The organism is Agrobacterium sp. 10MFCol1.1 (assembly GCF_000381165.1).
In the GTDB taxonomy this organism is placed as follows: Bacteria; Pseudomonadota; Alphaproteobacteria; order Rhizobiales; family Rhizobiaceae; genus Agrobacterium; species Agrobacterium tumefaciens.
The window spans coordinates 172,184-229,854 of the sequence record NZ_KB906081.1 but is presented as its reverse complement, the minus strand read 5'-3'; the positions used below and the strand labels follow the sequence as shown (position 1 = coordinate 229,854).

Here is a 57,671-nt window from a genome sequence, read left to right as displayed (position 1 = left end):
TCCGGATCGGACACCTCCGGGGCAAGCTTACCCTCGATGGCCTGCTTGAGTTCGGCACCAGAGAATATCCATGTCCGCTCCGCCGCACCGACCGGCGAAAGACCGGAAGATGCCAGAACAACCGGCACGGAAACAAAAAACGCATATAGGGAGCGCATCAAAAAACCACCTAGACCAAACTCGACGTGAAACATCACGACGTGAGCTGCAAAACTGCATTGAAAACGTTCCGGTGCCGGCAACGCCGGCACCGGGTCGCGTCACGATCAGGCAGCCTTCGTCGTCGCCAGATCGTAGGAGGCGATCATCGGAGACTGCGGCGAGTTGTTGTCGTCGAACGGCGTGTACTTCACTTCCATCTTCGTGAAGTTGAGCTTGACGGTTTCCACCGGACGGTCACCGCTGGAATCCACCGAGTAGCTGGCGATAAGCGTGTTTGTCAGCAGATACTCGATATAGGTGTTGCCGGGATTACCCGTGGTCACCAGATGAATGGTTGCGAGCTTGCCGGTCCGGCCGGCGCAGGCTTCCTGGAAAAGCTTGGTGGAAGAAGAATCGCTAACCTTGGTCAGAATGACTTCCGAAATGGTCGGTTCGGATGCCTCGCGGTTTGCAGCAGAACCAGCAGAGGTGTTCATGTTGCGGGCCACGTTCCAGTGAATGGCTTCAATATCCATCCACTTGCGATGTTCTTCATGGGTGGCGTCGCCCTGGATACCGTCAATCTGCAGATAAATTGGCATGCTGTAAGCTCCTGTAGCTAAAATGACCTCTTGCTCCGAGGCCGAGTTACCCTTCGTTTAATGCCGCATGCGTCGGGTAGCCCCATCCGACGCGGCAACTTTATCCACCCCAACCTCTTCGGTTACGGCGAATTCATCTGCTTCCCCAGCCTCTTCGGCACGAATGCCGAACCCGTTTTCACCAAAATCGACAACAATGTTCCCGACACGCTCTCCCGCGATTACCTTTTCGAGGAAAAAGCTGGAAAGAGGCGGCAGGAGGTCCTTGCCGATCATGATTTCAATGGCGCGTGCGCCAATCTCACTTGCACCGGCGCGCGCCACCAAGGCATCTCGCGCCACATTGGACAGGGTCAGGCCGGTGCCATATGTTGCGAGCACACGTTCCCTGATCTTGCCAATCTGCATATCCACGATCCTTGCAAGCGCCTCCGTACCAAGCGGCATGAAGGGAAGAATGATCGTGCGCCCGAGGAACGCGGGCTTGAACTGTTTGGTAAGCTCCGGCATCAGAAGCGCTTCCAGCGCTTCGCCTTCCGGCATCGTGTCGGGATCGGCCGACAGCGCCGAGAGCAACTCCGAGCCTGTATTGGCCGTCATGAAGATAGTGGTGTTCTTGAAATCCACGTCGCGGCCTTCGCCATCACGCAACACGCCCTTGTCAAACACCTGATAGAAAATGTCCTGGACGCCGGGGTGAGCCTTGTCGATCTCATCCAAGAGCAGAACGCCGAACGGCCGACGGCGCACCGCTTCCGTCAACACGCCGCCTTCGCCGAAACCGACATAGCCGGGCGGCGAACCGAGAAGCAGCGAAACCTTATGCTCTTCCTTGAACTCCGACATGTTGATCGTCGTCAAATGGCTGTTGCCGCCGTAGAGCATATCGGCGAGCGACAGCGCGGTTTCGGTCTTTCCTGTTCCGGACATGCCAACAAGGAAAAAAACGGCCGGCGGGCGGCGCGGATCGGATAATCCGGCCCGCGCAGTGCGCATGGCATCGGCAATCCGTGCAATTGCAGCATCCTGCCCCACCACCCGCTGCCGCATACGCGCATCGAGTGTCCGGGCACTTTCGATCTGGTCCGCCAGAAGTTTGCCAAGTGGAATTCCGGTCCATCGCGAAACGACGGCGGCGATCGCCTCACGATCAACGACCGTCGGGACAAGTCTCTCGGCATTTGCCGGTTTTGCCTCAACCGCAGGCCGCAGGGGAGAGACATTGGAAACATCGCCTTCAACCGGCTGCTCTTCGCTTAGCTCAGCCATCTCCGCGTCGTAACGGCTGCGCAGATCATCGATCCCACTCTCAAGCTTTTCGACTTCGCCCCGTATCGACTGGATACGGCTGTCAATCGCGCCATCCTGCGGTTCACGCAGAAGCCAGTTCAACTCATCGGTGAGAAGGCGCCGCTCGCTTTCCATAGCGCGCAGCCGCTCCGGCTCGGTCTGCCGTGCCAGTGAGACGGCAGCCGCGGCCGTATCGAGAAGGCTGACGGCCTTGTCCGGCAACTGCCGCGCGGGCATGTAGCGTGCGGATAATTGCACCGCGGCCACGACCGCCTCGTCACGAACGACAACGTTGTGATGGCTGACGAAGCTGTCAGCGACACCGCGCAACATACGTATGGCGGTCGTCTCATCCGGCTCGCGCACATGTACAGGCTGGAAACGACGGGTCAGCGCCGCATCCTTTTCGAAATACTTCTTGTATTCGCTCCAGGTCGTCGCCGCGACGGTGCGCACTTCACCCCGCGCCAGAGCGGGCTTGAGAATATTGGCCGCATCGCCCTGCCCGGCCGCACCACCCGCACCAACGAGACCGTGGGCCTCATCGATAAACAGGATGACCGGTTCGGTAGAACGTTTGACCGCATCGATTACGCCATGAAGGCGGCGCTCAAACTCACCCTTAACGCCGGCACCGGCCTGAAGTAGCGAAATATCGAGGTTCAGCAGGCGGACATTGCGCAACTTTTCCGGAACGTTGCCAGACGCGATTTCCAGCGCCAGCGCCTCGGCAACCGCCGTTTTGCCAACCCCCGCCTCACCTACCAGGATGGGATTGTTCTGTCGGCGGCGCGTTAGAATATCAACGAGCTGGCGTAACTCATCATCGCGGCCGATAACAGGATCAACCTTGCCGTTGCGGGCATCTGCGGTCATGTCCTGGGTGTAAAGGCGCAAGAAATCATTCTGGCCTGCAGACTGTCCTGTCCCTGCCTGCCCTGAGCCTGCCAGCGCGGAAGGAACATCCACGCCTGCGCCATTTTCAGTCGAGTTGCGAAGACGCCCAATCGCGGTGCGATCCATCGCCTTGAGAGAAGGAAATGCCGAGCGGACGAAAGAGCGAAGTGAGGTTTCCTCATCCATCGCCAACAGAAGATCGCAAAGCGTAACACGGTCGCGGCCAGCCTCCAGCGATGCGAGAATCCATGCCTCGCGGGCTGCCGTGAGGATGTTCTGGGAGAGCGACAATGCCTCTCCGTCGCCGATGATGGACTCCTCCAGACTGCGGCTGATTTCAGCCTGCAATACCGGAAGTGGAATTTTTAATTCCTCGAATGTTTTCGCATAGATGCCGGAGTCCACAACCGCAAGCAGCCAATGCGGGATATCCACGTATCTGTGCCCCATGCGCACCGCAACAGAAGCCGCAGCTTCAAGGGTAACACGCAGGTCTGGCTCAAGCGCTCCAACAAGGCGGTTGAGATCGATATGCGACATGCAATGAGCCTCCTGCCCGGGTTCATTCCACAACGTGACGTGGAGTAAATATGATGATGAAACCAACTTGTCCACCCCGAAGTTGATTTTTTGTCAGATGAGATTATCCACTAGACGCCACAATTTAGACACATTTAGAATAAGTCTGTCTTATGAATAGCCTTACGTAAGGGAAGTAACTACAAAAAATCCATTACTATTTCTCGGAGATAGACTGCCGTTGAACGCGCCGAACGTTAAAACATATGTAGAATTTCTGAATGACTGCGGAGAAAATATCCGGGTCAACGCAAGAACGCGTGAAATATACTATAGAATTAAGGATGAAAGAAACCAAGCTCGTACAGAAGAGCGCGCCGCTTCTCCGCAGGATAACCTGAAAATATCCAGTAGCTGGGATAATGTCAGCAATCTTGGATTGCAGATTATATATTCCGAAAGCAAGGATGTTGAAATATTGGCGTGGCTTGCGGAAGCATCGCTGCGCCTGCGCGGCTTTCATGGTCTGCGCGAAATCTACGACCTCGGCAAAGAGCTGTTTTACAACCACTGGGACTCGCTGCGGTCAATCAGCGACGATAATGACGAAGAAAAATTTGCACCTTTAGCGGGATTGAACGGTGTCGGCAGCGAAGGAACGCTTGTTCAGCCTTTGCGCCTCGCCTCATTGATCCCAGGCGGCAAATTTGGCGAACACAGCCTATGGGACTTTCAACTCGCGCAGCGCCCAAATGAGAGCAAACGTCGCGAAGAGCTATATCGGCTTGCGTCTGAAACTGGCGTTGCCGCCATGTCATCCCAGTTGGCAGAGGTGACTGCGTGCCTCTCCTCGTTTGATGCCATCATGGCCATCCTTGCCGAGCGCTGCGGGCAATCCGCACCACCGAGTTCCCATATCCGTAACACGCTGGTCGAAGCAGCGTCTGCAATTCGCTCGCTCGGCGGGCGTGACCAGGAGCCGGCATCCGTCGAACAGGAACCTGTGGGCATCAGCGGTTCAGACGAGAGCGGGCCGGCGGCCGCGCGGCCCGCCGTGACCGCACCGGAAGGCATATTATCGCGCGACGAAGCATTTGAAACTCTTCTCTCGGTTGCGCGTTACTTCCGCCGTACCGAGCCGCATTCACCGATCTCCCTTGCCATAGAGACACTGGTGCGCAGGGGACGCATGGATTTTTCGGAACTGCTGGCCGAGCTTTTGCCGGAAGCCCAGGTTCGCAACGCAGTCTTAACCGCCGCCGGCATCAAGCCAAGCGGAGAGAGCAACGGAAAATAGAAAGCGCGGAGCGCGACGCCGCTCCGTAACAGTCGTCTGTGCCAAGGGGCACCAAGGAGGTTGAAATGGCAAGTGTACATGAGAAGCTGGAGCGTGTTCGCAAACCACGCGTTCACATCAAATACGAAGTCGAAACCGAAGGCGCGATGGTAGTCAAGGAACTGCCTTTCGTGGTCGGTGTGCTCGGTGATTTCTCCGGCAATCCCACCCAGCCGCTCAAGCCGTTCGGGGAGCGTAAATTCGTTCAGATCGACCGCGACAATTTCGACGAAGTCATGCGGCGCATGACGCCCGGCCTCAATATTTCCGTTGCCAATACGCTGCAAAAGGATGGCACGGACATGCAGGTCAACCTGAAGTTCGAAAGTATGGATGATTTCGAACCCGGCGCTGTCGTGCAGCAGGTTCCGGCGCTCAAGGCGCTTTTGGATGCCCGCAACGAACTGCGCGACCTTCTTTCCAAGGCCGACCGTTCGGAAGATCTGGAGCGGATGCTGGAGGATATTCTGCAAAACAAGACCGACCTCGCAACGCTGGTTTCCGAACTCAAGGAAAAGAACGGCGCGAACGAATAATCGCCTGTGTGGAGGAAAATCTCCTCGAACGGCCCCGCTTGGGGCTTCTAACTGTTCAAGCGGCATTTTCAAAGCCGCATGTGGAAGGACTGAAACATGAGCGCTGAGAGCCTGCTGAAAAATGAAGCACAGGCAACGACCGCCGAAGATCAGGGACTGCTGTCCAAGGTGGTTGCCGCTACCCGTCAAACCGAACCGGACCGCGCGCAGAACCTCCTGCGTACGCTGACCGATCAAGCACTGAAGGGGACGGTAAAATATGATCGCAACCTCACCGTCACCCTTAACCACGCGATCGCGGAGCTGGACCGCACGATTTCCGAACAGCTCGCCGCTATCATGCAGGCGCCCGAATTCGCCAAGCTTGAGGGCACCTGGCGCGGGTTGAACTATCTCGTCAAGAACTCCGAAACGAGCGTCAACCTCAAGATCCGCGTCATGAATGCCGGCAAGCGTGAACTGGCGCGCGATCTCGAAAAAGCCGTCGAATTCGATCAGTCCCGCCTCTTCAAGGCGATCTATGAAGACGAATTCGGCACCCCCGGCGGCGAACCGCTCGGCGCCATTATCGGCGATTACGAATTCGACAATTCCTTCGATGACGTCCAGCTGCTGCAAGGCGTCTCATCGATCGCGGCGGCAGCCTTCGCGCCATTCATCTCTGCTGCCAGCCCGCACATGTTCGGTTTCGAGGACTATCGCGATCTCGCCCGTCCGCGCGATCTGGAAAAGATTTTCGACACGGTCGAATATGCCAAGTGGCGCAGCTTCCGCGAAAGTGACGATTCCCGTTTCGTCACGCTTGCTCTTCCGCGTGTGCTGGCGCGTATGCCCTACGGCCCGAAAACCAACCCGATCGATGACTTCGCCTATGACGAAACCAAGGGTGCGGTGAATGGTGACCTTGAGCATGACGAATATTGCTGGATGAACGCCGCATACGTGATGGGCACCAAGCTGACCGATGCCTTCGCAAAAAGCGGCTGGTGTACGGCTATCCGAGGGGCTGAAAACGGCGGCAAGGTGGAAAACCTGCCCATGCATGTCTTCTCCAGCGATGACGGCGACCTGGATCTGAAATGCCCGACCGAAGTCGGCATTACCGACCGCCGCGACGCCGAACTCGGCAAACTCGGCTTTCTGCCGCTGTGCCACTATAAGAACACGGACTATGCGGTGTTCTTCGGCGCCCAGACCGCGCACAAGCCGAAGCTCTACGACAAGCCGGAAGCAACGGCCAACGCCGCCGTTTCGGCACGTCTGCCCTACATCATGGCCACGTCGCGTTTCGCGCATTATCTCAAGGTCATGGGGCGCGACAAGATCGGCTCCTTCATGGAAGCGTCCGATTGCGAAGTCTGGCTCAATCGCTGGATCGCCAACTACGTCAACGCCAATGACGAGGCGGGTGAGGAAAGCCGCGCCAAATATCCGCTGCGCGATGCCAAGGTGACCGTGCAGGAAGTGCCCGGCAAACCCGGCGCCTACAATGCGGTCGCATGGATGCGGCCCTGGTTGCAGATGGAAGAACTGACGACCTCGCTGCGCATGGTCGCCCGTATTCCGTCGAAGAACTGAGCCTGGTGCGGGGTGCTCAGCCACCCCGGCCCCGTTCATCATCCGGAGCACACTCATGGCGCATCAGTCCTTCACGGACGCCCGTATTTTCGCCGACCAGCTCATCGCCCTCATCGACGATGCGCTGACCGGCCAGGTGAACGCTATTCTCCACCATCCCGATTTTCAGGCGATGGAGGCGAGATGGCGCGGGCTTGCCATGGTCGTGCGCGAGGCGGGCCGCAGCACCGACGTGAAGGTGAAACTGCTGAACGCCAGCTGGCGCGACCTTGCCCGCAACACGGAACGCGCCACCGACTTCGACCAGAGCCATCTTTTCGAGGTCGTCTATAACCGCGAATTTGGCATGCCGGGCGGCGAACCGGTCGGCCTTCTGATCGGTGACTACGCCTTTTCCCCTGATGATCTTGATGGTGCCGATTCCATCACAACGCTGTCACAGATCGGCATGGTGGCTGCGGCCGCCTTCTGCCCTTTCGTAGCGGCGGCTTCGCCCTCCACCGTTGGGCTGCAGGACTTTTCGGAGCTCAGCCGGGTATATGACTTTTCCTGGCTGAAACAGGAGAAATCGCGGCTGCGGTGGAATGCGCTTCGCGCACGCGACGATTCACGCTTCGTAGGCCTTGTCGCACCGCGCGTTTTGCTACGTTCTCCCTACAGGCCCTATGCGCGCGGGCGGGATGACGGATTTCCATTCCGCGAGCATGTGGCGGAAAGCGGCGAGACCCTGCTGTGGGGCAACGCCGCCTTTGCCTTCGCAACGGTTGTGGTGCGCAATTTCGTCGATTCCGGCTGGTTTGCGGATCTGCGCGGTGTGACACAGGACGCCCTGGATGGCGGCATGCTCTCTGCCCGACAATTGCCACCGCTTGATCTCGGCATCGAGAGTAACGGCCTGTCCGCCCAGCCGCCCGTGGAAGTGCAACTGACGACTGGGCAGGAACAGCAATTTTCCGATCTGGGCATCGTACCCGTCTCCACAACCTATCTTTCCGGCATGGCGATCTTCAACGCCAACCAATCCCTGCATGCACCCGGCCATTACTCCACCGAAGCGGCGAGGCAGAACGCCCGCCTCGCTGCCATGCTGCAATATGTGCTGTGTGCCTCCCGGTTCTCGCATTACCTCAAGGTCATCATGCGCGATGACATCGGCCAGCTCAGCGATGCCACGACCATCGAGCGTAAACTGGAAAGCTGGCTTTCCTCCTATACGCTCGGCAACGACGATGCGGAGGCGGCGTTGCGCACGCGCTATCCGCTGCGCTCTGCAGGGATCAATGTCTTCGAGGTTCCCGGCAAGCCCGGAACATTCTCATGTACCGTCCGCCTTCAGCCGCATTTCCAGCTCGATGACGTCTCCACGAGCTTCCACCTCATTGCCGAAACCATGATGCCGGCCACCGCCGCATCCCGGCCTTCGGCCGAGCCGCAAAGGATATCCGCATGACGCTGCGCGACGAAATTTCCCGCCTCCTGGACGACAACCAGCTGCAAGACGCAATCGGGCTCGCGCGGGACCATGTGAAAACCAGGCCGACCGACAAGGATGGCCGCCATTTCTACATCGATCTGCTCGTCCTCGCCGGCGACTATGAAAAGGCCGATGCGCAATGCAATCTGGCCGCAACATTCTCACCGCAGGACAGCGTCGGTTTTTCCCTCTTCCGCCACCAGCTGCGCGCCATGGCCGCACGCAATGCGTGGTTTGAAAGCGGCGCCGTACCGGATTTCCCCGGCGGCCCCTCCGAACTTGACCAATTGGCCATCCGGGCGAACATTGCCGAGCGGAGCGGCGATGTCGAGGGCGCGAAAGACGCGTTGAATGAACTCGACGAAAAACGCGGCAATGTGCCAATCGGCCACGACGGCAAGAGCGCCGGCGACATCCGCGATCTGGACGATCGGGTTCCGCATGCGCTGGAAGTCCTGACCAACGGCGGACGTTATCTCTGGATCGATTACGGACGCATCGAGAGCCTCAGCATCGACCCCATGAGCCGCCCGCGCGACCTCGCCTTTCGCGGCGCCGAACTGACGTTGCGCGACGGGGCAGTCGCATCCGTACTGCTTCCTGCGATCTATCACGGTGCGGGTGACGATGTCGGCCTCCTTCTCGGTCGAGAAACGCACTGGAGTGAGGGTGAACCACTGATAACCGGTCTCGGCCAACGCTGCCTGCTGATTGGCGACGATGTTGTGCCGTTCCACGAAATCGGCGCGCTTTCCGCCCTGTCCGACGAAGAAAGGCAGATCGCCCGTGGTTGATCCGCTGGAGCAATATCGCGCACGGCAAAGGACGCTATCGCGCTCGGTTCTGGACCGGCTGCTCGATGACGCGCCGGATGCGGAAACGGATATGCTCGTCAGCCTGAAGGATCAGGCCCGCGAGATGCGCGAGGTGATCCGCCGCGACCTCGAGGCATTGCTCAATACTCGCCGCAACCCGGCCGGCCCGCCGGCTGCGTTGAAGGAACTGTCCGATGCCCTCGTAAGCTACGGCGTGGACGGCATTCTTTCGGCCAATCTGGTGACGGATGCCTCCAAGGCGCGACTCGCTCGCAGCATCGAGCGGCGGATTTCCCTGTTCGAAACACGCCTTGCCGACGTGCATGTGACGATCCTGAAAAACCGCACGGATGGTGACCGGGCGCTTCGCATGCGCATACAGGCAAGCTTCCGCCTACAGGAAGGCATGCCGCCGATCAGCTTTGAATCCCGGATCGATCCTTCCACGCAGCAATTCCTGGTGGAGGCGACGAATGGCTGAAGGCTTCCTCGAAAAGTACAATGACGAGCTTTTTGCGCTGCGAAAGCGCGCATCTCGTTTCGCGGCGGCGTTTCCAAAGATCGCCGGCAGGCTGCGGATGACGGGCGACGTTGCCGACGATCCGCATGTCGAGCGTCTGATCCAGAGTTTCGCCTATTCCGCCGCCCGGGTGCGCCAGAAGCTGGATGACGAATTCCCCGAACTGTCGGACAGTCTGCTGGAAACGCTCTATCCGCATTATCTTGCCCCGATCCCTTCGATGAGCGTCGTGCAATTCGCTCCGAGCCCGGCGCTGGCAACCGTGCAGACGCTTCCCCGCCACAGCGAAATTCTCGCCGAACCGGTTGGCGGCGAAAGCTGCCGTTTCCGCACCACGCAGGACGTCGAGATCCTTCCACTGGAGATCGCAGCTGCCACACTCACCGGTCAGCCGATCGATGCCCCTTTTTCGGCGTCCTTTGCCGGCACGGCCAGCTGTTTGAGGCTTTCGCTACGCAGCACGGCCCCGCGCAGCGGTACTTTCCCGGAAATGGGACTGACGAAACTCCAGATTTTCCTGTCCGCCGCATGGCAGCAGGCGACAGCGATTTACGAGCTTTTGACCAACCATTGCGTCGGCATGGCGCTTGCGCGTCACGCCGAGGACAAGGAAGCCGTTTTCCTGCCCGCCGGAAATCTTACGCCGTCCGGGTACTCTCGCGATAAAGCCATGCTGCCATATCCAGCCAACAGTTTTGATGGATACCGGCTTCTCACCGAATTCTTCGCGCTGCCGCAGAAATTTCTGTTTCTCGACATTGACGGCCTGCAGAAATGGGGCGGCGGCGACTGCGAGCTATACATCTATCTGGATGCGGCCGACACGCGGCTTGAGCGCATGGTGTCGGTCAGAGATTTTGTGTTGAACGCCTCACCGGTGATCAACCTGTTCAAACAAAGCTGCGAACCGCTCAGTCTTGATGGTACGCGGACGGAATACAGGCTGCTGCCGGATGCACGGCGGCAGCGGACGCGCGAGATCTATGCCGTTGAAAACGTCCAACTGACCAGCCGTTCCGGACAGACCGAGAAGACGTCTCCGTTTTTTGGTCGCACACAGCGCAATAATGGCGCAAACGTTTACTGGCAGATACAGCGCCGGTTCGATGATGACGGCTCTTCCGATACGGACATCGCCTTCGTGGATCAGAAGCGCGGCCCGCTTGGGCCGCTCGACATGGTGGCAAGCATTGATACACTTTGCCTCAACCGCGAACTGCCAAGCCAGCTTCCCTTTGGCGGCGGGCACCCATTCCTGCAGCTTTCTACCGGCAACGAGGCGGTGAAATCCATCCATGCGCTGATGCCGCCGACGGAGGCGATCCGCGTCAACGAGCGTTCGGCACGCGAGTGGCGGCTGATCTCACATCTTCTCCTCAACCATCTCTCGCTCACCGACAACGGCGGCGCGCCGCTGAAGGACATTCTCTCGCTTTATTCCTTCAGGGACAGCCCGGAAACCCGACAGATCGTGGAGGCGATCAGCAATGTCGAGGCGCAGAATTCTCATGCCCGGATTGGCTCGGCAATGGTACCGGGAACAGATATCACGGTGGAGTTTGACCCGGCACTGATCGCGCGACCTGCCGCATTTGTTTTCGCCGGCGTCCTCAACCATTTCTTCGGGCTCTACACCTCGATCAACAGTTTCACGCGACTGACGGCGACGATGCGCGGCCAATCCAAACCGATTGCCCGCTGGCCAGCCCGCGCGGCCGACCGGCCGCTGCTTTAGGAGACGGGTATGTTACAGCAGACGCCAACCATCAAAGACCGACAGGCGGCGCTTCTCAGCGACGATCCCGGCCGCTTTGACCCTGCAACCGCGTTTCGCGTCGCCCAGTTCGTTTCGCCGGATGACGCGGTCGTCATCGGTGCTCATGGCGGAATACAGCCGACACCGCTTGCAGTCAGCGGTTTCAGCCGAAAGCGCGGTCATGCCGAACTGAAATCAGCTTTCGCGCCCATCGTCGGCCCGCTTGGTTCGCTACCGCCGACCTACGGCGAACTGCTGCAACGGGAAGAACGCAATCGTTCGGGCGCGCTGGCCAGCTTCTTCAACCTTTTTGCGGCAAGGTTCAGCGAACTGTTTGTATCCGCGACGGAAAAATACCGTCTTGCAAGGGGTTTGCGCTGGTCGGCCGATCAGAGGGACAACGGTTTCCGCAAAACACTGCTCGCCCTCATCGGGTTCCGCACTGCCGGTCTGGTCGAGAAAGCAGGCGTGAGCGAAGACGCGCTCCTGCGTTTCAGCGGTCTTCTGGCCGGCCGCAACCGCAATGTTTCGGCCCTGACATCAATGCTTTGCGAATTCACGGGACTTCCGGTCCATATCGAACAGTTTCGCCGGCGTTGGGTGGCTTTGCCGCTTCACGAACAAAGCCAGCTGGGGCAGGCATCAGGACTGAGGCTCGGACAGAACACCACAGCGGGAAGCGCTGTCGAAGATATGAGCGGCGGCTTCCGGGTCGTGATCGGTCCTGTCGCCTATGCGGATTACCTGGCCCTCACGCCCGGTTCGAAACGGCTTGCGGAAATATTTTCTCTGACACGCCTGTTCGTCGGAAGCGCATTGCGTTTCGATGTGCAGGTGATCCTGAAAAAGGAGGACATTCCGTTTTGCCGCCTCGGCCAGTCCGATGCTCCCGCCCGTCTCGGCTGGAACAGCTGGGCTCGCGTGGCACCCGCCCAACAAGACAGCGCTGACGCTGTGGTGACCGAGCGGGAAGGCTCGGCGATTTCCGCGTGAGGGCATGGATATGAAGCTTGCACTCAAGGACACACGCAATATCGGACCAGCAAGAGCCAGTCAGTGGACCTTCGAGCGCGGCCGCCGCGTCATTGGCCGTTCGCGGGAATGCGACTGGCAGATCGACGACAATGAACGGCGCGTGTCCAAGCTGCACTGTACACTCAACCGCGATGGCGAAGGCTTCACGATAATGGACCAGAGCGCGAATGGCACGCTGGTCGATGGCCGCCTGCTGCTCGAAGGCGAAAGCGCACGTCTCCGCGACGGTTCGCAAATCAACATTGGCGGGCAGGTTTTTCAGGTCGCCATCAGCGGCGATGCCGAACTGGATTTTTCCGACCCCGACGCATCCCTGCGAATGAGCGACGAGCCGCTGACCATTTCGGCGATCCTTGCGGACATCGCCCCGAACGGCCGTTCGGCCGGCGGCATAATGGGCAACACTGCCTCTGTCGACGACTGGTCCGAAACATGGCGCGAGGGCGCCAAACGGAAGGCGAAATCCATTTCGCGAAATGTCGAGATCGGCTGGAGCGAACCGCCCGCGGCGTATGGAATAAGTGCCATTCTTCCTGATAACTGGGATGAGGAGCCGGTTGCAAGCAGCGAGCACGAACATACCGACGCGCTAAACACGCCCGTAATGATCTCTCGTCCGGTTTCGGCCGCCGGTGGCGAAGATTTCGACAGTGTTTTCCCGGAGACGGAAGAAGACTTACGAGCGGAGAACGCACCGGCTGCAGGCGTTTCTACCGCGCAGGAGATTGGCGATCTTCTGACTACGCTGGAGCAGGAAAGCGCCGATTGTCTGGCCGTTCTCGAACTCGAGAGCGAGCGCGCTGGCCAAGGTTCGTCAGCCTCCTTGAGCGAGCGGATGGAAAGGCTCATCCGCCAGCAGCGGCAACTTGCCTACGCGCTTGAAACCCTGATCCATGGTTGCACGCAAAGGCTCGAGCCGAGGCTTATCGAGGCGTCTGTCGACGCCGGCAGCGATTTCCGGGCAAAGATCGGCCGCCGGGACTGGCAGGGGCTAATCACCAAAACAGACTATTGGTCCGCCTACAAAAAGCAATTCGAAGAAAACGGCCGTCCATTGCCGGTCAGGCAGTTCCTGCAGCGCGCAGCGCGTGGTGAAGCCGCGCCGGTACGGCAGACTGACGCGGCCACAGCCGATGCCAAGGGGGTAAATGACCACGATGAGACATGAGAACCGTGTAGCCTGGAGCGAGGGCATGTTTCTTCGCGTCCAGCATTTTCAGCAGTCCGACCGTTGGACCGAACGCCTGGTGCGCAACACCACACGCAACCTTTCGCCCTATCCGTGGGGGATCGTTGAGATCGGGGTCGATCGCAGCGCCTTGTCGATAGGGCAATTCGCTCTGTCGAACCTGCGCGGCATTCTTCCAGATGGAACGCCCTTCGAGGCGCCTGAAGATTCCGACCTGCCGCCGCCGCTCGATCTCGATGAAAGCGTCAAGAATGCCATCATTTATCTTGCCCTGCCGGCTCGGCAACCGGGCAAGGCCGACATGTCCGCCAGCGGCCACAATGACACCAACAATGTGCGTTTCACCGCATCCACCTATGAAGTCTCCGATACCAATATAGAGACGGATTTCGTGGCCCCGATTGATGTCGGCCGCCTGAGCCTGAAGTTCCTCAAGACCGGTGACGATCTTTCAGGTTATGACCTCATCGGGCTGGCGCGGGTGATCGAAGTCCGCTCCGACCGTGCGGTCATTCTTGATCCTGATTTCATCCCGCCAAGCCTCAGCTGCGCGGCTGCGCCCCGTCTCAACGAATTGCTGACGGAGCTTCTGGGGATTGTGCGCCACCGCGCCCAGGCGATCGCCGAACGCATCGGTGACCCGACGATCCGTGGAACGGCGGAAGTGGGCGATTATTTCCTGCTGCAGATCCTGAACCGGGCCGATCCGCTACTGGCGCATCGCTGTGCCAACGCTACGCGTTTTCATCCCATCCGCTTTTACGAAGACTGCATCCAGCTTGCCGGCGAGCTCGCCACCTTCACCACGGATAGAAAGCGGGCGACAGATTTCCCGCCCTATCGACACGACGATCTGAAAGCCACCTTCGGCGCTGTGTTTGATGATCTGCGTACCTCGCTGTCTGCGGTTCTAGAACAGGCGGCCGTCGCAATCGAACTGGTGGAACGCCGTCATGGCGTCCGCGTCGGCACTATCCACGACCGCACGCTTCTGCGCGACGCCGGCTTCGTGCTTGCCGTGCGGGCGGATATGGCTGCCGAGGATATTCGCCGCCGCCTGCCGGCACAGATCAAGGTCGGTCCGGTGGAACGGATTTCCGAACTGGTTAATGTGGCACTGCCGGGTATTCCCGTGAGGTCCCTGCCGGTTCTGCCGCGGCAACTACCCTATCGATCCGGCACCGTTTATTTCGAGATCGACACGCAGTCGCCGCTCTGGAAACAGCTCGATACTTCAGGGGCGATTGCCCTGCATCTGGCGGGAGAATTTCCCGGGCTTGAAATGGAAATGTGGGCATTACGCGAATGAGCACGGAAAACCCCTCTTCCTGGCAAGACTTGCCAACGGTGGTCGAGATCACCGAGGAAAGTCGCCGGCGCAACCAGAACGCCCGCAACATGGCGGCAATCCTGGAGGACATCGTCGAGACCGACGAGCCGGCAGGCCCCAGCAGGGCAAAGGCGACTGCCATGCCGGTCGAACAGCTGCTGACCGGTTTCCACTTCGGCGGCGAGGAGGTTCCGACACTTGTGCAATCGGCAGCTCCCCTTCTCAACCTCGCACATCTGCTGCGCTTCAGCGATGCCGAGCCGGATCCCGACCAGCTTCGCCGCGCCTGCGTTGAAGCAATTACACGCTATGAACGCGACCTCGCCTCCGCCCGCATTAGCCCCGAGCGGGCAAGGGCTGCGCATTATGTCGTCTGCGCGACGGTCGATGACGTCGTTCTCAGCAAGCCTTGGGGTGTGCGGGCAGGCTGGGCGCGCTCCGGGCTCGTTTCCACGTTCCACAATGACGTCACTGGCGGCGACCGGGTTTTCGACATTCTCGACCATTTCCACCAGTCGCCCGGCGCCAACAAGGATCTGCTGCTTCTGATCTATCTGTGCTTGTCGCTGGCTTTCGAGGGACGAACCCGCGTTTCACCGAAAGGAGCGCTCGAGCTTTCACGCATCCGCGACAGCCTCTACAAAACGCTGATCGGCCAATATGGCGCCTTCGAACGGGAGCTTTCTCCGCATTGGAAAGGTGTCGATGCCCGACATACGCCATTGCGCGCGATGGCGGCGCTCTGGACCATGCTGTCGCTGATGGCGCTCGCCTTCGCGCTCGGTTATCTCTTCTTCACGCTGTCGCTCAACAGCGCATCCGATGTCACCTTCGAAAGACTTGCTCATCTGCCGCCGAACGAAACACCGAGCGTGTTGATCGCAAGCCCTCCCGCACCAACGCCGCCGCCAACTAGAGTGGAAACTCCCCGCGTCGTTGATCCACCCAAAATCGTGGAGCCGAGACAACCCTCCCGGCTTGAAAAGCTGATGGCCTTCCTGCAGCCAGAAGTCGACAGGAAGCTCGTGACCCTTGCGGATGTGAACGGGCGGCTGCGGGTTCGCATCAACAATTCGGGCCTGTTCACGACAGGCAGCGCCGATGTCAGCCCGCAGTTCCGCGATCTCATCCAGCGTATCGGCGGCGCGCTTGCGGCTGAGAAATTTCGTGCGGTGGTCATCGGTTATACCGACACCGTGCCGATCAAGACGGTGGAGTTTCCATCGAACTGGCACCTTTCCGAGGCGCGCGCCAAGGCCGTTGGAGACATTCTTTCCCAATTCACCGGTCCTGAGGCAATCCTGACCGAAGGCCGGGCCGACAGCGACCCGATCGCCGACAACAAGACGGAAGAAGGCCGTCAGATAAACCGCAGAACAGAAATCATGGTCCTGACCAATCCCGATGAAAAACTGAGCGATGCCGGCATTCTCTCGCCGCCCATACAGAACAGTCCGGGACAGCAGCCGGGAGAGACCCAGCCATGAATCCATTGAGCTATTTTTATACGATCCGCTCCTATGTCGAGAGCTATGCGGCCCTCGTCGGACGACGTTTCCTGTCGCTTTTATGGGTGATAGCGCTCTGCGTCGTCATCTGGTTCTACGGCTATCTGATTGCGCTCGGCGATTTCAAGCCGCTTGGAACGGTGCAGGCCCGGCTCATCGCCATCGGCATCATCGTCGCCATCTGGCTGGTCTACATCGTCGTCACGATCTACCGCGGACGCAAGCAGGACAAGGAACTCGTCGACAGTATCGAGCGCGAGGCGCTGGCCAATCGGCAGGCGGAAATCGGCGAAATCCAGACACGCCTGAAGGAAGCGCTCGCTCTCTTGCGACGCGTCACGAAAAAGCGCTTCGGTTATATTTACGACCTGCCCTGGTATGTGATCTTCGGCGCCCCCGGTTCCGGCAAGACGACGGCACTCACCAATTCCGGCCTGCAATTTCCGCTTGGCGATGCGCTCGGCGAAAATGCGGTGAAGGGCATTGGCGGCACGCGCAACTGCAACTGGTGGTTCGCCGATGAGGCGATCCTGATAGACACCGCCGGCCGCTATACCACGCAGGACGATCTCGACGGATCCTCAAAGGCCGGCTGGGAAGGTTTTCTCAGCCTCCTGAGGCGATATCGCCGTTCGCAGCCGATCAACGGCGCATTGGTTACCCTATCCATCCCCGATCTGCTCAACCGTGATCCCGAAGAACAGCGGCAGGAACTGCGCTCCATCCGTCAGCGGCTTTCGGAACTCGACGAATATTTGCGCGCTCGGGTCCCGGTCTATATCATTCTGACGAAGGCCGACCTGCTGCATGGTTTCGTGGAGTTTTTCGACGGTTTCAACAAGACCGACCGTCAGCAGGTTTGGGGCACAACCTTTAAGCTGGATGAGAGCTACTCCGCCGAGTACCTGCCGCAGCGCCTGACGGAAGAATTCGAACTTCTGCAGCAGCGGGTCGATGCCATGCTGATCGAACGCCTGCAGCAGGAACAGAATGCGGAGATACGCGGACGTATCTTCCGTTTTCCGGCCGAGCTGGCGCGTCTGAAGGACCGCCTGCATGAAGCGCTTGCCGAGCTTTGCGCAAGTTCGCCTCTCATTGAGCCCCCGCTTCTGCGCGGCGTTTATTTAGCGTCGGGAACGCAGCCGGAAACGGAAAGATCTCCCGCAGCCCCCAAAACCCGCCGGAGCTACTTCCTCTCGCGGCTGTTTAAGGATGTCATCTTTCCCGAAGCCGCATTGGTGATGCGCGACAAACGCCTTTCCGGGCGGCAATTGCTGGTGCGCCGCATTGCCTATGGCGCATCCGCCGCGGCGGTCGCCATTGTCTTTACTGGCTGGATTTTCACCTATTTCGCCAATACACAGGCGCTCGCCGAAGCGGATCGCAAACTTGGCGCTTATGAGCAGCTCGTTCAGGGAATTCCCGTACGAGACGTCGCAGATGCGGATTTCCTGCGCATCCTCCCCGCGCTCGACAATCTGCGCGATGCCAATTCCGGCTTTGCCCGCGAACGCATGTGGAATGTCGGCTTCGGTCTCGATCAGGAAGAAAAGATTGCCGGGCGCCAGCGTGATGCCTATCAGCGCGCGCTAAACGCCCTGCTGCTGCCGCGCATGATCGTGCAGCTGCAAAAGCAGCTTAAGGACGAGAAGGATGTCACCCGCACGTTCAATTCGCTGAAACTCTATGGAATGCTGGGCGGGATGGGTGCACTGGACCGCGATTTCCTGACCGTGCAGACGCATCAGATGTTCGCATCGCTTTACCCTGGTGATGGAAGGGCTGCGGTGCGAGAAGCGCTGGACCAGCACGCAAAGGCGCTGGCCAACGGCGTGCTTGCACCGATCGAGCTCGATGCGCGGCTCATCGCTACCGCCCGCGAAACGATCCGCGATCAAGCGATTAGCACACGCGCCTACGATATTCTCGCCGGTCTTCCGCAGGTGCGCGAATTGATGGAATGGACACCCGCGGCGGCTTTCGGTCCACTGGGGGAGCGGGCTTTCGAGCGTCGCAGCAAAGCGCCTATGGCGGAGGGCATAGAGGGCCTCTTCACTGCCGATGGATATCACCGTGTCGTCATTCCGCAAGTCGCTCATGCCGCCCGCATCGCGCTTTCCGAAGGCTGGGTGCGCGGTTCTGATGATGCCATCAAGGGCGCGACCGTGGAGCAGGTGGCGCAGGCCGCGCTGCAAATCTATTTCGACCGGTTTGAGAAAAAATGGGCTGATATGCTGGCCGACCTTCGGGTCAAACCGTCCCAGACCCTCGGCGACGCAGTGGAAACCACTCGTGCGCTCGCCAATGAGCGCAATATAGTGATGGAGGCCGCCAGATCGATCTCGGAGGCGACCGATCTCCGCCCCGGAGCAAACCCCGCCACCCTCGCCTCCACTGCGGAAGGCGACGCAACCACAGCCGTTATGGTGGCCTCGGTGAATGCGTCCGATCCCTATGCGAGACTGCGCGACATGCTGGCGACAAAAGGCGCAGCCACAACGGGCGAGCAGGCCAATGGCGACAAGACCGGCGGTTCGCCGTCGGAACAGTTGCTCGCGCATTTCAAGCTGCTGAACGAACAGCTTGCCCGCTCGGCAACAACCTCCGATGAAGTCGCCAAGGTGTTCGACGTGGACAGCCAGCTCACCAAGGCCAATCAGGACCTGCTGCAGCAGGCCCGCGAATTGCCGGCACCGCTCGACGTCTGGGTGGCAGGCGTGGCGGCGGATGTCGGCTCGCTCGCAGTGAAGTCCGCTCGCAGCCGCATCGCCGAACTCTGGACATCAGATTCAGCCTCCCTGTGCTCTTCGATCGTCACCGGTCGTTATCCCTTCGACCGGACCTCCGCGCGCGATGTCGCCATTGCGGATTTCACGCGTCTCTTCGGGCCGGCAGGGGTTTTCCAGACCTTCTTCAAACAGCGCATGGAACCGTTTGTCGACAAGACGACGACCCCATGGAGCTGGAAGGGTACCTTTGGCGCGGCCGGCCTTCCCAGCAGCGCCGTCGCCCAGTTCGAAAATGCCGACAAGATTTCGCGCGCCTTTTTCCCGAATGGTAGCGAGACGCCGGCGGTTTCGATCAATGTCAAACCCGTCTCCCTCACCAATGCCTCCAGCGCGGTGATGCTGGAGATCGAGGGCGAGCGGGTCGTTTATTATCATGGTCCGATCCAGGCGAAATCGATCACCTGGCCTTCGCGCGAAAACACGGCAAGCCTGTCACGCATCGCCTTCCAGCCCGGCGGCTGGCAGCAGGCCAAAACCGAAAATGGGGACTGGTCGCCCTTCCGCCTGTTCGACGGTGCCGATATCGAGAACCAGTCGGGTGATCTGCTGCGGGTGCGGTTTGAGAATGGCGGACAGGCTGCCGAATTCGATATTCAGTTCGGCTCGGTTCTCAATCCGTTCAAGCTGGATGCAATTGCCAGCTTCGCCTGCCCCGCGCAGTTCTAGGGACGGAACGGAATGGTGAGTTTCAAAGGAGAGGATTAGAATGAAGGCAGGCACGACACCGACAGCGGGTCATCGCAACTGATGGCCGATCAGGCATCAAGGTCTACGCAAACGACGACGGAAAGCGATCGCATCGGTTTCTTCGGCAAGGTCCCAAGTCATGGCGATTTCATCTCCGATGGGCTCGAGCGGGAATTGATCGGTACCTTTGACGGCTGGATGCGATCCGGCATGCACGCCGGTGCGGATATGTTTACGGGCCGATGGCCCGAAATATTCTCTTCGTCGCCACCCATACGCTTCATCATTGAGCGCGGCATATGGGGAAACTGCGCCTATGTCGGTGTACTGGTGCCGAGTGCTGACCGGGTGGGACGCAAATATCCGCTCGCCATCATCGCGCAGCTCAATGGCTTCCGCGAACATCCACGAAGCCTCTATCTCGACGACACCTGGTTCATGGCCGCGGAGGCGCTGGCGGAGACATCGATGACCCGCGATTTCGACATCTCCCGGTTTATTACTTCGATCAAAAAACTACGTCTGCCAAAATCGCGGGAAGAGGAGGATGTGCCGGAAATGGTGCGCGGCCGTATGCCGACGAGCCTCTGGTGGTATATCGACCCGGTCAGCCGTCGTGCCCGCGGCCTCAAATTTGACGGCAAACCCAAAGCCTCCGATTTCGTGCGCCTCTTTAGCGACATGCCGGGCAAAGGCGGCGAGGACCGTTCAACGCCAGCGCCAATTCCAGCAACGGCGCAGGAGGAAACAAAACAGCAAATGCCGCCCGTGGCGCCAGCGCCTGCGCCGGCAGCGGAACAGCCGTCATCTGTGACCTACAGCTATGCCACACACCCTGGAACGCGGCTTTCCCTGAATGCGGATGCTCTTTTCGTTTCCCAGACACCTTCCCTCTTCGCCATAGCGGATGGCCAAGGTGATTCGCACAGCGCTGCAGAGGCCGCCCGTCTCGCCACGAATATTCTTGCGGAAACGCCAGATGCCGAAAACCCGGAGATGATGGCGCAACAGATCAGGGGAAGGCTTGGCACCATCAACAGCCTGCTCCTCTCCCGCCAGACGACCGGTGCCGATGTCAGGCCGATGGCCAGCGTCGTCATAGCTTCGATCATCTCGCGCAGGCTGAGCGTCCTGTGGTCTGGTGATGCGCGCGCCTATCTCCTGAAAAACGGCACCATGCACCAGCTTTCGCGCGATCACGTCGTTGTCGGCATGAAAAAGCAACTCTCGCAATGTGTCGGGCTTTCCCAGCAGTTCCGGCCGGACATCGTTTTCGAGGAATGGGGTTTGCAGGACAGGGTCCTGCTGTGCAGTTACCCGCTGGTGCAGATCCTCCGGGACCGCGCCATCGCCGAGATCGTCTTCAACACCCCGGTCAAGGATTGCGCCAATGCCCTGGTCCAGGAAGCTCTCATCGAAAACGCCCGCGAGAATATAAGCGCTATTGTGATTGGAAACCGGCGTGAACAATGAACTTGCCTATCCGGAGGTAGCCGCACGCTTTTCCGACCTTTGGCGAAGCATCCGCCATGAGGGCACGCGGCAAAGAAGCTATCAGGAGCAGCAAGACCTGATCGACCAGATCCGAAATGCGCTGGATCGAAAATTACCAGATATTTCTGGCGAAAAACCGGACTGGATTGCGGACAGCTTTGCCGTGAATTTCACAGCTTACCAGAGCGAGACGACACTTTTGCTCCAATTGCGCCACCGCGATCTCGGCTCGCTGCACGCGCTTAAAACCGCGCCACCTGCCCGCAGGGACGACACCGTTTTGCTGCACCGTTTATGGGACGAGGCCGAGATCGGGCTCGCGCTGCGCCATCCCTGCCTTGTGGAAACGTCCGCCCTTTTGCGGTTACCCGATGGTCGGCCGGGTCTGTTGCAGCCGTGGTTTGCGCACTCACTGGCATCGATCATATCTGCGCAACCGATTGCCGCCTCGGAGGCGATCGTGATCCTTCGCCGCGTGCTGCAAGCGCTGAGTGCAGTGCATGCATTTGGATATGTGCACTGCGACGTCACGCCCGCCAATATTCTGCTGTCGGATGGTAAGTTCGAAACGGCAAGACTGGGCGACTTCGGCATCGCCCTGCAGATTGGTCGTAAACACGCCGGACAGGGCCTGCGCTTTGCTGCCTCAACTGAATTTTCGCCGCCGGAACAAATGCAAGGCGCACCTGCAAAGCCGGATCAGGATATATATGCCGTGGGAAGGCTCGCCAGGCGGCTAATCGAGACGGATAAGGCACAATCACCGCAATGCCTCGCAGATCTTGCGGACGCCTGTTGCCATTATGATCCCGCTTTGCGCCCACAATCGGCAATGGAAGCTTTACAGCTTCTGTAACGCCTCATTGGTCAGTTGCCGCCGCCGGGAAGCGGCGCCGCCGCAGTCGGCACACTCTTCTGGAACACGGTCAGCAGCTTGGCGGAATCCACCAGCGGCGCGTTGCTGGCATAGAGCACATCGCCCTTCTGCATCTGGAAGAGCTGCATGAGTGCGATGCTGGAAGCGTCGCGCATGTTGACGTGATATATCACAGGCCGCATGGTCGTGGCCGTCGCGACCGGGCCTTTCGCGCCCGGTATCCTTGCGGCTTGAACCTGAACAATCTCATTGCGGAAGACATAGACATTGCGCGCGTCTGCGCGGTCATCCAGCAAGCCACCGGCGCGGCCGACGGCCTGCGCAAGGGTCAGCTTTCCGGCTTCAAACTGGAATTCACCGGCACTCTTGAAGGCACCGAGTGCGGTGTAGCTCGCCGCGTCGCCATCGATCATGATCTGATCATCCGGTGACAGGCGGATGTTCTGACGGTCTTCCCGCATGACGCGGTCAAGAGGCACGCTGGCCCTTTGCGAGCCGCGAACGACGGTGACCGTGGCCGCGCCCGCAGCGACAGTAGGGCCACCTGCTTGATTGAGCGCATCGAGCACCCGCTCCTGCCGGGCGGTGAGCACGATCTTTCCGGGATTTTTCACCGCGCCGCTGAGCATGACGGCGCTCGTCGGCTTATCAACGACAGTAACGACGGCCTGCGGATTCACGGCCGACCCCTTGAGGCCGGCAACGACCTGCGATTGCAGCCCTTCCGGTGTGGAATCAACAACTCTCTGTTTGCCAACAAATGGAATATTCACCGAGCCGCTCTGATCCACTGTAAAGCGGCCGAGATTAAGCGTCTTGCTCTGTGTCGGGGAGAAAAGTCCGTCTTCTCCCGTATCCAGCACGGTAATGTCGATAACGTCGCCGCGCCGCAATCTCTGGGAGTTGTAACCGGTGTTGCGAAGCGCGGTAAGGCCGGGCCCGGAGGCGTTCTGTGTGCTTGCGGCGGAAACCGTGGCTGCCGATGCGTTAGCCAGCTCGATGACGGGGATTTTCTCGTTGGTTCGCGGTAAAGTCGCAGACCGGATATTGCCTGCGGTCGGTCCGTCAGATGGCTTTGCACATGCGCTCAGAAGAGCCATCAGCAAAATCGCCCCCAACTTTTTCATCCCTCGTCCCCTCAATGATTCAACCTGACGCAGAGATATCATCCCGACACGTCATCGCAACAACTTTAGCGGTTGCAATTTATGGAAAACCTTCTGTCGAAAGAAAGGGTGTGACCATTCCGCAACCTTTTTGGATCCGGCCGAAGCAAACTCCTAGAATGCACCGATGAGAAATAAGCAGGACAACGACTCCGGTGGCGGCAATTGGCTTCTCCAAACCGCATGCAGGAGCCAAGGCTTTCAACAATCCCGCAGCGCCGAAATCAGCCCGCCCTCAAAACGATCCCGAGCACTTGTTTCCTGTTTACATCGTTGGAATGCCATCACCGACAGAAAAAGACTGTCTGCCGCAGCAAACGTGCTCCCATATACACAGTTGACAAAAACCCGTTGAGCCGATGGAAGCCGTTTCCTTATCAAGGAACTCGCCTCTAATTGCAGCCGCTTGTTTTGGCGTTCGCGTGGCTTTCCCACGATCTCCGCCACCCCGCACTGGTTCTGATGATTTTATCGAGCTTCCCTGGCGCGGCTCAAACGGGTCCAGTTGCTGTGTACAGCGCGGAACAACTTTTTCAAGGCGATAGGATCGCTGCTGAGGAGTCAAAGCGCTCCAGCCTGGCCAGCGTTTGCTGACCCAGTTCCACGGCATCGAAACCCTTCGCTCGCTGGAACTCGGCTTCCGTGCAGAACACCATGCCCAGCACAACTTTCGTCGTGCCATCCTGATCTTCAGGCCCACGCATCGGCATGTTGTGGCCCGTTTTCGCCCCATAGCAGCGTATAGGCGATCCTCTCTTCGGACCGGACCTCGACATAACGATGATGGTTCGGAAAGACTGTTCCGCCAGGGCCGATCATGTCAAAGACCCATGCGCCGCCGGTCCGCCGGTCAATGCTCTTCATGCGGCGGGAAAAGCCGTCAGGACCCCGCCATTGTGGCAGCGCCTCTTTGTTCATCCAGGCTTTCCAGACGATGTTTCGCGGCACCTTCATCGTTCGCTCCAGCACCATGGTTCGCCCGGCCACGCTGGCCAGATTGCTGAGACCGGCACTGAAACCTTGTTGATAGCCATCGCGCATATCCTCCGCCAGCGAGGAAAGCCGCTCCGTTACGGTCAAGCGGCTACGCTCTTTAACAGCCTGAAATGTGTTTCAGCGTGGGATTTGACCCCTCCATGGCGCGAGAGGCTGACCCCCGCCACGCCGAAGAAACGGCAAATTGATCAGCGTGTTAACCTGCCCCAACCAGGGTCAATTTTTCCGCGAGGCGTACAGGAAACGATAGACGTCGCCGCGCCTGTGATACGTGGCATAGGCGTCGAAATCCGTAGGCTCAAAACGGCGAAGGGTTAACTGCGAGGTCTGGATGGGTAGAAAGGTCTCAGGAAACACTCATCAGCCTTTTCAACCACCCCGGACGTCTAGTGGCGAGATCTGTGAACCGCAAGTCGTCAAACCTCGATCGGAAAGGAAAATCCGGCCTTTACCCGGTCCATGACGACCATGGTCTTGAAGCCCTTGATATCGTGGTTTTCGTAAAAGAACCGCCGGGTAAAGGCCTCATAGTCCTCCATGTCCTTGGCGGTGATGACCAGAATGAAGTCGGCATCTCCCGTCACATAATATCCGATCATCACTTCCCGGGTCGCGCGGATGGCCGCCTTGAAGCGATCGACAATATCGGCGCGTTCGCGCTCCAGTGAAACGAGCACGATCATGGTAATGCCGCGCCCAACGGCCTTCGGCGACACGATGGCGACATCCGCTTCGATGACGCCATCTTCGCGCAGACGTTTGAGGCGCCGCTGGCATGCGGTCGGTGAAAGATTGACGAGTTGCGCCAGCTCTTCCGACGTAAGGCGATTGTTTTTTTGAACGGCCTCAAGCAACGCCTTGTCCGCTCTATCGAGAGTATTCATGCACAAATCCTGCGTACGGAACCTAAAATAAGCGAAATTCCGGCTTGAACGATATAATTAACGCAGTCAACCGCTCAATGCGCTTGATTAGTCTCCCTGTAAATCTACCGGGAGCTCCATATGAGAAGTATTGCAAGCACTGCATTAAAAAACCTGCGGCGGCCCGATTTGATCGAGCGACGCGCTTTTCTCCATGGCAGTTGGGCTGCTCGCGATGAAACGCTCAGTGTCATTGATCCGGCGACCGGAGAAGATCTCATCGGTGTGGCGGCATGTTCGCTTGAGGATGCGGATGATGCCGTCAGTACCGCGAAAAATGCCTTTCCAGATTGGCGCGACAAACTTCCAACCGAACGCGGGCAGATCTTGCGCGAATGGGGCAAGTTGATGCGCAACAACGCGCATGATCTCGCCGTCATAATGACGGCCGAACAGGGCAAACCACTCTCGGAATCGCTTGGTGAAATTGCTTACGCTGCCAATTTCCTTGATTGGTTTGCCGGCGAAGGCGAGCGCGCCTACGGCGAGACGATACCGAGCCATTTGCCCGACAGCCGTGTCTCGGTCCAGATGCAGCCGCTAGGCGTCACCGTGGCCATCACGCCGTGGAACTTTCCCTCTGCTATGATCACCCGCAAAGCGGGCGCAGCGCTTGCCGCTGGCTGCACAATGATCGTCAAACCGGCGCCTGAAACACCCCTCTCGGCGCTCGCTTTGGCAAAGCTCGCTGAGGAAGCTGAAATGCCCGCCGGCGTATTCCAGGTCATCACTGGTCACGCCGCACCACTTGCGCATCGCCTGTTGCAACACACCGATGTGCGCGCATTTTCCTTTACCGGCTCGACTGAAATCGGTCGTATTTTGCTGGCGCAATCGGCGGCGACCATCAAGAGGGCCTCGCTGGAACTTGGAGGTCACGCGCCCTTCATCCTGTTCGACGACGCCGATGTCTCCAAAGCCGTAAAAGGTTGCATCGGGGCGAAATTCGCAACATCGGGGCAGGACTGCCTCGCTGCCAACCGGATTTACGTCCAGCGAGGTATTTATGACCGCTTCGTCAGTCAGTTCGGCAAGGCAAGTGCCGAACTCAAGGTCGGCCACGGTTTCGAGGCTGGCATCGATATAGGGCCGATGACACGCCCCTCCGTCGCTGAAAAGTGCCGCAAGCAAATCGCGCAGGCCCTCTCTGCCGGTGCACAGCTCATCTGCGGCGGGCAGGACAGTCCGCTCGGCGGCAATTTTGTCACCCCGACCGTGCTGGCCGATGTCACGGACGACATGCTGATCGCGCGGGAGGAGACCTTCGGTCCTGTGGCCGCGATCTTGCCATTCGATGACGAGCGGGAGGTCGTGCGACGCGCCAACTCGACGGAGATGGGGCTTGCGGCCTATCTCTACACCAACGATCTCGGCCGGGCGATGCGTCTGACGCATCAACTGGAATATGGCATGGTAGCCGTCAACACGCCGAAATTTACCGGCGCGCCCGTTCCCTTCGGCGGCTGGAAACAGTCCGGCCTTGGTCGTGAGGGCTCGCGTCATGGTCTCATGGAATATCTCGAACCCAAATATGTCTGCTTCGGCAACTTAGCTGCGTGAAAAGGAACTCGCCTATGACAATCGACGTCAAGAATATTGCGGAAATGGATCGAAACGCCGTTTTGCACCCTTTCACGCAGCTCAAGGATTTTGCCAGCGGCAAACTCGGCGAGCCCACCATTGTCGAAACCGGCAAGGGCATCCGCATTCAGGACGCGCACGGCAAGCAGTTGATCGACGGTTTCGCCGGTCTTTATTGCGTTAATGTCGGTTATGGACGTACCGAGGTGGCTGAGGCGATTTCACGCCAGGCCTACCGCCTTGCCTATTATCATTCCTATGCCGCCCACACGACGGATGAGCTGGCCATCCTTTCCGATCGCCTCGTCAGAATGGCACCAGGGAAAATGAGCAAGGTCTTCTACGGCATGTCAGGGTCAGACGCCAACGAGACACAGGCCAAGCTCGTTTGGTATTACAACAATCTGCGCGGCAAGCCGCAAAAGAAGAAAATCATCTCCCGCGAACGGGGATATCACGGCTGCAGCGTGGTTTCCGGCTCAATGACCGGCATGAGTTTTTATCACGACCATATGGACCTTCCACGGGCCGGCATCCTGCATACAGGCGTTCCGCATCACTATTGGGGCGCAGAAGCCGGTGAGACGGAGATGGAATTTTCGAGGCGGCGCGCGGAAGAGCTGGACGCGCTTATTCTGCGCGAAGGACCGGACACGATTGGTGCATTCATCGCCGAGCCGGTGCTCGGAACGGGCGGTATCACACCGCCGCCGGAAGGTTACTGGCCGGCCATTCAGGAGGTTCTCAAAAAATACGATATCCTGTTGATTGCCGATGAGGTTATTACCGGCTTCGGCCGCACGGGTTCTTTGTTTGGTTCACAGCATTATGGCATTGAGCCGGATCTGATCACCGTCGCTAAAGGCCTGACCTCGGCCTATTTCCCGCTTTCCGGCGCTATCGTCGGGGAGAAAGTCTACAAGGTGATGGAAGAAGGCGCGGATCGCGTCGGCGCCTTCTCCCACGGCTACACCTATTCCGGCCATCCTATCGGAGCGGCGGCTGCAAACGCCGTGCTCGACATCGTCGAAAAGGAAGACCTGCCAGGCAATGCACGAGCCGTTGGCAGCTATTTCCAGGAACAACTGAAGGCGAAGTTCGCACAGCTTCCGATCGTCGGCGAGGTGCGCGGAGTGGGACTGATGGGCGCTATCGAATTCGTGGCTGACCGGGAAAAAAAGACGCGTTTTGCCCCTCAACTCACTGTGGGTGCACGCGTTTCCAAGGCAGCGCGCAACGGCGGTCTCATAGCACGCGCCATGCCGCATGGCGATATTCTGGGCTTTGCACCGCCGCTCGTTACGACCCGGGAGGAGGTCGACGAGATCATCGCCATCGCTGAAGCCGCTGTCCGCAGTGTCATGGATGATCTGGTCCAGGCCGGCGAGAAAATCTGATCGGCAGCTTCAGTTTTCAACGTCGCAAATGCTGCTCATTTCGACAGCAACTGCGCCTCTTTGCAGCGCAGTTGCTGTCTACGCTGCATAAGGCTTCATCTTTTCATAGAAGCATGCATAATGTCATGAAATTACCTTCGTCGAAAACGAGACAATTTCATGCGTCGTCAAGCCAATACACCCAGCCCAGATCCAGTTTCCCCAACGAGACCGGTGGCATGGCGACCGACGCTGGCTAAGCAGAAAGGCGAAACGAAACATTCCGCACTGACAGAACGCATCATTGCTGATATCGACGCCGGCGTTCTGAAGCCGATGGACCGCATGCCGACACACCGCGATCTGGCCCGCGAACTCGGCCTTTCTGTCCAGACGGTCAGCCTTTCCTACAAGGAGGCGGAGCGGCTTGGTTATCTCAGCGGTGAAATTGGCCGCGGAACCTTCGTGAAGACGCGGGTGACGGAGCGGGCGGGTCGCATGATGCTTGATCACAGCCCAACCGAGGTGCTTGATCTATCCATCATCCGCGGCGTTTATCTCGATGACCATGAAAATGCCTCGCGCGCCATTCTTCGCGAGATGGCCGATGGTGACAATTCTGGCTTTATGCGCCCCTGCCGGCCGGTCGCGGGGCTCGACAGCCATCGCGAAACGGCCAGAACATGGCTTGGCATGATGGGCGTGACAGCCGGTCCGGAACGCATTCTTGTCACCAATGGCGCGGCGCACGGCATTTTTCTCGCTCTGAGCTGCATTATCCGCTCTAACGACGTGGTGCTCTGTGAAAACCTGACCGACCACGGCATTATCGGCCTGTCTAATATCCTCGGCTTCAGCCTAAAGGGCTTACCCACCGACGAAGAAGGCATTTTGCCCGAAGCGCTGGAGGCCGCCTGCGCAGCCGGAGGTGTCCGCGCTCTGGTGCTCATTCCCACGCTTAACAACCCGACCGGGCATGTGTCGGGCGCAGCGCGAAGGCAGGCCATCGCCGCAATTGCCGAGCGGTACGGCATTTTTGTCATCGAGGACGAGGTCTACCGTCCGATGATTGAGGATGATCTGCCATCCATCACCGAAATGCTGCCTGATCTCGGCTTCTTCGTCACCAGCTTCACCAAGACAGTGTTGACAGGGCTGCGCGTCGGTTATCTCGTCGTGCCACCCGCCTATTCCATCCGCGCCGCCTCCATCCTGCGTGTGTCGAGCTGGAGCGGGACATATCTCACGGCCGAGATCGCTACCCGTTGGGTCGAAAACGGAACGGCACGGCTGCTGCTGGATGTCCAGCGCACCGAGGCCCGTGCGCGGCAGAAAATCGCCATGGACATACTGGGCCACCATATAGGGTCGACCCACCCCCTCTCCCTCTGCGCTTGGCTGAAGGTTCCCCAGCGCTGGACGGAGGACGGCCTGGTGCGCGCGCTCACGAACCAGAACGTCGCGGTAACTCCGTCAGAACCATTTATTGCCGGTCCTAGCCATGGCGGCGGCATTCGCATATGCCTCGGCGGCCGCCTCAATCATGCAAGCCTCGCCAGGGCTTTGACCACTGTGCGGCAGACATTCGAGCAACTGCCGCCGGTCTACGATATCGGGTCAATCGGCTGAGGTTGCCAGCCAAAAATCATTGAATCATTACAATATAGTAATTGACATGATTTTATTTCGCTCTCAACATGACAATCATGAAGAGCGAAAACCTGTCCATATCCGCCCCCGACAACTTGCTTCCAGTCTCACTGGCCGCGATAAAGCGAGCAGCGGCGCGGCTTGCGGGACAGGTGGAGCGCACACCGCTGGTTCGCTCGGACTTTCTCTCTGAGCGCTGTGGTCATCCCGTTCATCTCAAACTTGAAACCCTTCAGCCCATCGGCGCCTTCAAACTGCGCGGCGCGATGAACGCCATTCTCTCGCTAGACGATACGACGCGCCAGCGTGGCCTCGTCACCGCCTCGACGGGCAATCATGGCCGGGCGGTGGCCTATGCCGCAGACAAACTCGGCATCCCCGCCACAATCTGCATGTCGGCGCTGGTGCCGGCAAACAAGGTGGAGGCGATCCGCGCGCTCGGCGCGGAAATCCGGATTGTCGGCAGATCACAGGATGATGCGCAGGAGGAAGTGGAGCGCCTGACCAAAAGCAGAGGCCTGACCGCTATCCCGCCTTTCGATCACGCCGACGTCGTGGCCGGCCAGGGCACTATCGGCCTCGAGGCCGTCGAAAACATGCCTGAACTGGAGACAATTCTCGTTCCTCTATCGGGCGGTGGCCTTGCGGGCGGTATCGCCGTTGCGGTGAAGGCGCTGACGCCGGAGGCACGTGTCATCGGCGTTTCCATGCAGCGGGGCGCGGCCATGCATGCGTCAGTCACTGCCGGGCGGCCCGTCACCATCCAGGAAGAAGAAACGCTGGCGGATTCGCTGGGAGGGGGGATTGGATTGAAAAACCGGATCACATTTGCGCTCTGCCAATCTCTTCTCGACGAGATCGTGCTGGTATCCGAGGAAGAGATCGCAGCCGGCATCCGCCATGCGACGCATGAAGAAGGTCTGACGGTCGAGGGTGCCGGCGCAGTCGGTTTCGCGGCGATCCTCTTCGGCAAGGTGGACATCACCGGCCCAACCGCGATCATCGTGTCGGGTGGAAATATCGATCCGGCGGTTCACAAGACGATCATCGAAGGGCCTGCCGCATGAGCCAAATCACCATCCTAACCGAAAAAGATCTGCGCGCTGTCGTGAAGCTCGACCTGTCGGCAGTCGAGTGCGTGGAGCAGGCCTTTGCAGCGCTCGCAACGGAAGCGGTCGCCATGCCGCCGATCTTGCGGCTCGATATACCAGAGTTTCGTGGCGAGGTGGATGTAAAGACGGCTTATGTGCCGGGTTTTGACGGTTTCGCCATCAAGGTCAGCCCCGGCTTTTTCGACAATCCCAAACTCGGTCTGCCGAGCCTCAACGGGCTGATGATCCTCTTCAGCGCAAGGACCGGACTGGTGGAGGCCCTTCTTCTCGATAACGGCTACCTCACAGATGTGCGTACCGCCGCAGCCGGGGCGGTCGCAGCACGGCATCTCGCCCGTGAAGATGCTTCCGTCGCAGCAATTTTCGGAGCGGGCATGCAAGCCCGTCTGCAGTTCGATGCGCTGAAACTGGTGCGACCCATTCAATCCGCACGCATCTGGGCTCGTGACCATCAGAAGGCCGAGGGGCTCGCAGGCGATCTGGCCCGCCAACACGGTATCGAGGTCATCGCCGCGGCCGATCCGCAGACCGCTGTCCGGGGCGCCGACATCGTCGTGACCACGACGCCAGCCGAAAAGCCGATCCTGTTTGCCGGCTGGCTTGAAGAAGGCCAGCATCTGACGGCCATGGGATCGGATGCCGAACACAAGAACGAGATCGATCCGGCCGTATTTTCCAGGGCGCGCTATATCGCAGACCGGCTTTCGCAGACCCGAATTCTCGGTGAATTGCACCACGCTATCGCCGCGGGGCCTGTAACGCAGGATCAAGAATTCACCGAGCTCGGTGCTGTCATCGCTGGCAAGACACGCGGTCGCGTATCGAGGGACGACATCACCTTTGCCGATCTGACCGGCACCGGAGTGCAGGACACCGCCATCGCCAATCTCGCGTTTACCCGCGCAAAAGACGGCGGCAGCGGCCAAATCATCGAAAACAGTGTGAAAATGGGAGACGCAGCGTGAGCGTAACGCTGAACTTTACGCGCGAGGAATATGCCGCGCGCCTGTCCAAAACCCGCGACGCCATGGAAAAGGCAGGCATCGACCTGCTTGTCGTCACCGACCCATCCAACATGCATTGGCTGACGGGCTATGACGGCTGGTCCTTCTATGTCCACCAATGCGTGCTGGTGCCGCCGCAAGGCGAGCCGATCTGGTATGGCCGCAAGCAGGATGCCAATGGCGCCAAGCGCACCGCCTACCTCGCCCAGGACAACATCATCGGTTATCCTGACCACTACGTTCAATCGACCGAACGGCATCCGATGGATCTGTTGGCGAAGATCGTCGATGACCGGGGCTGGTCAGGCCTGTCGATCGGCGTCGAGATGGACAATTATTATTTCTCGGCTGCTGCCTTTGCATCCTTGCGGAAACATCTGCCGAACGCCCGCTTCAAGGATGCCGCCGGTCTTGTAAACTGGCAGCGCGCGGTCAAAAGCCCGACCGAACTCGACTATATGCGCAAGGCCGGCAAGATCGTCGAGCTGATGCACAAACGTATCGTTGACGTAGTCGAGCCGGGCATGCGCAAATGCGATCTCGTCGCCGAGATCTACGATGCCGGCATTCGTGGCACCGCGGAATTCGGCGGGGATTATCCCGCGATCGTACCGTTGCTCCCGTCGGGTGCCGATGCTTCTGCTCCGCATCTGACATGGGACGACAAGCCGATGCGCTTGGGCGAAGGCACCTTCTTTGAAATCGCCGGCGCTTATCGCCGTTATCATTGCCCGCTCTCTCGCACTGTCTTTCTCGGCAAGCCGACGAAGGCGTTCCTTGATGCGGAGAAGGCGACGCTTGAGGGCATGGAGGCCGGTCTTGCGGCTGCCAAACCCGGCAATACCTGCGAAGATATCGCCAATGGGTTTTTCGCGGTGCTGAAAAAATACGGGATCATCAAGGACAACCGAACCGGCTATCCCATCGGCCTCTCTTATCCGCCGGACTGGGGCGAGCGCACCATGAGCCTGCGCCCCGGCGACCGCACGGAGCTGAAGCCCGGTATGACGTTCCATTTCATGACCGGTTTGTGGCTGGACGACATGGGGCTCGAAATCACCGAGAGTATCGCCATTACCGAAACGGGTGTCGAATGCCTCTCCAATGTGCCGCGGCAACTGTTCGTGAAAGGCTGAGAGATGTTAAGCACCGCGCTACGCCCCTCACCTATCACGTCGTCGGTCGATTTTGACAGGAAAGGCGTGCAGCACGGTCATCTGCGGCTACCATACAGCCGCGATGACAGTGCATGGGGGTCGGTAATGATCCCGATCTGCGTGATCGCCAACGGCGAGGGGCCGACAGCCCTTTTGACCGGCGCCAATCACGGCGACGAATATGAGGGGCCGGCCGCACTTTTCGAACTTGCCCACACACTCGATCCAGATGACGTCAGCGGGCGTATCATCATCGTGCCAGCACTCAACTATCCGGCCTTTCGCGCGGGAACACGCACCTCGCCGATCGACCGCGGGAACCTCAATCGCAGCTTTCCCGGTCGTCCGGACGGTTCCGTGACGGAGAAGATCGCCGATTACGTGACCCGCCATCTGTTACCGCTTGCGGATATCGTTCTTGATTTTCATTCAGGCGGCAGGACGCTTGATTTCCTGCCTTACGCTGCCGCTCACGAATTACCCGACAAGATACAGGAAGCCCGGTGCTTTGAGGCGGTGGCAGCTTTTGCTGCCCCCTATTCGATGAAGATGCTGGAGATTGACGCCGTCGGCATGCTGGACACAACGGCCGAGGAACTGGGAAGGGTCTTTGTCACCACCGAGCTTGGCGGCGCGGGCACGGCCAGCGCAAAATCGATCGACATCGCCCGCAAAGGCACCATCAACCTGCTGCGCCATGCAGGCATCCTGACCGGCGCCGCGGTGCCGGCGCCGAGCCGCTGGCTGGATATGCCCTCCAGCGACTGCTTCACCTTTGCCGAAGATGACGGGCTCGTCGTCTTCGTCCGCGATCTCGGCGACACGGTCAAGGCAGGTGAAACCATCGCTAGGGTCTACCCTGTTGGAAAAACCGGTCTTGCGCCGGTCGAATACCGCGCCTCTATCAGTGGCGTGCTCGCAGCGCGCCACGTTCCCGGCCTCATCAAGGCCGGCGACTGCCTTTCCGTCATCGCCACGGTCACGGAGAATACCTAGTCCGAAGAATGAAGTGAGATCCGAAAACGGACCACGCAACCCAACCAGAGGAGTTAGAACATGAATATGACAAAACTCGCCGGGCTTTCCGCCCTTGCTCTTTCGATCAGCGTGACAGCGGTCAGCGCACTCACCCTCGAGGAGGTGAAGAAGCAAGGCTACATTCGCGCAGCGACTGCCAATGAAGTGCCCTATTCATACATGCAGCCCGACGGCACCTCTGCCGGCATCGGCCCCGATGTCGCAAATGCAGTTCTGAAATCGATGGGCATCGAGGAGGTCAACTGGACGGTGACCCCATTCGGCACGCTGATCCCCGGGCTGAAGGCGCGTCGCTTCGATTTCGCAGCCGCCGAACAGAACATTTCGCCCGAGCGCTGCAAGCAGGTGGCCTTCACCGAACCGAACTCGTCCTATGGCGAAGGCCTGCTGGTAAAGAAAGGAAATCCTAAAAAGCTGACCACCTATGCCGATATTGCCAAGGATCCTGCATTGAAGGTCGCCGTCGTATCTGGCGCCAACAATGTAGACTTCCTGCGCGCCGTCGGCGTCAAGGAAGATCAGATCGTCTTCATCCCGGCCAATGCAGATGCCATCCCCACTGTCCAGAGCCGCGCCGATGCCTATGCCGCCACGGAACTGACAGTGTCAGAACTGGCCAAGGGCCAGGCTAATGTCGAGCAGGTGAAGCCCTTCGTTGATCCTGTCGTGAAGGATGCGCCTGTGCGCAACTACGGCGGTTTCGCTTTCCGGCCGGAGGACAAAGAATTACGTGACGCCTTCAACGCCGCGCTCGTCGAATTCCGCAAGACCGAAGACTACAAGAAAATCCTCGCAAAATACGGCCTCTCCGAACAGAGTATCGCGGCAGCGGCCGAAAAGAAGGTCGCCGATCTCTGCGCCGGAAAATGACGCCAGCCGGCGCCCGGGCATTACCGGGCGCCGATTACCATGAACTCGGGAACACTCCAGATGGACATGACCGCCTACCTGCCGATGTTGTGGCAAGGCGCCGTCGTCACCATGACGATTACGCTCGCAGCCCTTGTTGTCGGCACGGTACTCGCCTTTTTCTTCGGCATTCTTCGCGTCGAGGGTGGACCAATCCTCTCGACTGTCGCATTGTGCTACACGGAGGTGTTTCGCGGCACCTCGCTGCTGGTCCAGCTTTTCTGGTTCTATTACGCGCTGCCGCTCGTCGGTCTGAGTTTCGATCCGGTCACCACCGGCGTCATGGTGCTCGCCGCCCATGCGGGTGGGTATGGCGCCGAGATCGTTCGCGGCGCGTTATCTTCCGTTTCGGTGCAGCAGCTGGAAGCCGCACGAGCGCTGAACTTCACGCGGATGCAGACGCTGTTTCGCATTTCCTTGCCGCAGGCGATCGTCGAGATGATGCCGTCCTTCGGCAATCTGGCTATCGAAACGCTGAAGCTTTCCTCACTTGTATCGCTGATCTCGATTGCCGACCTCACCTTCGCGGCACAGTCGATCCGCAACCTGACGCTGGATAGCACCAGCATCTATTCGATCACACTCCTCTGTTATTTCGCGATGTCGCTGATCCTGATGGCCATCATCCGGGTGATCGAACATGTCGTGCGGCGCGGCAATGTGTTTCCGCGCACTCGCCATTCGTAAGGATATTCAGTCATGATGTATGGTTACGAATGGGACACGACCACCTGGATTACCTACACGACCTCGATCCTGCCCATCATTTTGATCGGCCTGACGGTAACGCTGAAAGCAGCCGCCGCCGGCTTTGCCATCGCGCTTATTCTGGGGCTGGTTTTTGCGCTGCTGCGCCGCAGTCGGGTGAAATTGATTTCATGGCCGACCGCAGTTGTTGTCGAATTCCTTCGCGACACTCCGCTTCTGGTGCAGCTTTTCTTCCTCTATTACGTTCTTCCGGAATTCGGCATCGTTCTGCCGGCGTTTCTCACCGGCGCGCTGGCGCTCGGCCTTCAATATGCCGCCTATACGTCTGAGGTCTATCGCGGCGGCATGGAGGCGGTACATCATGGCCAGTGGGAAGCCGCGACTGCGCTTAATCTGACGCGCATGCAGACGTATCGGGATATCATCATCCCGCAGGCCATCCCGCGCATAGTTCCGGCCATGGGCAACTATCTTGTCGCCATGATCAAGGAAACGCCGGTGCTTTCCGTCGTCACGGTTCTAGAGATGATGGGGCTGGCAAACATGATCGGCGAGCGCACCTTCGAATATCTGGTGCCGCTGACGCTTGTCGGCCTGATCTTCCTTCTTCTGACCATAATCTGCTCAGCAGGCCTCAGCCGCCTGCAAAGGGCGCTTCCAAAAGCAGGAATACCCTTGCGATGACAAACAATACCAATCAACCGCTGATCGAATTTTCCGATGTCACAAAGCGGTTCGGCATTTTGACGGTCCTCGACCAGTTCAATTTCAGCGTGGCAAAAGGTGAAAAAGTCACTCTCATCGGTCCTTCCGGCTCCGGTAAGTCGACGGTTCTGCGCATTCTCATGACGCTGGAACCGTTCCAGGAGGGAAAGTTGACGCTGGCGGACATTTCCTACCATCAGGCCGGCGGCAAAGGCCCCTTCCAAGCCACGGAAAAACACCTGCGCCAGATCCGTAACCACGTCGGCATGGTTTTTCAGAGCTTCAACCTCTTCCCTCATATGACGGTGCTGCGCAACATCGTGGAGGCGCCGGTGCGTGTACTGGGCATTGCCCGGCCGGAGGCAGAAACACGGGCAATCGAACTCCTGAAGATGGTCGGCCTGGCCGACAAGAAGGATCACTATCCAGTGCAGCTTTCTGGCGGCCAGCAGCAGCGTGTCGCCATTGCCCGCTCTCTTGCCATGCGCCCGCGTGTCCTGCTTTTTGACGAACCAACCTCCGCCCTAGACCCCCAGCTGGTCGGCGAAGTGCTTTCCGTCATCCGTGGCCTGGCCCACGAGCACGATTTGACCATGTTACTTGTTACCCACGAGATGCGTTTCGCTCGGGAAGTGTCGGACCGGATCTGCTTCTTCGACAAAGGGCGTATTTGTGAGCAAGGAACGCCAGAAGAAATCTTCGGCGCACCAAAGGAAGATCGGACCCGCGAGTTCCTGTCATCCGTTCTGCGGTAACCGCACTCTCACACGACCAGGAAACAGCCATGACCACAGCGACGACGAGGTAGCAGATGTGCTCGATGATGCTGAATAGGGTGGTCACACCGGAGGCGACCTGAAGCAGTTCCCCGAGGCGGCTGAGCAAAATAGCCGTCGCGCCGCAACGTCTCGCCGCTGCGGCTGGATTTGCTCATTAATCAAGTGTTGGCGAGATTGACAACACCGTAAGATGTTGGCATTATAGACAACAAGAAGGCTCTCACGATAACAGAACACAAAAGTGTTGGTGCCGACGGCAGCATTATCCAGTTCGTTATTTGGAAAGTTCCAACGCCTGTTCCCCCAACCGAACATGGGTTCAAATATCGAATGGTCTATGCCCAGAACGGCATTAGGGTTGTGGGCTTCGACAATGAGCGGGGTAAAGGCGATCACATACATCTGGACGGCCATGAGTTTCCTTACCGGTTCACAACAATCCACCAACTGATTGAGGACTTTTTATTTGAGGTCGAAAAACGGAGGCAGTCATGAGAACTTTGACCATCACGACAAATGCCGACTGGAAATCGGCATTACGCGTAGCAGGTAAGCGCGCTGCTATTGGCCTCGAAAGCGGTGAGTATCAGGGTGAAACGCTAAACTTTGAGACACCCGGCACATTCTTTTCGCGTCTCACCGAGCGTCGTTGGGAACTACTGAACGTCCTTCTGGGAAGTGGAACGGTTGGCGTGCGAGAGCTTGCGCGCAGACTGAACCGGGACGTCAAGCGCGTCCATGAAGATGCTGCGGTGCTAGTCGAGCTGGGACTGATTGAGAAGGACGAGCGCGGTGCATTAAGTTGCCCGTTCGAGCATATCCATATCGATATGATGATGGTGTCAGCAAGACAGGTGGCGTGATAGGAGAGAGGGCGCTGACGTGTAGCACGATTAGCGTCGATTATGGCGAGAGGAACCGCCTTCGGCCCTTCGCCTCCCGGTCCCCTCGATACGGACACGGCACTCTGTTGATCTGAACCCTTCATACTGGACCGTTTTTGGTTAGAGTGTTCCGGTGCATTTTCCTGGCTGGGAAAGGAACGGAAGACGATGAAAGCATCGCAGTTTTCGGACGCACAGAAGACGTTCATTCTGAAGCAGGGTCATGAAGGAGTGTCGGTGGCGGAAATCTGCCGGTGCCACTCCAGTTCCGCCGAAGTGCGGACGAAGATTGGCTGGTCGCCAGCACTGGCTGCGCAGCAAACCAGACACGGTTTGGCAGGCCCGACAGATGGCCAGGAGCATTCACATGAAAGTTGAAAAAATCACTTTAAATCCAGGCGATCAGGTTCCCAACAACCAGACCTTCCCTGTCATCATCTATCGACACGTCGGCTCGCCATTCGATTCCGCTGCTTTCGAGGCACTGTTCGCACGAAACGGATGGCGCGGCATCTGGCGCAATGGTGTGTTTGCCTATCACCATTACCACAGCGGCGCGCATGAAGTTCTGGGCGTGGGGGGCGGTGAAGCGACGTTGCAGATTGGCGGGCCGGATGGGCAAACCTTGCACGTTACGCAAGGTGACTGTCTGGTCTTGCCAGCCGGCACAGGCCACATGAAGCTGAAATCCTCTGCGGATTTTCAGGTTGTCGGCGCTTATCCACCCGGCCAGGAGGCCGATGTTCAGACGTCTGCACCAACCAGTGCGATGCTTGCACAGATAAAGTCTTTGCCAAAGCCGACGACCGACCCCGTGCACGGAGCATCAGGTGGCCTGATCGATCTCTGGTGAGAATGAGCCGGGTTTTCGACACCTGCCAGCTTCCATCACTAATAAGAAGTATTGAGACTGCTCCGAGATTCAAACCTCGGAAAGCTCCTGCTTCACCGCTCCCCCCGCAACGCGCGCAATACTCAGGAGTCGCTCTATGTCGCGGCCAATCCGCGCCATGGCGGAGAGACCGACCATGGTCGAACTCACGAAATCCGCCAGACGCTCAGCCTCTTCCGGATGGCGCGCGGCAATATAGGAGCGGATCACGCCCTCTGCCGCCGTGTGAAAAACGCGGGCTGCGGCACGCGCCTCTTCATCGTCGCAGCGCGTGCCTTCCAGAACGAGGCAACCAGGGGCTGCGGAATGAGCTGCATAGCGTCTTGCCGCATCTTCGAGCAACGATGCAAGGCACTCGCCAACCTCACGATCCGGCCGCAGAATATCGGCAAGAGGAATTGCTTCCGTTCCGGCATAGAGACCAAGAACCCTCTTGTAGAGGCCCATCTTGCTGCCAAAAGCGGCATAAAAGCTTGGCGGGTTGATGCCTAACACCGAGGTAATCTCCGCGACGCCCACAGCATCAAAGCCACGCGCGTGGAAAAGCTGCTTGGCCGTGGCCACAGCCTGATCAGGATCAAAACGGCGCGGACGGCCGCGGGAGCGAATGTTTTTTGTATCGGTCATTACATAATATCTTGACGAGTGAGTTATTCGGTATTTATGTATCGATCATTAAATTAATTTTCAAGGTCATGGAGAGTGCTCGTGTTTCAAGGAAAATCCGTTCTGGTTCTCGGCGGCAGCCGTGGCATAGGCGCAGCCATCGTGCGGCGGTTTGCAGACGAAGGTGCAAAGGTAACGTTCACCTATGGCGCATCCCAAGGTGCGGCGGAAGAGCTGGCGAAAGAGACGGGCAGCACTTCCATACGGGCGGACAGTGCTAACCGCGACGAAGTCATCCGCGTCGTGCGTGACAGTGGTCCTCTGGACATATTGATCGTGAACTCCGGGATCGCCATTTTTGGCGATGCTCTCGAGCAGGACCCTGATGCCATCGACCGCCTGTTTCAGATCAACATCCAGACGCCCTATCACGCCTCTGTGGAGGCGGCGCGGCAGATGCCTGACGGTGGCAGGATCATCGTTATCGGCTCGGTCAATGGAGATCGGATGCCGGTGCCGGGCATGGCCTCTTACGCCGTTTCCAAATCGGCCTTGCAGGGGCTGGCGCGCGGTTTGGCACGCGACTTCGGGCCACGCGGCATCACCATCAACGTTGTGCAGCCCGGCCCTATCGACACCGACGCGAACCCGGAAAACGGGCCGATGAAAGACCTGATGCACAGCTTCATGGCACTCAAACGCCATGGACGGCCGGAGGAAGTGGCTGGCATGGTGGCCTGGCTTTCCGGGCCTGAAGCCGGTTTTGTGACGGGCGCGATGCACACGATCGATGGCGCATTTGGCGCCTGATAAGCAGATTGCCTGATTGTTTGCGGCCGGTTTCGGGACAGCACGATGGTGTTGCTCCCGAAACCGGCGAATAGAATGCGGCGAAGGAAATTTCGCCGCGATCTTATCGGTTTTGCCTTTGGGTGATCTATCGCGGCATTCGGGCGAAGCCCTTTGCCAAGATTGGGCCGGTTGGCCTGCCTGTTGGTGATCCGCCTGCCTGTTCAAGCGTGATCTCGTAGAGCTGGTCGCTTCTCGGGGTCGGTAAAGCCGGTCCATCGAGACGCGCTGAACGGACGCCATCGATCAGGCCGAGCGAGACCGGGCCAACATCCTTGGACGGCAATGTCCATACCTGGATCGTCTTGTCTCCAGGCACTGCAAAATCGGCCAGCATCCGCACGGTTGCTCTTTCGTTGCCAAAATCCTCAACAACGGCCTGAACCTCACCCGTCTCGTTGACGAGGACTGCGATCACCAGCGGCTCCGTTGTCCGTGTCAGGCTAAACGTAAGGCCGGCGGCGAGCACAACGGTTGCGGCAATGGCGGACACGGCAATGGCGCGCCAGCGGTTTGTGCTGTTGTCGTTTGCCGTGTGGGTGAGCTTGAGGGATGCGGATTTCGACTGGAGCGGCAGGCGGGATTCGATGTTGCTCCACAATTCGCCCTTGATGGCTGCCGGCTCAACGGTGGTATCGAGCGGGAGAAAACGCTCACGGCTGGCCGCGATTGCCACCCGCAATTCGCCATCCGTTTCCATTGCCGCCTCAACAGTCGTAGCTTCGGAGGTCTCCAGCAAGCCCAATACATAGTCATCGGCGATGGCGGGAATATCTTTGCGCTCCATCATCATGCCATGCACTCCCGAAGCGCCGAAAGGCCGCGCCTGATCCAGGATTTCGTCGTTCCAAGCGGAATGCGCAACCGGCCAGCGATTTCGCCGTGGGAATATCCGGCCACGTAGGCCATCAGGATGCCCTGTCTCTTTGTCTCCTCAAGACCGCCGAGACATTCATAAAGGCGTGAATTCCGATCAAGCTTCTGCCATGCGGCCATTACTTCATCTGCCTGCGCGCCATCGCGGAGCGTTTCAACATCCTCCACGGGGAGTTCACGCCTGCTGTCGCGCAGAAGATTAAGCGCCCGGTTTCTGACGATCGCGTAAATCCAGCCGCGCGCCGACCCCTGATCTGCCCGGTATTGGTGCGCATGGGTCCAGATGCGCACGAAGCTCTCCTGTACCACCTCTTCCGCCAGTTCCCTGCGCTTGACGATGCGCTCTGCCACTGCAATCAGCCGGCCTGCCTCGCGATCGAAAATCGCACGCAATGCGTTTTTGTCCCCTTTTGCGCAGGCTGTGAGCGCCCTGTGTAGATCGTCCGGCACGGAGCCCATCTGCATTTGAAACCTTTCAACGTCTGATCGCCAGCATGGTCGACTTGGGCATAATACCCATCGTGGCGGCATATGGATGCATCTCGCAAATATTTTTTCGCTGTCTGCATCCAAATGCACCCTGCCCGGTGTCTTGAACTGTGGAAGCGTCGAAAACCAACCGCTGGACGCCTTCCGAACGGTTCAACGCACGGGAGAAACACCATGAATATCATCCGCTCCACTCTGATCGCCTCCGCCGCTTTCGCAGCATCGGCAAGCATCGCGGTTTCAGCACCGGTCCTCGGGCTGACCGGCGACAAGACGCTCGTCATGTTCGACACTGACAAGCCTGCCGTTACAAAGACAATGGATGTCACCGGCGTCGACAAGCTCATTGGCATCGATTTTCGCCCCGGTAACAAGACTGTCATCGGTGTAACGCCGGACCACCGCATCGTCTCCATCAACCTTGAGACAGGTGCTGCAACCGATGTGGCCAAGATGGACAAGATGCTGACCATGACCGAAGCGCCTGTTGTGGTCGATTTCAACCCAGCAGCGGATCGTCTTCGTTTCATGACCGGCACGACCAATCACCGCGTGCATCCCGACACCGGCGCTGTAACGGTTGATGGAACACTGGCTTTCGAAGATGGCGACATGCACAAGGGAGAAGCGCCAAACATCGTTGCCGCCGCCTATACCAACTCGATCGGCAAGCCGGAAAAGACGGCCATGTACAATATCGACGCGACCATCCGCGCCCTGGTTCAGCAGACGAAGCCGAATGACGGCACACTGAAGGCAATCGGCAAGCTCGGCCTCAAGGACATGCCGGCAACCTACGCATTCGATATCCACGGCGAGGAAGGCGGCAAGAACACCGCATACCTGGCCGCCGGCAACACGCTTTACACCGTCAACCTCGAAACCGGCGCTGCCACCGAAATCGGCGGGATCACAGGCGCAGACAACGGCTTGCGCGACATCACTATTCTTCCCGCGATGTGATTGGGGGTCGTAGACTGGGGATTTTAGTTGTCAGAAAGGGCTGGTCCGGTTGTGCGGGCCGGCCTCTTTTATTTAATCGGTAATGTTGACGATCAGATATTCGGAAACAGATCTTATTGTTGGGGTGTATGACAGTCGTCCGTTAACGATCGAGCGTAAGCCAACGAAAATATTGATAACACTGACACATACACCCACCGCCGTCAAAGAACCGATAAGTCCCCGCGACACCTTACCAGCTCCCTCAGTCTTGCCGTATCGCGCACCACATCGTCTTCGCTATCTTTCCATAGGCAAACACAAATACGGCACACCCTGTTCAAAATGCGTGTCTAACTCGAGTTATTTTCCACCTAATGGTTGACTCCATGTAATCTATTTAAATACCTGCTAGTAAAAGTTTATGCGCATATTCTAATGCTGGGGGGCATGATGGGTGGCAGGTTGAGCTCGTGGAAAGACGCTGCAGGTCGTGCGGTGTCCTGTCTTCATACGATATCCAGAACGGGCGCCATCGCTCTTTCGCTTCTCCTTGTCCTAGCGACACAGGCGCTTGCCCAGTCCGTCACGGTTTCGGCCGTGCCTGCGACGTTCAATGGCCTTGGCGATAACATCCGTTTCGATTACGTTATTGATCCCGGCTCCTACACCATCACCAGCATCAATCCCACAACCACGTCCATCAAGGGTGCAGTAGTATCCTGTCCCAGCGTGGGCAGCGGCCTTGAATGGCCCAACAAGCTGACATGTACTGCGGCTTACCGCGTCGACGAATTGGATGTCATGGCCGGGCAGTTTTCGGATTTCGCCAGTTTCTCCGGCACCCGGGTGGGCGGACATTCTTTCAGCTTTACCAGCAATACGCTCGTCGTACGCGCCGTAGCAGGCGGGCCTGTCGTCCTGTCGGTAACGTCTTCGCCCAACCCATCCTTGCCCGGCCAAGAGGTGGAAGTCACGGCAACCGTCTCCTCCATGGGCTGCAATGCCGGCCAGTCGCCTCCGGGGAGCGTCAGCATTTCCATCGGTTCCCAATCGGCCAATCTCGGTCTGGCGCCGACCGGGCCGGTGAGCCCGGCATCTTCCGCCACCTTCCGGACGACGAGCCTGTCATCCGGAACATATCCAGTAAGCGCTTCCTACACAGGAGGCAGTGGCTGCAGCACATCTTCCGCAAGCGGCTCCGATCACACGGTCGAAACCAAACCGACTGTGACGATCAATCAGGCAACAGCGCAAGCGGACCCGACGTCTCGGTCGCCGATCCTGTTCGACGTCGCTTTCGACAAACCCATTGTTGGTTTTTCCGGCGCCGATGTGCAGCTGTCCGGCACGGCCGGCGCCACCACGGCCACGATTTCTGGTTCCGGTCCCACCTATCAGGTGGCGGTGTCGGGCATGAACCGGGCCGGAACCGTTGTTGCAACGATCCCAGCCGGAAGTGTCACGACACCGGCCGGCCTCGCAAACGAGGCGTCGACGAGTTCGGACAATTCGGTCTCATACGACCCGGTCAAAATCACCCCTGTCGCGATTGCCGATCCAGCCTATCAACAGGTTTATGGTCCGGTGGGCCTGACCGCGAGCGGCGGTAGTGCGCCTCACAGCTTTGCGGTCTCAGCAGGCACGCTGCCCGGCGGGCTTTCTCTTTCCAGCAACGGTGAGCTGACCGGCATTCCAACTCAGACCGGCAATTTCAGTTTTACCGTGACGGCAACCGACTCTGACGGTGCGACAGGAGAACAATCCTATTCCGTTTCCATCGCGGCACCCGTGATAGATATAAGTCCCACTTCCATCCCTAATGCGACGTATGACATAGCTTACAACCAGACCCTAACAGCCTCGGGCGGTGCATCACCACACAGCTTCTCAGTGAGCACGGGCTCGCTGCCGCCGGGCCTTTCATTGGCTGGCTCCGGCGAGCTTTCCGGCACGCCGATCTTGTCGGGCACCTATAACTTCACAGTCACCGCATCCGATGTAAATGGCCAGACGGGCAGCCGCGCTTATTCCATTAGTGTCGCATTCACTCTGCCCGATGCGCCGGTGGGTCTGATGGCAACCGCTGGTGACACCCAGGCGGCCGTGTCCTTCCAGCCGCCGCCACGCAATGGTGGTGTGGCGATCACGGGTTATATCGTGACAGCGACCCCCGCAGATGTGGCGCCGGTAGCAGGGGGGAACAGCCCCATCGTTGTCACAGGCCTAACCAACGGCCAAAGCTACACGTTCACGGTTACCGCCGAAAATGCTGCCGGTCAGAGTGTCGCCTCCGTTCAATCAAACAGCGTCACTCCGAAAGCGTCACAGACGCTCACGTTCAACAATCCGGGACCGCAGACGTTTGGAACGACGCCCACGCTGACGGCTAGCAGCGATTCCGGATTGACTCCGATTTTTACTTCCGTCACGACCGGCACCTGCACAATTACAAGCAGTGGCCTTCTGACCTTTGTTTCTACAGGCACATGTACGATCAATGCGGATCAGCCCGGCGACAGCGATTATCTTCCTGCGAGCCAGATCACGCGCTCGTTCACCGTCAATCCACAGGCACCTGTGGCCAACGCGGTCTCGGTCAGTGTCGCACCTGATTCGTCCGACAACGTCATCGCTCTCAATGTGACGGGTGGAGACCCGGCCAGCGTCGCCATCGCCACGGCTCCGTCCAATGGCAACGCGACAGCAACCGGAACCATGATCACCTATACGCCAAGACCGGCATATACGGGTCAGGACAGTTTCACCTATACGGCAACGAATGTCAGCGGTGTGTCTGCGCCTGCAACCGTCACAGTTTTGGTCACGGCGACGACACTCGTCTTCTCTCCCTCCGCAGGACGGCTGACGGATGCATTCGTCGATATGCCCTATAGCCAGACCGTCACAGTATCAGGCGGCAATGCACCCTATCAATATACGAGCAGCGGCGCGCTGCCCGATGGCCTCAACCTGAATTCCGCCACCGGAGAGATCACGGGCAATCCGACGACGGAAGGAAATGCGAGCTTCAATATCACCGCACGCGACACCAACGGCGTTACCGCTTCTGCTGCCTACACCATAGCTGTCCTGGTTGCCGCGCCTGTCGCAAGCGACAGCACAGTAACCGTCGTCGCAGATAGTACCGGCAATCCCGTACCTCTCGGCATATCGGGAGGCAGGCTGGACACAATCGCTGTTATCACCGGCCCATCACACGGAACTGTCAGCGTGATCGGCACCAGTGTTACCTACACGCCGAACAGCGGCTATTCCGGCACCGACAGCTTTACCTATTCGGCGAGAAACTCTTCGGGCAATTCGTCCGCCACGGTCACGATCACAGTTACACCGCCAGCGGGCGCCCTCGCCCTTTCACCCGCAGGCGGAGCTTTGACGGAAGCGATGGCAGGAGAAGCTTACAGCCAGTCCATCACGGCTTCCGGCGGCACCAACCCGCTGCTCTACAGCCTTGCCGGCGGTACATTGCCAAAAGGTATGATCCTCAATCTTTCAACCGGTGAACTCACAGGTCCGCTGGAGACCGAAACCGAGGGTGACTATAGCTTTACCGTTCAGGTGCGGGACGCTCGAGGGGCAACCGCTGCAGCAGCCTATACGCTGAAAGTGAAGACCCGCGAAATCAACGTCGCCAACCGGGAGATCAGCGTAGCGCCGGGCGCAACACCGCCGAATATCAATCTCGCCACAGGCGCCACGGGCGGTCCCTTCACCGGCGCCGATCTCACCTTTGTCAGTCCTGCCAACGCCGGTCGGGCAAGCATCGTGAACGGCGAATTCGCTCAGGCCGGCGGTACGCAGGCGACGGGATTGTACCTCAAATTCATCCCCAATCCCGCATTCTCGGGTCAAGCCCGGGTGGGTTTTCGTCTCGTCAGTGCACTGGGTGCCTCCAACGAGGGGACCGTCACCTATAATCTCGGTTACGATGCTGCACAGGTGGCAGACGAGATAAATGATCTCGTGCATGGATTTGTCCGCGCCAGACAGAACATCATCGCGTCAACGATCAAGGTGCCGGGCCTTCTTGAACGGCGACAGATGGTCAACGCCACCAGTGCCGTCACTTCACGTGCAATGCCTTCCGGAGAGGGCATGGTTCTGAGTTTCGCCACCAGCCTTGCGCAGATCGAAGCTGCCCGAAACAACGCCGATGGCGTGACGAGAACGGAAATGCCGCTTTTCAACATCTGGCTTGACGGCTCGTTCCTCGTCCACAACCGGGATGAATCGGGAAGCAAATGGGGCAGCTTCGCCATGGTTTCAGCAGGTGTGGACTATTTGCTTTCCGACAAGGCAATGCTTGGTTTTTCCTTCCATTTCGACCGCATGACGGATCCGACGAACGGTGACAACGAGTTGACCGGTAACGGCTGGCTCCTTGGCCCCTATGCCTCGTTTGAAATCGCCAGAAGCGTTTTCTGGGACAGCAGCCTGCTGTATGGCGGCTCTGCGAACGACATCGATACACCCTTCTGGGACGGATCCTTCGATACCAGCCGTTGGCTTTTCGACACGTCGATCTCGGGACGCTGGGACATCAATGACGTCACGACCTTCACGCCCAGATTTCGAGGTGTTTATCTATCCGAGACTATCGAAAACTATACAGTCGGCAATGACGTTGGTGACCTGATCGAGCTGCGCGGTTTTAAGGAAGAGCAACTGCGTGTCAGCCTCGGCGCCGAGATTGCGCGCCAGATTTCCCTTGAAAACGGTTCCATCATGACACCGAAATTCGGCGGAACAGTTGGTGTTTCGGGGCTGGATGGAGAAGGCGCCTTTGGCTCCCTCAGCACGGGAGTAACAGTTGAGACTGCGGAAAACTGGTCCATTGACGCCGGCCTCCTTTTTAACATTGAAGGCGATGGGGAAACCTCGGCTGGCGCAAGAGTGGGTGTCAGCAAAAAGTTTTAGACCAGGGGCTTCGTCACCATCACAATCGTCGGATAATCCCTTGCAGACGATGGCACTCACCATTCGATCCTTGAACCGTCATAGGCAAAAAACTGCCCTGTTTGTGCCGGTGTGAGACCATCGATTGTTTCCATCAGGCGCGCGGCAGACTGCTGCGGGGTGAACAAGTCTTTGCCCTTCGAAAATTGCTTGGACAGCTCTGTTTCGACTGTTCCGGGATGAAGCGCCACGATGATGGCCTGTGGGTTTGTGCGGGCGATTTCGATGGCTGCGGTTCGGATGATCTGATTTTGAGCGGCCTTGGATGCTCTGTAGGAGATCCATCCGCCCAATCTGTTGTCGCCAATCGAGCCAACGCGCGCGGACAGGGAGGCGAAAATGCTTCGCCCGTCTCTGCGCAGAAGCGGGGTGAAATACTTGAGCAGCAAAGCAGGGCCTATGGCATTGACCGCAAACTGCCTCGCCATTTGAACTTCGTCGATCGCCCTTATCGATTTTTCGGGACCGGCACCATCGACCGTCAAGGCACCGGTTGCATTGAATATCAGGTCGAAGGATCCGCGCTGAGCCTCCAGACGGGCGGCAACTTCGCGCACTCTGGTTTCGTTCGTTATATCGAGACCATCGACGCTTCGCGAGAGCGGCAAGGCGAACGCGCAACGAGGGTCGGCCTCGAAGTGCGACAACAGGGCTCCACCAACGCCGCCGGATGCGCCCAAGACGATCGCCCTGTAGCCATTTTCAAGCGACTGCATCATCCATGCGCTCCATCAGCTGTTATTTCTGGACCGGAAACTCGAGCTTGCTGACGTCGTAGCCAAGCTCACGTGCTTTCGTGATCATTTTATTGAGCTTCGTTTTGGACGGGATGTTGCGGGCGTAGATCCACACATCGCCGGTCGACGGGTTGGCGCTGATGAACCAGGACTTATCAGGCGATTTGTAGAAAACCCAATAATTGAATGTGATGAAAAGAGGGTAGCGAACGCGCATCTTCGCATTGGTTGATCCGAAATCCTCGATCTTGCCGACGCCGTTCACCGTCTTGAGGCGACCCTTCGGATTTCCTGCTCGACAGCCATCTTCTATCAGCACTTCATCCGCCGATGCTCCCTGCCGATAGGTGGAATATCCTGCAACACATCCGTCTGTCAGCAACATGGGTGTACGGCCGATTTCAAGCCAGGTACCGCGGTAATGATCGAGACCCACGGCAACCGGTTTGGGGGCTGCGGAAACCGCAGAACCGGCAAACAGAAACAGCGAAAATGTCAGGGCACCAATCACGCGGTTACAATGTCTAAGCATAAACTCCTCCTGTCGATGGCACGGCTCTTGTTCAGATTTCGGTTCGCCGTGAAATGCCGGCATATCTAAGGGCGATAAAGACCATGAGGCTCGCGGCAGAGAACGCATTCAGATTGAGAAGCGTTGCAAGATCATCTGCCGACCAGGATTGCAGCGGCGCGCCCAGAAACGTCCGCGAGAAAAAGAAAGCGATGAAGACGAGGATTGCCATCGCATATTGCCAGAGCTTCTCGTCTGCGCGGAACGACATGGCTGCAAGCATGATGCAGGCTGCGAAGAAAAATTCGGTGCCAGAAGCCTGGCCGAATATTTTGGTTTCAAACAGCGTGTCGATTGTTCCCACCAAAGGGAGAGCGAGGCGCGCGGCCAAAGGGGACTTTTTCGCCAGGAATGGTATCGCGAGAAAGAACGGCACCGACAATAGCGTGACAAGCGATGCCGCAGCTCCGTCATCGACCAGATACCACACGTAAAGCGGATAAAATGGCTTGTTGAGGATGATGACCCAGGCAACGGTTATGGTTGCTCGTGTCAGATCATCTCTTGCAGCAGACCCTGCATTAGCGGGCTGGCTAGCGTGGCTTTGAAGCTCCATCGGACCCAGATTCGTCTCCCTTTTCGCCTGAACATTGAAGGCGCAAGCCATGTACGAAAGGCGAGCCAATTTGGTTTCATCCTGCCAAGAAAACTTTAGGCGTCCTGTTCGTCAACATTGTTGCGACGCTGGGACCATACCCCGCCAATGAACCACGACTGAATAATCTCTTCAGCTTCCGTTCCAACGAGACCGTCTACAACAAAGACGTTCAACCGCGGTCTTATCCGCCTGAGGAGACAGTCATGATCCGTACGTCTTTCGTTGCAATTGCACTCTCCGCTCTCGTTGGCTTCACCGCCACGGCCCCCGCCATGGCCAACGATGTGCGCATCGAACAATATGGCTGGTCGAACTCTGCCGGTGGCGCACAGGAAGGTTATGGCAACCGGATCCGCACCTACCAGAACGGCGGCTATAACCGGATCGTCGGCCATCAATATGGTCGTCACAACCTTTCGGCTGTCGGTCAGGAGGGGCATGACAATTACGGCTCCACCTATCAGAACGGCAGCCGCAACGTGGCGGGCATCGGCCAGTTCGGCTCAAACCACACCACCATCCTGACCCAGGACGGCAACGGAAACATCGCGGCCGGTGTTCAGGTTGGCCGTGGCTGCAGCGCCAATGTGAACCAGGGCGGTAATGATAATGTCGCGGCCTTCGTGCAGGCCTGCCCATAAGCCGCCGCAGGCCTTGACGTGCAACTGGTCGAGATCAAGTCAACAGATCATCAAGGAGACTAGCCATGCCCCATAGCGTCACACATCCACGCCGCCTGGCGGCTATCCTTGCCGTTGCACTCCTTCCCTTCGGCGCCATTGCAGCCATGTCGACCGCAAATGACCTGAGCGAAGACAAGGTTTGCGAGATAAAGGCAACACCACAGGCGGGCATGGTCAGGTTGGAGGCCTTCGCAAAGGGCAACACCGGTGCTGGAGGTACCTATGCCTTTCACGTCGAAAATTCAGGAGGCAGCGGGAGTTCCGTCATCAACCAGGGCGGTGGCTTTGATGCCGCTGCCGGGCGTTCGCAACTTCTGACTTCGGTAACGCTTGGCGCGAAGGGAGCGCAGTACAAGGCAGTGCTCGATCTCGAAATCGATGGCAGGCGCTTCAGCTGCACGAAACAGGTTGGCGGCGACTAGGCTGACCTCAACTATACATTTCCACCAGAGAGGGCGCCGGTTGAGCGCCCTTTTCTTTGATCATCGTGCAGCGACTGAACGACATGTGAATGGGCAATTCCGTTCGGGTTCAGTTGCAGGATGCGAGAGTGGATCATCGGCAAGGGCACTGACAGAATGGAGATCAGAATGACCCGCAACGTGTTGAAACTTCTCACCGTCACTCTGCTTGTTGGAGGCCTTGCGCCGCTCGGATTTACGGCTCCCGCCCATGCCGGTGGCCGCATTTCCTTTGACCTCGCGCCCGGCAATTCCGGGGATGGTGACCTGCTCTCAACCGGTCTGCGCGCATACTCGCTTTATCGCGATCTGAAAGACGCAGACATCCGGCAACTGGGCCGGGGAAATGCGGCAGGCATCGCCCAGAACGGTCGCGGCAATCTCGGCTTTATCCGGCAGCGGGGCAACGGCCATTCCGCAACGCTGCAGCAAAACGGCAATAATAATGCCTATGGCATTTTCCAGTATGGGCGGAACACCGAAACCAACGTAGAGCAGAACGGAGACAACGGCAGCGGCCTGACATTCAGCTACGGCTGGTAACTGATAGTTTAAAGTAAGCTGAGAAACGCGGCAGGCTTCACGTCGTTTCCGATAGCTCGCCATCGTCGCTCTCATCATTGGCGCCATTGCCGCATGGACCGGCGGCGCTGTCGGCACCACGCGGAGCTGGGTTTACGAGCCGCGTCATGACTGAGACATGCGCAGGGACAGTTCTGATCGGGTGTCCCGCCGTCGGCAAAAGCAGAGAAAGGGCCGCGTCAGCTCAGGCGGTTCAAAAACAGAGCTGCCTTTGCCCTGATGTCATGGCGGACGTCTTCGCTCATCCGGGACCATGTGGCATAGGGCTGCGCCAGACGATGGTTGGATTTCAGCTTTTCACGGTTGCGGGCCAGAAAATCCCAGTATAGCGCGTTGAATGGACAGGCCTTGTCACCGAGACGCTCCTTGGGATCATAGCGGCAACTACTGCAATAGTCCGACATGCGATTGATGTAGTTGCCACTTGCGGCATAGGGCTTTGTTCCGAGAAAGCCGCCATCGGCGAACTGGCTCATGCCGATCACATTCGGCAGTTCAACCCATTCATAGGCATCCGCATAGACCTCGAGATACCATTGATGAACGGCCTTCGGATCAATGCCGGCGAGAAGGGCAAAGTTTCCCGTGATCATCAGGCGCTGGATATGGTGAGCATAGGCATTTTCGATGGTTTCCGTAATTACGGTCGCCATGCAGTTCATGTGGATTTTGCCCGTCCAGTAAAAGCCCGGCAGCGGCCTGTCGTTTTGGAAGAAATTGCTGTCGACATAGTCAGGCCCGGCAAACCAGTAGATGCCACGCATATATTCCCGCCAGCCGATGATCTGGCGAATGAAACCCTCGACGGCATTGAGCGGTGCCGCGCCCTCGTAGTAGGCGCGCTCCGCCGCCCTGCAGACCTCCAGCGCATCCAGCAGCCCGCAATTGATGTAAAAAGACAGAAGCGAGTGGTTCAGATACGGGTCATCCTGCAGCATGGCATCCTGCGTGGCGCCGAAATTCATCAGGAAATCGTTTATGAAGGCACTGAGCGCCCGCTCGGCATCGGCGCGGGTGACGGCGAAACCAAAGTTCTCAAGCTTGCCGAAATTGTCGGGAAACAGCCGCTCGACGGTGTCGATGACATCCCTTGTTATCCTGTCCGGTGCGAAGACCGGGTGTCTTGGCCTCAGCAGGTCCGGCTTGGCGGGGCTGCGGTTTTCCGAGTCAAAATTCCAGCGTCCACCGACCGGCTCTTCGCCATTCATCAACAGGCCAGTCTTGCGACGCATTTCCCGGTAGAAATATTCCATCGTCAGGCTTTTGCGCCCGGCCGCCCAGCGCTCGAACTCCTCGTGGCTGGCAAGAAAGCGCCGATCAGGGCGGATATCGACCTCGATGTTGAAGGCACTGGCGAAGCGCTCGATCTCTGACTTGACGCGCCATTCTCCAGCCTCGGTGACGCAGATTCTGGAAGGGGTCAGGTCGTTTAACGCCCGCTGCACCTCGCCGGAGAAGGAGCCCGCATTGTCGCGATCATCAATTCGCGTGTAGCGAACCCGGTATCCTTCGCCACGCAGTTCCTCGGCGAAGTGGCGCATGGCGGAAAAGATGAAGGCGATCTTCTTTTTGTGATGGCCGACATAGGTAGCCTCCGCCATTACCTCGCAAAGCAGGATCGTGTCGCGCGTCTTGTCGACCCCATCCAGCGAAGATACGGAGGGACTTAATTGATCGCCGAGGATCAAGACCAGTTGAGACACCGACAATTCCCTTCAAACCCGACATAATCATCACCTGCGCAAGATCACGGGCTGGACGCCCACTCCCTCCTCAGGGTGGCATAGATGAATTCATCCCCCCAGGTCCCGCCAAATCGGTCATTCTCGATCAAATGCGCTTCTTTCCGCAGGCCAAGGCGTTCAACAACGCCGATCGATCCGTGGTTCAGGGCATCCAGCCGCGCGAAAATCCGGTGATATCCGAGCGTCTCGAAGCCGAGGCTTATCATGGCCCGGACGGCTTCCGTCGCATATCCCTTACCTGAAAAATCAGGATTGAAGACATAACCGACTTCCGCCTGCAAAGCTGCCTTGCTCGCAATTTTAAGCAGGACTTCGCCGATCAACGTGTCATCGTCACTGCGCGTAACGGCAAGTCGCAACGTATCGCCGTCCTCTTCGAACGGAGCCTCGAGCAGCGCTGCGAATTGGGTTTTCACCGCATCATCCGAAGGCGGTGCGGCATAGAGGAAACGGTAGACGTCATCGCGCGTGTTGTAATCGGCGTATGATGCGAGATCAGCGGCCTGGAATTTACGAAGGATCAGCCGGTCGGTCTTTATCGGTAGGTAGGTCTCAGGGTTCATTAATGCGCACTTTCAATAATGCGCGATATCTGGGGTCGCGTGCACCTGATCGCAAGAGAGCCCTCCATCGAGATCGTTCAGAGTAGCTTGTCCACCAGTGCGCTAGTCGGAAAGGGTGGCCAGAAGCTTTCCGCCTCTGTTCAGCACGCTTGACCGAGGCGACACCGGTTCAGAACCGGTAGACTTAGAAGATGGTGTTATCAACCATGCACCGGAATAATCAGTCCGGATGTGCCGGGGATTGAGGCGAATTCCACTGCCGGCTGCGAAGTGGAGCGCGCCCGCCGTTGCTTCCTTCGACAAAACCGCGCTTCGGATTTCATAGAGTTTTCTTTCGCCATCGAGGGCGAGCGTGACATCCTCAAGAGCGAAATCATCAATGCGGATAGCCTGGCCCGTGGGCGTGTCGAGAACCCACCTGTCGGAATCGATGAAACCGTCAGTATAGACATTGCCGGAGGAGGCACGCAGAAACGTGCCCTTCGGCAAGACAATGCCGTCGACGATATTCCCGTCGGCAAGGACACATCGGCTGAAAGCGGATACATCCCCGTCCGCCTTCAGGTCAAACTCCACCGGTTGTGTCGCATCGCAGCGCCAGCCGCTCTGCAGGGTCACGCCGTTGCCCGTCACGCGCATCGTCTCCGGAACAAAGCCGACGGTCTCATAATTTCCGTTGGTTTTTATCGCGATATAGCGGGCGATCTCGACGGCATCGACATTCGCGACCCGCAGGGGATGGGGGAAGACCGCGCGGTTGAAGGATTCCCTGGTGTCGGGCACGGCCAGTTCAAGTTTCGTGCCTTTGGGCATGTCGATCTGGCCAAGGCGCACCGGCTCCCCAAGCTCCGGGCGATAGCTAGACGCCATTTCCCTGTCATAGGCACGCATCTGGAGATAGAAATTACCGAACTGCCAAAGTGTAAAAATCGCAATGGCGGTCGCCAGACCATAGGGCAGCATCATCGGGCGCGCCCAGCGGCCTCCTGCGTATCGTGCAATCAACACTACTGTCCAGATACCCCAGACCAGTGTCGTGGCAAGAAGGAAGGCAAGCAAAAGCAGCGTTTCGACGGAGGGTAGTGCTACTGGGATCATGCGAACCAATGAAATGATGCGGATCGGTAGCGATCCTGACGGGCAAGATAGCTCTACCCGACGAATGGTGCGTTGTTCAACGCCCGGATCTGCCGGCAGGCACGCCACTGAATTCGATCCGGATGCCTCAGCCTATCGCAAAACGTCCGGTCAGGACGATGGACGGGCGGCATATTGCTCGAATTCGACGAGGCTCGTCGGCCTCGCAAAAAGATAGCCCTGAAACAATCGGCAGCCGTAGGACAGCATCATCCGCAGCTCCGCCTCGGTCTCCACGCCTTCGGCCAGAACTTCCAATGAAAGGTCGTGCCCCATCTGGACGATGTTTCGCGTGATTGTCGCCATACGCCCGCTTTCGGTCACCCCCGTCACGAAGCTGCGATCAATCTTGATCTGTTTGAGCGGCAATTGCCGGAGGTAGCTCAGTGAGGAGTAGCCAGTGCCGAAATCGTCGAGTGAAATCGTGAAGCCGGAACGATCAAGGAGCTTCATTTTCGCGATCGCTGCTTCTATGTCGAATAGGAAAACGCTCTCGGTCAGCTCCAGCTTGAGAAGTTGTGGCTTGATGCCCTGAGACGAGGCGGCATCAAGAAGCTGCCCGGAAAATCCCGCGTCGACGAAATGATCGGCAGTAATGTTGATCGACAAGGTGAGATTCTGGGTTGCCGGGTTCTCCTGCCATCTCGCAAGTGTCTTGCAGGCTTCGGCAATGACCCAAACGCCGATTGTCGGCATGAAACCGGTTTGCTGCGCAAGCGCGATGAAATCGGCTGGCGGGATGTATCCCCGTTTCGGGTGGTTCCACCGCAACAGCGCCTCTGCGCCAAGCAGCGTGCCATCCGCGCGGACCTGCGCCTGGTAGAAAAGTTCAAACTGGCCATTCGAAAGCGCGGAGCGCAGTTCCAGGGCTTTTTTCGTATGACTGCGAAACTGCGCCTGCATGGCGGCGACACCGCCACACAGCATCAACGCTGCGAAAACGCTGTTGAACCAGGCGCTGATGCTGCGCACATCCTGCGGCATGGGAGTACTGAACGAAAACCGCGCGGCGGACGCGCAGAAGTAAACAAAGGCCATGAGACTTGCCGCGATGACCAGAAACTGGGCGGCGGAACGCTGGCGTTGAAAATTCATGTAGCCGACGAAGATTATGACGAGCAGGTAGAGATGCGTCGTCCTCGGTACGGTATCGTCGGAGACATCGATAGCGACGGAGTACCAGCAGACGAACAGGATGCAGGCGCTCTGTGCCAGAATGAGTCCGAGGGAAAAGTGGCCCATCAGGCAAGTTAGCCAGCACGGCACGATCGCAACCCCTAGAATGAGGAGGCTGAGCGCAATGCCCCATCTTTCCGTGAGAATGAAAAACACGAACCAGCCAGTCGCCAGCGCCACGCCCATCCAGGCTGCAACTCGACACAGGAGAAGAAGATGCTGCGAATATTCCTCTCGGTCTTTTGTTTTCTGAAAAGGCATGCTGACCCTTGGCTTGGACTACGGGGCGAGCCCGCTCCTTGATGCAAAAGCCGAACGGAAGCTAGACGAGGTCGCCGAACTTCGCAGATTTCAAAAAACGGGGTTAAGCAAACAGGAATGAAATACACAAATTTTGCACGATCAAATCATGCACAATCAATCGCATATCCATTTTTCCCGCTTCGCCGGCCTCAGCGGCCTGCGCCAACCGAGGAGACACCTTCGCCGCATCGCGACGAAGGGCGAAGCGGCGCCGGATTGGGTTCGCATGCGCGTGTTTGCAGCGATCTAGACGCGCGCCATGAGGTAGTGTCCAACGCCCCAGACCTTACCGTCTTCGTGCCCGAAAAGACCTGCCGTCGCGAGGAAGAACAGTCTCCAACGCCGTTCCCACAAGCGCGCATCGTTGCCATAGACTCTCTGCAGGATCGGTCGGATACGGTCGATCTCCCGGTCGAAATTTCCAAGCCAGTCGAGGGCCGTCCGGCGATAATGTGATCCCGACCAGCGCCACTCCTGTTCCACGGTGAACTGCGCCGGGAAACGGTGAGGAAGATCGAAGGCAGGCATAATGCCGCCGGTGAAGAAATGCTGCGCGATCCAGTCTGCCCGGTTGCCATGGTCGAAACGATAGGATCGATCCCGGTGATTGAAGACGTGAAGGAAGAACTTGCCCTCGGGCGTCAGCCAGGAGCGGACGCGTTCGAACAATGCCTGCCAGTTCGACATGTGCTCGAACATTTCCACCGATACGACACGGTCGAAACGCTCATCAGTTGTGAAATCATTCATATCGGCCGTCACCACCGAGAGGTTCGACAGCCCACGCTCATTTGCACGTTCGATTATATATTCGCGCTGCGAAGCCGAATTTGAAACGGACGTAATCCGCGCATTGGGAAACCGGCCGGCCATATAAAGGGAGAGCGAACCCCAGCCACAGCCGAGTTCGAGAATATTCATCCCGTCCTGCAATCGGGCATGGGAAACGGTCTCTTCCAGCGCCAATGTTTCAGCCTCATCCAGAGTTGTCTGAGCATTGGGATAAAAGCAGCAGGAATATTTTCTTTGCGCGCCAAGGACGATTGCAAAGAATTCAGCCGGCACCTCGTAGTGCTGCCTGTTCGCCTCGTCGGTGTGCGTGGCGACGGGAAATTTCGCC

The 57,671-nt window shown here is 58.4% G+C and carries 50 protein-coding genes and 1 pseudogene (2 of these 51 running past the window's edge); 34 read left to right on the top strand and 17 right to left on the bottom strand.

Annotated elements, in window-relative coordinates; genetic code table 11:
• The 3 genes from F617_RS0122345 to tssH all read right to left on the bottom strand — a co-directional run.
• A protein-coding gene (locus tag F617_RS0122345; protein WP_013760986.1) for a Rap1a/Tai family immunity protein crosses the window boundary here: on the bottom strand, positions 1 to 158 show its 5' portion. The gene continues 232 nt to the left of window position 1, outside the view; only the first 158 of its 390 coding nucleotides appear in the window; the start codon lies at positions 156 to 158; its stop codon lies off the left edge, out of view.
• Positions 159 to 266: 108 nt separating this feature from the next.
• The gene (locus F617_RS0122340; protein WP_004431488.1) at positions 267 to 743 is read right to left on the bottom strand and encodes an Hcp family type VI secretion system effector; all 477 of its coding nucleotides are present in this window, start codon (positions 741 to 743) and stop codon (positions 267 to 269) included.
• Positions 744 to 800: 57 nt separating this feature from the next.
• Entirely contained in the window at positions 801 to 3,470 is a 2,670-nt protein-coding gene (gene tssH / locus F617_RS0122335) for a type VI secretion system ATPase TssH (protein WP_019566789.1), read from the bottom strand.
• Positions 3,471 to 3,690: 220 nt separating this feature from the next.
• On the opposite strand from tssH, the gene tssA reads away from it, so the two are divergent.
• The 14 genes from tssA (at position 3,691) to F617_RS0122265 (ending at position 22,352) form a co-directional block, all read left to right on the top strand.
• Complete coding sequence (tssA, locus tag F617_RS0122330; RefSeq protein WP_080801916.1) at positions 3,691 to 4,746, top strand: type VI secretion system protein TssA; 1,056 nt, start codon at positions 3,691 to 3,693, stop codon at positions 4,744 to 4,746.
• A 65-nt stretch (positions 4,747 to 4,811) separates the two neighbouring features.
• The gene (tssB, locus tag F617_RS0122325) at positions 4,812 to 5,321 is read left to right on the top strand and encodes a type VI secretion system contractile sheath small subunit (RefSeq protein WP_013760989.1); all 510 of its coding nucleotides are present in this window, start codon (positions 4,812 to 4,814) and stop codon (positions 5,319 to 5,321) included.
• A 96-nt stretch (positions 5,322 to 5,417) separates the two neighbouring features.
• Positions 5,418 to 6,899: a type VI secretion system contractile sheath large subunit gene (gene tssC / locus F617_RS0122320; protein ID WP_004431481.1), complete on the top strand. Its 1,482-nt coding sequence runs from the start codon at positions 5,418 to 5,420 to the stop codon at positions 6,897 to 6,899.
• A gap of 55 nt (positions 6,900 to 6,954) precedes the next feature.
• Positions 6,955 to 8,349: a type VI secretion system contractile sheath large subunit gene (tssC, locus tag F617_RS0122315; protein ID WP_019566787.1), complete on the top strand. Its 1,395-nt coding sequence runs from the start codon at positions 6,955 to 6,957 to the stop codon at positions 8,347 to 8,349.
• A complete protein-coding gene (locus tag F617_RS0122310; RefSeq protein WP_019566786.1) occupies positions 8,346 to 9,167 on the top strand; it encodes a type VI secretion system accessory protein TagJ in 822 nt (273 codons plus the stop codon). The genes tssC (F617_RS0122315) and F617_RS0122310 overlap by 4 nt, the downstream gene beginning before the upstream one ends.
• Entirely contained in the window at positions 9,160 to 9,669 is a 510-nt protein-coding gene (gene tssE / locus F617_RS0122305; protein WP_013760992.1) for a type VI secretion system baseplate subunit TssE, read from the top strand. The genes F617_RS0122310 and tssE overlap by 8 nt, the downstream gene beginning before the upstream one ends.
• Entirely contained in the window at positions 9,662 to 11,443 is a 1,782-nt protein-coding gene (gene tssF, locus F617_RS0122300; RefSeq protein ID WP_019566785.1) for a type VI secretion system baseplate subunit TssF, read from the top strand. The genes tssE and tssF overlap by 8 nt, the downstream gene beginning before the upstream one ends.
• Before the next feature lie 9 nt (positions 11,444 to 11,452).
• Positions 11,453 to 12,457 (top strand): type VI secretion system baseplate subunit TssG, encoded by a 1,005-nt coding sequence (tssG, locus tag F617_RS0122295; RefSeq protein WP_019566784.1) that lies wholly within the window; start codon positions 11,453 to 11,455, stop codon positions 12,455 to 12,457.
• A gap of 4 nt (positions 12,458 to 12,461) precedes the next feature.
• Positions 12,462 to 13,667, top strand: a complete 1,206-nt coding sequence (locus tag F617_RS0122290; protein WP_019566783.1) for a type VI secretion system-associated FHA domain protein — start codon at positions 12,462 to 12,464, stop codon at positions 13,665 to 13,667.
• Positions 13,657 to 14,997, top strand: coding sequence for a type VI secretion system baseplate subunit TssK (gene tssK / locus F617_RS0122285; RefSeq protein WP_026331017.1), 1,341 nt, complete (start codon positions 13,657 to 13,659; stop codon positions 14,995 to 14,997). The genes F617_RS0122290 and tssK overlap by 11 nt, the downstream gene beginning before the upstream one ends.
• Positions 14,994 to 16,505: a type VI secretion system protein TssL, long form gene (gene tssL / locus F617_RS0122280; protein WP_019566781.1), complete on the top strand. Its 1,512-nt coding sequence runs from the start codon at positions 14,994 to 14,996 to the stop codon at positions 16,503 to 16,505. Before tssK ends, tssL begins: the two co-directional genes overlap by 4 nt.
• Positions 16,502 to 19,981 (top strand): type VI secretion system membrane subunit TssM, encoded by a 3,480-nt coding sequence (tssM, locus tag F617_RS0122275; RefSeq protein WP_019566780.1) that lies wholly within the window; start codon positions 16,502 to 16,504, stop codon positions 19,979 to 19,981. The genes tssL and tssM overlap by 4 nt, the downstream gene beginning before the upstream one ends.
• An 81-nt stretch (positions 19,982 to 20,062) precedes the next feature.
• On the top strand, positions 20,063 to 21,475 hold the full coding sequence (tagF, locus tag F617_RS0122270) for a type VI secretion system-associated protein TagF (protein ID WP_019566779.1): 1,413 nt from the start codon (positions 20,063 to 20,065) through the stop codon (positions 21,473 to 21,475).
• Positions 21,465 to 22,352 carry a protein kinase gene (locus F617_RS0122265; RefSeq protein ID WP_026331016.1) on the top strand — a complete coding sequence of 296 codons (888 nt, stop codon included), beginning with the start codon at positions 21,465 to 21,467 and terminating at the stop codon, positions 22,350 to 22,352. The genes tagF and F617_RS0122265 overlap by 11 nt, the downstream gene beginning before the upstream one ends.
• A gap of 11 nt (positions 22,353 to 22,363) precedes the next feature.
• On the opposite strand, the gene F617_RS0122260 is transcribed toward F617_RS0122265, so the two are convergent.
• The 3 genes and pseudogenes from F617_RS0122260 to F617_RS0122250 all read right to left on the bottom strand — a co-directional run bounded on the left by F617_RS0122260 (position 22,364) and on the right by F617_RS0122250 (position 25,419).
• Positions 22,364 to 23,500, bottom strand: coding sequence for a polysaccharide biosynthesis/export family protein (locus F617_RS0122260; RefSeq protein ID WP_019566777.1), 1,137 nt, complete (start codon positions 23,498 to 23,500; stop codon positions 22,364 to 22,366).
• A 572-nt stretch (positions 23,501 to 24,072) separates the two neighbouring features.
• Positions 24,073 to 24,646, bottom strand: a pseudogene (locus F617_RS27265) (SRPBCC domain-containing protein); the annotation flags it as partial.
• Between the two features lie 305 nt (positions 24,647 to 24,951).
• The gene (locus tag F617_RS0122250; RefSeq protein WP_019566776.1) at positions 24,952 to 25,419 is read right to left on the bottom strand and encodes an Lrp/AsnC family transcriptional regulator; all 468 of its coding nucleotides are present in this window, start codon (positions 25,417 to 25,419) and stop codon (positions 24,952 to 24,954) included.
• A gap of 120 nt (positions 25,420 to 25,539) precedes the next feature.
• On the opposite strand from F617_RS0122250, the gene F617_RS0122245 reads away from it, so the two are divergent.
• From F617_RS0122245 to F617_RS0122175, 14 genes are all read left to right on the top strand, one after another.
• Positions 25,540 to 27,018 carry an NAD-dependent succinate-semialdehyde dehydrogenase gene (locus F617_RS0122245; RefSeq protein WP_019566775.1) on the top strand — a complete coding sequence of 493 codons (1,479 nt, stop codon included), beginning with the start codon at positions 25,540 to 25,542 and terminating at the stop codon, positions 27,016 to 27,018.
• A gap of 14 nt (positions 27,019 to 27,032) precedes the next feature.
• Entirely contained in the window at positions 27,033 to 28,436 is a 1,404-nt protein-coding gene (locus tag F617_RS0122240; RefSeq protein WP_019566774.1) for an aspartate aminotransferase family protein, read from the top strand.
• Positions 28,437 to 28,595: 159 nt separating this feature from the next.
• Entirely contained in the window at positions 28,596 to 30,044 is a 1,449-nt protein-coding gene (locus tag F617_RS0122235) for a PLP-dependent aminotransferase family protein (protein ID WP_034502451.1), read from the top strand.
• 68 nt (positions 30,045 to 30,112) lie between these two features.
• Positions 30,113 to 31,132 (top strand): hydroxyectoine utilization dehydratase EutB, encoded by a 1,020-nt coding sequence (gene eutB, locus F617_RS0122230; RefSeq protein ID WP_026331015.1) that lies wholly within the window; start codon positions 30,113 to 30,115, stop codon positions 31,130 to 31,132.
• Positions 31,129 to 32,142, top strand: a complete 1,014-nt coding sequence (gene eutC / locus F617_RS0122225; protein WP_019566771.1) for an ectoine utilization protein EutC — start codon at positions 31,129 to 31,131, stop codon at positions 32,140 to 32,142. Before eutB ends, eutC begins: the two co-directional genes overlap by 4 nt.
• Positions 32,139 to 33,317 carry an ectoine hydrolase DoeA gene (gene doeA, locus F617_RS0122220; RefSeq protein WP_019566770.1) on the top strand — a complete coding sequence of 393 codons (1,179 nt, stop codon included), beginning with the start codon at positions 32,139 to 32,141 and terminating at the stop codon, positions 33,315 to 33,317. The genes eutC and doeA overlap by 4 nt, the downstream gene beginning before the upstream one ends.
• A gap of 3 nt (positions 33,318 to 33,320) precedes the next feature.
• Complete coding sequence (gene doeB, locus F617_RS0122215; protein ID WP_013761011.1) at positions 33,321 to 34,334, top strand: N(2)-acetyl-L-2,4-diaminobutanoate deacetylase DoeB; 1,014 nt, start codon at positions 33,321 to 33,323, stop codon at positions 34,332 to 34,334.
• Positions 34,335 to 34,394: 60 nt separating this feature from the next.
• A complete protein-coding gene (gene ehuB, locus F617_RS0122210; protein WP_019566768.1) occupies positions 34,395 to 35,246 on the top strand; it encodes an ectoine/hydroxyectoine ABC transporter substrate-binding protein EhuB in 852 nt (283 codons plus the stop codon).
• 60 nt (positions 35,247 to 35,306) lie between these two features.
• Positions 35,307 to 35,972: an ectoine/hydroxyectoine ABC transporter permease subunit EhuC gene (ehuC, locus tag F617_RS0122205; protein WP_019566767.1), complete on the top strand. Its 666-nt coding sequence runs from the start codon at positions 35,307 to 35,309 to the stop codon at positions 35,970 to 35,972.
• Positions 35,973 to 35,984: 12 nt separating this feature from the next.
• Entirely contained in the window at positions 35,985 to 36,677 is a 693-nt protein-coding gene (gene ehuD, locus F617_RS0122200; RefSeq protein ID WP_004431448.1) for an ectoine/hydroxyectoine ABC transporter permease subunit EhuD, read from the top strand.
• On the top strand, positions 36,674 to 37,453 hold the full coding sequence (gene ehuA / locus F617_RS0122195; protein ID WP_019566765.1) for an ectoine/hydroxyectoine ABC transporter ATP-binding protein EhuA: 780 nt from the start codon (positions 36,674 to 36,676) through the stop codon (positions 37,451 to 37,453). Before ehuD ends, ehuA begins: the two co-directional genes overlap by 4 nt.
• Before the next feature lie 222 nt (positions 37,454 to 37,675).
• A complete protein-coding gene (locus F617_RS28925) occupies positions 37,676 to 37,972 on the top strand; it encodes a DUF6516 family protein (protein ID WP_309583004.1) in 297 nt (98 codons plus the stop codon).
• Positions 37,969 to 38,340 (top strand): hypothetical protein, encoded by a 372-nt coding sequence (locus F617_RS0122185; protein ID WP_013761014.1) that lies wholly within the window; start codon positions 37,969 to 37,971, stop codon positions 38,338 to 38,340. Before F617_RS28925 ends, F617_RS0122185 begins: the two co-directional genes overlap by 4 nt.
• A gap of 388 nt (positions 38,341 to 38,728) precedes the next feature.
• Entirely contained in the window at positions 38,729 to 39,214 is a 486-nt protein-coding gene (locus F617_RS0122175) for a hypothetical protein (protein WP_013761016.1), read from the top strand.
• Positions 39,215 to 39,283: 69 nt separating this feature from the next.
• Here F617_RS0122175 and F617_RS0122170 read toward each other — a convergent pair whose 3' ends face one another.
• Positions 39,284 to 39,880, bottom strand: coding sequence for a TetR/AcrR family transcriptional regulator (locus F617_RS0122170; protein ID WP_019566763.1), 597 nt, complete (start codon positions 39,878 to 39,880; stop codon positions 39,284 to 39,286).
• A gap of 81 nt (positions 39,881 to 39,961) precedes the next feature.
• On the opposite strand from F617_RS0122170, the gene bdcA reads away from it, so the two are divergent.
• Positions 39,962 to 40,669: an SDR family oxidoreductase gene (gene bdcA, locus F617_RS0122165; protein ID WP_019566762.1), complete on the top strand. Its 708-nt coding sequence runs from the start codon at positions 39,962 to 39,964 to the stop codon at positions 40,667 to 40,669.
• A 127-nt stretch (positions 40,670 to 40,796) separates the two neighbouring features.
• On the opposite strand, the gene F617_RS0122160 is transcribed toward bdcA, so the two are convergent.
• Together F617_RS0122160 and F617_RS0122155 are read right to left on the bottom strand one after the other, a co-directional pair.
• A complete protein-coding gene (locus F617_RS0122160) occupies positions 40,797 to 41,501 on the bottom strand; it encodes a VirB8/TrbF family protein (protein ID WP_019566761.1) in 705 nt (234 codons plus the stop codon).
• Positions 41,498 to 42,043 carry a sigma-70 family RNA polymerase sigma factor gene (locus tag F617_RS0122155; RefSeq protein WP_025594844.1) on the bottom strand — a complete coding sequence of 182 codons (546 nt, stop codon included), beginning with the start codon at positions 42,041 to 42,043 and terminating at the stop codon, positions 41,498 to 41,500. Before F617_RS0122155 ends, F617_RS0122160 begins: the two co-directional genes overlap by 4 nt.
• Positions 42,044 to 42,247: 204 nt before the next feature.
• On the opposite strand from F617_RS0122155, the gene F617_RS0122150 reads away from it, so the two are divergent.
• Together F617_RS0122150 and F617_RS0122145 are read left to right on the top strand one after the other, a co-directional pair.
• Complete coding sequence (locus F617_RS0122150) at positions 42,248 to 43,036, top strand: DUF4394 domain-containing protein (RefSeq protein WP_019566760.1); 789 nt, start codon at positions 42,248 to 42,250, stop codon at positions 43,034 to 43,036.
• Between the two features lie 477 nt (positions 43,037 to 43,513).
• A complete protein-coding gene (locus tag F617_RS0122145; protein ID WP_019566759.1) occupies positions 43,514 to 47,956 on the top strand; it encodes a putative Ig domain-containing protein in 4,443 nt (1,480 codons plus the stop codon).
• Between the two features lie 56 nt (positions 47,957 to 48,012).
• On the opposite strand, the gene F617_RS0122140 is transcribed toward F617_RS0122145, so the two are convergent.
• The 3 genes from F617_RS0122140 to F617_RS27255 are packed head-to-tail and all read right to left on the bottom strand — an operon-like array spanning position 48,013 to position 49,859.
• Positions 48,013 to 48,714, bottom strand: a complete 702-nt coding sequence (locus F617_RS0122140; RefSeq protein ID WP_019566758.1) for an SDR family oxidoreductase — start codon at positions 48,712 to 48,714, stop codon at positions 48,013 to 48,015.
• A 19-nt stretch (positions 48,715 to 48,733) separates the two neighbouring features.
• Complete coding sequence (locus tag F617_RS0122135; protein WP_026331012.1) at positions 48,734 to 49,264, bottom strand: lipocalin family protein; 531 nt, start codon at positions 49,262 to 49,264, stop codon at positions 48,734 to 48,736.
• A gap of 31 nt (positions 49,265 to 49,295) precedes the next feature.
• Positions 49,296 to 49,859 (bottom strand): hypothetical protein, encoded by a 564-nt coding sequence (locus F617_RS27255; RefSeq protein ID WP_034502463.1) that lies wholly within the window; start codon positions 49,857 to 49,859, stop codon positions 49,296 to 49,298.
• Between the two features lie 245 nt (positions 49,860 to 50,104).
• Between F617_RS27255 and F617_RS0122125 the strand changes: the two genes are divergently transcribed.
• The 3 genes from F617_RS0122125 (at position 50,105) to F617_RS0122115 (ending at position 51,588) form a co-directional block, all read left to right on the top strand.
• Positions 50,105 to 50,542: a curlin gene (locus F617_RS0122125; protein ID WP_013761025.1), complete on the top strand. Its 438-nt coding sequence runs from the start codon at positions 50,105 to 50,107 to the stop codon at positions 50,540 to 50,542.
• A gap of 65 nt (positions 50,543 to 50,607) precedes the next feature.
• A complete protein-coding gene (gene csgH / locus F617_RS0122120; protein ID WP_019566755.1) occupies positions 50,608 to 51,006 on the top strand; it encodes a curli-like amyloid fiber formation chaperone CsgH in 399 nt (132 codons plus the stop codon).
• Positions 51,007 to 51,174: 168 nt separating this feature from the next.
• Complete coding sequence (locus F617_RS0122115; protein ID WP_019566754.1) at positions 51,175 to 51,588, top strand: cryptic curlin major subunit; 414 nt, start codon at positions 51,175 to 51,177, stop codon at positions 51,586 to 51,588.
• 218 nt (positions 51,589 to 51,806) lie between these two features.
• Here F617_RS0122115 and phrB read toward each other — a convergent pair whose 3' ends face one another.
• The 5 genes from phrB to F617_RS0122080 all read right to left on the bottom strand — a co-directional run.
• Positions 51,807 to 53,330 carry a (6-4)DNA photolyase gene (gene phrB, locus F617_RS0122110; protein WP_080802147.1) on the bottom strand — a complete coding sequence of 508 codons (1,524 nt, stop codon included), beginning with the start codon at positions 53,328 to 53,330 and terminating at the stop codon, positions 51,807 to 51,809.
• Positions 53,331 to 53,374: 44 nt separating this feature from the next.
• Positions 53,375 to 53,935 carry a GNAT family N-acetyltransferase gene (locus tag F617_RS0122105; protein WP_019566752.1) on the bottom strand — a complete coding sequence of 187 codons (561 nt, stop codon included), beginning with the start codon at positions 53,933 to 53,935 and terminating at the stop codon, positions 53,375 to 53,377.
• A 102-nt stretch (positions 53,936 to 54,037) separates the two neighbouring features.
• Positions 54,038 to 55,033: a hypothetical protein gene (locus tag F617_RS0122100; protein WP_019566751.1), complete on the bottom strand. Its 996-nt coding sequence runs from the start codon at positions 55,031 to 55,033 to the stop codon at positions 54,038 to 54,040.
• 150 nt (positions 55,034 to 55,183) lie between these two features.
• Positions 55,184 to 56,509: a bifunctional diguanylate cyclase/phosphodiesterase gene (locus F617_RS0122095; RefSeq protein WP_019566750.1), complete on the bottom strand. Its 1,326-nt coding sequence runs from the start codon at positions 56,507 to 56,509 to the stop codon at positions 55,184 to 55,186.
• 288 nt (positions 56,510 to 56,797) lie between these two features.
• On the bottom strand, positions 56,798 to 57,671 hold the 3' portion of the coding sequence (locus F617_RS0122080) for a cyclopropane-fatty-acyl-phospholipid synthase family protein (RefSeq protein ID WP_013761034.1). Its footprint extends 152 nt past the window's final position; 874 of the gene's 1,026 nt are visible here — the last part of the coding sequence; its start codon lies off the right edge, out of view; its stop codon occupies positions 56,798 to 56,800.

What these genes read in the sequence shown, in the direction of transcription:
- ehuC (WP_019566767.1), top strand. Translation starts at nt 35,307, where the DNA reads ATGGACATGACCGCCTACCTGCCGATGTTGTGGCAAGGCGCCGTCGTC.
- F617_RS0122245 (WP_019566775.1), top strand. Translation starts at nt 25,540, where the DNA reads ATGAGAAGTATTGCAAGCACTGCATTAAAAAACCTGCGGCGGCCCGAT.
- F617_RS0122310 (WP_019566786.1), top strand. Translation starts at nt 8,346, where the DNA reads ATGACGCTGCGCGACGAAATTTCCCGCCTCCTGGACGACAACCAGCTG.
- F617_RS0122250 (WP_019566776.1), bottom strand. Translation starts at nt 25,419, where the DNA reads ATGAATACTCTCGATAGAGCGGACAAGGCGTTGCTTGAGGCCGTTCAA.
- F617_RS0122160 (WP_019566761.1), bottom strand. Translation starts at nt 41,501, where the DNA reads ATGATGATGGAGCGCAAAGATATTCCCGCCATCGCCGATGACTATGTA.
- tssC (WP_004431481.1), top strand. Translation starts at nt 5,418, where the DNA reads ATGAGCGCTGAGAGCCTGCTGAAAAATGAAGCACAGGCAACGACCGCC.
- F617_RS0122290 (WP_019566783.1), top strand. Translation starts at nt 12,462, where the DNA reads ATGGATATGAAGCTTGCACTCAAGGACACACGCAATATCGGACCAGCA.
- F617_RS0122170 (WP_019566763.1), bottom strand. Translation starts at nt 39,880, where the DNA reads ATGACCGATACAAAAAACATTCGCTCCCGCGGCCGTCCGCGCCGTTTT.
- tssF (WP_019566785.1), top strand. Translation starts at nt 9,662, where the DNA reads ATGGCTGAAGGCTTCCTCGAAAAGTACAATGACGAGCTTTTTGCGCTG.
- eutC (WP_019566771.1), top strand. Translation starts at nt 31,129, where the DNA reads ATGAGCCAAATCACCATCCTAACCGAAAAAGATCTGCGCGCTGTCGTG.
- ehuD (WP_004431448.1), top strand. Translation starts at nt 35,985, where the DNA reads ATGATGTATGGTTACGAATGGGACACGACCACCTGGATTACCTACACG.
- tssK (WP_026331017.1), top strand. Translation starts at nt 13,657, where the DNA reads ATGAGACATGAGAACCGTGTAGCCTGGAGCGAGGGCATGTTTCTTCGC.
- F617_RS0122115 (WP_019566754.1), top strand. Translation starts at nt 51,175, where the DNA reads ATGACCCGCAACGTGTTGAAACTTCTCACCGTCACTCTGCTTGTTGGA.
- tssM (WP_019566780.1), top strand. Translation starts at nt 16,502, where the DNA reads ATGAATCCATTGAGCTATTTTTATACGATCCGCTCCTATGTCGAGAGC.
- F617_RS0122340 (WP_004431488.1), bottom strand. Translation starts at nt 743, where the DNA reads ATGCCAATTTATCTGCAGATTGACGGTATCCAGGGCGACGCCACCCAT.
- F617_RS0122095 (WP_019566750.1), bottom strand. Translation starts at nt 56,509, where the DNA reads ATGCCTTTTCAGAAAACAAAAGACCGAGAGGAATATTCGCAGCATCTT.
- tssG (WP_019566784.1), top strand. Translation starts at nt 11,453, where the DNA reads ATGTTACAGCAGACGCCAACCATCAAAGACCGACAGGCGGCGCTTCTC.
- F617_RS0122150 (WP_019566760.1), top strand. Translation starts at nt 42,248, where the DNA reads ATGAATATCATCCGCTCCACTCTGATCGCCTCCGCCGCTTTCGCAGCA.
- eutB (WP_026331015.1), top strand. Translation starts at nt 30,113, where the DNA reads ATGACAATCATGAAGAGCGAAAACCTGTCCATATCCGCCCCCGACAAC.
- csgH (WP_019566755.1), top strand. Translation starts at nt 50,608, where the DNA reads ATGCCCCATAGCGTCACACATCCACGCCGCCTGGCGGCTATCCTTGCC.
- F617_RS0122175 (WP_013761016.1), top strand. Translation starts at nt 38,729, where the DNA reads ATGAAAGTTGAAAAAATCACTTTAAATCCAGGCGATCAGGTTCCCAAC.
- F617_RS27255 (WP_034502463.1), bottom strand. Translation starts at nt 49,859, where the DNA reads ATGGAGCTTCAAAGCCACGCTAGCCAGCCCGCTAATGCAGGGTCTGCT.
- tagF (WP_019566779.1), top strand. Translation starts at nt 20,063, where the DNA reads ATGGCCGATCAGGCATCAAGGTCTACGCAAACGACGACGGAAAGCGAT.
- F617_RS0122240 (WP_019566774.1), top strand. Translation starts at nt 27,033, where the DNA reads ATGACAATCGACGTCAAGAATATTGCGGAAATGGATCGAAACGCCGTT.
- tssB (WP_013760989.1), top strand. Translation starts at nt 4,812, where the DNA reads ATGGCAAGTGTACATGAGAAGCTGGAGCGTGTTCGCAAACCACGCGTT.
- F617_RS0122260 (WP_019566777.1), bottom strand. Translation starts at nt 23,500, where the DNA reads ATGAAAAAGTTGGGGGCGATTTTGCTGATGGCTCTTCTGAGCGCATGT.
- doeB (WP_013761011.1), top strand. Translation starts at nt 33,321, where the DNA reads ATGTTAAGCACCGCGCTACGCCCCTCACCTATCACGTCGTCGGTCGAT.
- tssC (WP_019566787.1), top strand. Translation starts at nt 6,955, where the DNA reads ATGGCGCATCAGTCCTTCACGGACGCCCGTATTTTCGCCGACCAGCTC.
- ehuA (WP_019566765.1), top strand. Translation starts at nt 36,674, where the DNA reads ATGACAAACAATACCAATCAACCGCTGATCGAATTTTCCGATGTCACA.
- F617_RS0122105 (WP_019566752.1), bottom strand. Translation starts at nt 53,935, where the DNA reads ATGAACCCTGAGACCTACCTACCGATAAAGACCGACCGGCTGATCCTT.
- F617_RS0122100 (WP_019566751.1), bottom strand. Translation starts at nt 55,033, where the DNA reads ATGATCCCAGTAGCACTACCCTCCGTCGAAACGCTGCTTTTGCTTGCC.
- F617_RS0122155 (WP_025594844.1), bottom strand. Translation starts at nt 42,043, where the DNA reads ATGGGCTCCGTGCCGGACGATCTACACAGGGCGCTCACAGCCTGCGCA.
- ehuB (WP_019566768.1), top strand. Translation starts at nt 34,395, where the DNA reads ATGAATATGACAAAACTCGCCGGGCTTTCCGCCCTTGCTCTTTCGATC.
- F617_RS0122185 (WP_013761014.1), top strand. Translation starts at nt 37,969, where the DNA reads ATGAGAACTTTGACCATCACGACAAATGCCGACTGGAAATCGGCATTA.
- F617_RS0122135 (WP_026331012.1), bottom strand. Translation starts at nt 49,264, where the DNA reads ATGCTTAGACATTGTAACCGCGTGATTGGTGCCCTGACATTTTCGCTG.
- F617_RS0122140 (WP_019566758.1), bottom strand. Translation starts at nt 48,714, where the DNA reads ATGATGCAGTCGCTTGAAAATGGCTACAGGGCGATCGTCTTGGGCGCA.
- tssL (WP_019566781.1), top strand. Translation starts at nt 14,994, where the DNA reads ATGAGCACGGAAAACCCCTCTTCCTGGCAAGACTTGCCAACGGTGGTC.
- F617_RS0122235 (WP_034502451.1), top strand. Translation starts at nt 28,596, where the DNA reads ATGCGTCGTCAAGCCAATACACCCAGCCCAGATCCAGTTTCCCCAACG.
- F617_RS0122125 (WP_013761025.1), top strand. Translation starts at nt 50,105, where the DNA reads ATGATCCGTACGTCTTTCGTTGCAATTGCACTCTCCGCTCTCGTTGGC.
- tssH (WP_019566789.1), bottom strand. Translation starts at nt 3,470, where the DNA reads ATGTCGCATATCGATCTCAACCGCCTTGTTGGAGCGCTTGAGCCAGAC.